Here is a 57671-nt window from a genome sequence, read left to right on the forward strand (position 1 = left end):
GTGCCCACCTACGTCGCCGTGGATCTCGGGGCGGAGAGCGGACGGGTGCTCGCGGGTGAGTTCGACGGCGAGCGTCTCGTGGTGCGCGAGGCCCACCGCTTTCCCAACGTGCCGGTGCGCGTTCTCGGCGGCCTCCACTGGGACGTTCTGCGCCTGCTGGCGGAGGCGCGTGCCGGGATCGGGCGCGTCGTCAGCGAGCGTCGGGTCGTCAGCGTCGGCGTGGACGCATGGGGCAACGACTTCGGGCTGCTCGACCGCGACCAGCGGCTCGTGGCCAACCCCCGGCACCATCGCGACCCCTACGCCGTGGGCCTGACCGCCCTGGTCTCCTCTCAAGAGCACTACGAGGTGACGGGGGTGCAGCCGCTGCCCATCAACACCTCGTGCCAGCTGCTCGCGCACGCCGGGTCGCCGCTGCTGGACGCCGCCGATCGGCTGGTGATGTTACCGGACCTGTTCACCCTCTGGCTGAGCGGCGAGATGCTCACCGAGCGGACGATCGCCAGCACCAGCCAGCTCCTGGACGCCCGGACCGGCCGTTGGGCCGGCGACCTCATCGCCCGGCTCGGGCTGCCGTCGCGTCTGTTCGGCGGGGAAATCGTCGAGCCCGGCACGGTCGCCGGGCCGCTGCGGGACGAATCCGGCCGGCCCGGCGAGGCCGTCGTGGTCGCCGTGGCCGGTCATGACACCGCATCGGCGGTTGCGGCGCTCCCCGTCGTCTCCGGTCCGAGCGGCTCCTCTGGCGCGGTCGCGTACATCTCCTGCGGCACGTGGTCGCTCGTCGGTGTGGAGACGGCCGGGCCCATCACCACCCCGGAGTCCCGGCTCGCCGGGTTCACCAACGAGGGTGGCGTGCTCGGCACTGTGCGGTTCCTGCGCAATCTCAACGGCCTTTGGCTGCTTCAGGAGTGCCGCCGAGCTTGGGGGACCGGCGCTTCGTACGCCGACCTGGTCGCCGAGGCCGAGGCCGCACCCGCTTTCGGCCCGCTGATCGATCCCACCCACCTGGGATTCCTGAAGCCGGAGGACATGCCAGCACGAGTCGCGGCGTTCTGCCGCGCGACGGGCCAGCCGGTGCCCGAGGGCCGGGCCGCGATGGTGCGTTGCATCCTGGAGAGCCTGGCGTGCTCCTACCGCCTGGTCCTGGAGCAGGCAGAGGAGCTGACCGGCCGCCCGGTGGAGGCCGTACACCTCGTCGGCGGTGGCGCTGCCAGCGATACGCTCTGCCGGCTCACCGCGGACATCGGCGGGCGGCCCGTGCTCGCGGGGCCGGTCGAGGCGACCGGTATCGGCAACCTCCTCGTCCAGGTCATGGCCCACGGGGGCATCGGTTCTCTTGGAGAGCTGCGCGAGGTGGTCCGCCGGTCGTACCCGCCCCGGACATTCCTGCCGGACAGTGAGCGCGAGCCGTACGATGCGACGTATGTCCGGTTCCGTGAATTGACCGCTGTTGACAACTTCTGGAGTAAAGTAGCGTCCCAGAGGTGCCCGACCATAGATGAGTGAGCCCGGTCCCATGCTGATCGCAGAGCGGCGACGCCGCATCCTGGAGCACGTGCACGAGCACGGATATGCCTCGTTCCGGGAGCTGGCCGACGCGCTCGGCACGTCGGAGTCCACTGTCCGGCGGGACCTGCGGTCGCTGGTAGGCGAGGGCCTGCTGGACGCCACTCGGGGTGGTGTGACTCTGCCCGTCTTCCCCACGGCGTCGCGTCCGGTCTCCGTCGACGCGGTGGCGGCCGAGCGCGAGGCCATCGCCGCCCACGCCGCGACGCTCGTGGAGCCCGGCACCGCCGTCCTGCTCGGTCCCGGGCGCACCACCGCGGCGCTGGCCCGGCGGCTCGCCGAGTTGCCGTCCCTCACCGTGGTCACCAACTCCACCATGGTGGTCGAGGCGCTCATGGACGCGCCCCACATCGAAGTCGTCGCGGTGGGCGGCACGCTGCGCCGGTCCATCCACGCCTTCGTGGGGCCGATCACCGAGCAGCACCTGGAGGGCCTGCGGGGCGCGCAGACCTTCCTGTCAGGCGACGGCGTCACCCCCGAGAGGGGACTGACCACACCCAACGTCTTCGCCGCCGCCACCGACCAGGCTCTCGCCGCGGCCGGCCGCGAGGTCGTCGTCCTCGCCGACCACTCCAAGATCGGTCATGACACGATGTGTCAGACCGTGTCCACCGAGCGCATGAGCGTCCTGGTCACAGACCTGAAGGCGGACTCCGTCATGGTGAACCGGCTTGTCGGCGCGCAGGTCGACGTCCACATTGCTGACATGAACCGATGAGTTCTGACCCAACCTGACATCTTTTCTGGGCACGTAACGAGTCAGCGACACCCGTCCCTCCGCCGTTTCCGCGTATGAGCAGCTTGCAGGGATCCTAGCGGCCCGCCATCGCGTGTTGTTCTGGCGACGCATATTGACACATCGGTAACCGCCGTGGCTATCATCCTCTCAACTTCCTGTCAAAACCATTCAAGTTGTGGCAGGCGGTGCCCGTTCCCTCGGAAGGAGGGTCACTTGATGCCCCGCAGAACAACGGCTGCGGCCGCTGCCGGCCTGCTGGCGCTCACGTTGAGCGCGTGCACCAAGTCCGTCGGTGACGGCCCCGCGGACGCCGGCGCGTCCGCCCAGCAGCAGGTGGAGGCGACCTCTGGAGACGCGTCGCTGTGCACCCCGGAGCGGTACAACGGCGGTGTGCCCCAGCTCGACCTGAAGAACGTCACCGTGGGGTTCGCGCAGTCGGAGAAGGAGGCGAACCCGTTCCGGATCACCGAGACGCAGTCGATCAAGGACGAGGCCGCGCAGCGAGGCATCAAGCTGATCACGACGAACGCGCAGTCGGACCTCAACAAGGAGATCGCCGACATCCAGGGCATGATCGCCCAGGGCGCCAAGGTCCTGATCATCTCCCCGCTCAACTCCGAAGGGCTCGACCCCGCGCTCAAGGCGGCCCAGGATGCCAAAGTCCCGATCATGACGATCGACCGGCTGCTCACCACCAAAAAGGCCTGCGTCGACTACGTCGGCTGGATCGGCTCCGACTTCGTCAAGCAGGGCGCCCGAGCCGCCGATGCGATGATCACCGCGACGGGAGACAAGGGAGAGGTCGCGATCCTGCTCGGAGCCTCAGGGGTGAACGTCACCGTCGACCGGACCAAGGGGTTCAAGGATCAGCTCGCCGCGAAGGGCTCGGCGCTGAAGGTCGTGGCCGAGCAGACCGGCGACTTCACCCGTGAGAAGGGCCGCGCGGTCACCGAGCAGCTCATCTCCGCCAACCCCGGTATCAGCGCCATCTACGCGGAGAACGACGAGATGGCCCTCGGCGCCGTCGCCGCGCTCAAGGCGGCGGGCAAGAAGCCGGGAGACGTGAAGATCGTCACGATCGACGGCACTCGTGGCGCGGTCCAGGGCATCGTCGACGGCTGGATCGCCGCGGTCATCGAGTCGAACCCACGATTCGGACCACTCGCCTTCCAGGCGCTCGAGAACTTCTACGCAGGCAAGGGCGTACCGGCGAAGACGATCATCTCCGACAAGGAGTACACCCCTGAGAACGCCAAGGTCGAACTGCCGAACGCCTACTGAGCCCGGGGGCGGCCCGGACCGCCGCCCTCACGACGTCCGGGAGCGGGCACATGAATGAAGCGGTGTGCGAGGCGCACGCCATCTCCAAGCGGTTCGGCGGGACCCTAGCCCTCGACTGCGTCTCGTTGCGGCTCGACGTCGGCGAGGCCCACGCGCTGGTGGGGGAGAACGGGGCGGGGAAGTCCACGCTCATCAAGGTGCTCACCGGGGTGCACCGCCCGGATGGCGGCACGATCCGCCACCTCGGCCGGCCGGTGTCCTTCTCCGGACCCGCCGACGCTCAGGACTCCGGGATCAGCACCATCTACCAGGAGGTCGAGCTCGCCCCGCTGCTGAGCGTGGCCGACAACCTCTTCCTCGGCAGGGAGCCGATCACCCGCTTGGGGCTGCTCGACCGGTCGCGGCTGCGGAGGGAAGCCACCGAGGTCCTCGCCCGGTACGGCGTGACCGTGGACGTCCGCCGGCCGCTCGGCGAGCTGGGCCTCGGCATCCGGCAGATGGTGGCGATCGCCCGCGCGGTCAGTGCGCGCGCCCGACTGGTGATCATGGATGAGCCGACCTCCTCACTGGCCCCGCGCGAGGTGGACCGGCTCGCGGATGTCATCGAGGTGCTGCGTGCGCAGGGCATCGCGATCCTCTACGTCACTCACAAGCTGGATGAGGTCTTCCGCGTCTGCCAGCGGGTCAGCGTCCTGCGTGACGGCCGTCTGGTCCGCACCGGTCTCGTCCGGGAGACCTCCCGCATCGGCCTGGTCGCCGCGATGCTCGGCCGGCCGGTGGCCGAGGTGCGCCGCCACGGCGTGACGAGCTTCGGCGAGGCCCACGAGGTGGGCCGCGCCGCGCCGGTTCTGCGGGCCGAGTCCCTGGTGCGCGAGCACGCTCTGCACGGTGTCTCCGTCGAGGTACGTCCGGGCGAGGTGGTGGGACTCGCGGGCCTGCTCGGCTCCGGCCGGTCAGAAACGGTGCGAGCGGTGTTCGGCGCCGACCCCCTCGACGCCGGATCGGTGGAGGTGGCGGGGCGCGCCCGCCGGCGCTGGAACCCCGCCATCGCCATCCGCTCGGGTGTCTGCATGGTGCCGGAGGACCGCAAGGCCGAGGGTGTCGTGCCGGGGCTGTCGGTCCGTGACAACATCACGCTGGCGGCACTGCCCCGCCTCACCCGGGGCGGGCTGGTGTCCCGCCGGGCGCGCGACCGCATCGTCGACGCATTCGTCCGCCGCCTCGGGATCAAGGTGTCCTCGCCCGACCAGAAGGTGGGCGAGCTGTCCGGCGGCAACCAGCAGAAGGTGCTGCTCGCCCGCATGCTCTGTCTCCATCCCGCGGTGCTGATCCTCGACGAGCCGACGCGGGGCATCGACATCGGCGCCAAGGCGGAGATTCAGGCGCTCATCGACGAGCTCGCTCATGAGGGCCTCGGCGTCCTGCTGGTGGCAGAGCTGGAGGAGATCGTGGAGGGCGCCGACACCGTCGTGGTCCTGCGGGACGGGACGGCGGCCGGCGTGCTCCGCGGTGCGGAGATCGGCGAGCGGCCGATCATGGAGCTGATCGCCGCGGCCGACTCGGATGGATCTGCCGGTGGGCGGTTCGATGACTGAGCCGCCCAGCGGGACTCCCGCGCCCACCCTCGCCCGCGTGGCCGGCCGCACGGGCGCGGCGGGGCGGGTCACCTGGCTGCCCGATTACGGGGTCTACCTCGCCCTCGGCGTCCTGCTGGCGTTCAACCTGGTGTTCACGCCGAACTTCGCCACCGTCGCGAACCTACGGCTCCAACTCGTCCAGGTAGCCCCGGTGGCCATCGTCGCCCTCGGCATGGCACTGGTGATCGGCACCGAAGGCATCGACCTGTCGGTCGGCTCCACGATGGCCATCGCCGCGGCGTTGCTGCCGCTCTACCTCGGCTACGGGCCCTGGCCCGCCATCGCCGTCGCGGTGCTCGCCGGTGCGGCCGTGGGACTCCTGAACGGGGGACTGGTCGCCTACGGCATCCAGCCGATCGTCGCCACCCTCGGGCTGCTCGTTGCCGGACGGGGGGCGGCGCTCGTGCTCGCGGACGGCCGGCTCGTCGAGATCTTCGACCCCACGCTGGCCGCCATCGGCGGCGGGCAGGTGCTGGGGGTCCCACTGCCCGTGCTCATGGCCCTGACGGTCGCCGCCGCCGCCGGGTTCGTCCTGCGCCGCGCCGCGTTCGGCCGCAGGCTGCTGGCCGTGGGAGGCAACCGGCCCGCCGCGCTCCTGGCCGGCCTGCCCGTACGGCGGACGCTGGTCACCGTCTATGTGATCAGCGGGGTGCTCGCAGCTATGGCCGGAGTGCTCACCACCGGGCGGCAGAGCGCGAGCGACCCCTCGTTCACCGGGCTGCTGATCGAGCTGAGCGCCATCACCGCCGTGGTCGTGGGGGGCACGCCCCTTGCCGGAGGCCGCGTCCGGATCCTCGGCACGCTGATGGGGGCGCTGCTGATGCAGCTCATCATCGCCACGGTCATCCAGCACGACCTGCACGACTCGACCGCCCGGATGATCCAGGCGGCGATCATCGTGGCCGCCGTGTACGCACAGCGAGACAGGAGCGGGACGTGACGACCGGACAGGCCGAGCGTGCCGCCCCCTTCTCTCCGACCGCCGGCACCGGGCGAACGCGGCTGGCGGCACTCGCCCGGCGGCACGGGGCCGCCCTGGTGCTCGTCCTCGTCGTCCTCCTCGGGTCGCTGACCTTCGGCTCGAGCTTCACCGGCCCGGGGAACCTCAGCGCCATCGCGCTGGACGCCTCCTACCTGCTGCTGGTCGCGACAGGCATGACGTTCGTGATCCTCTCGGGCGGGATCGACCTGTCCGTCGGATCGGTTCTCGCACTGTCCGGCGTCCTGGCGGCGTACGGCTCCCGCTGGGGGACGGCGGGCGCGGTCCTGCTGCCCCTGGCGGTCTGCGGGCTGATCGGCCTGGTGAACGGGCTGCTGATCGGACGAGCCCGGCTGGCGCCGTTCGTCGTCACCCTGGCGACCCTGCTGTTCGCCAGAGGGCTGGCCTTCGCGGTCTCACAGGAGGGTAACCAGGTCTACATCATCCCGGCCGATCTGGCCCTCACCCGGATCGGACAGGCCAGTGTTCTCGGCGTCGGCGTCCCGGTGCTGATCGCCCTCGCGGTCTTCGCCGCGGCCGGCGTGGTGCTCAACCGCACCCGGTTCGGCCTGCGGGTCTTCGCCGCCGGGAACGGGGACGGGCACGCCGCCGAGCTCATGGGGCTCCCGGTGGCCCGCATCCGGGTCCGCGTCTACGTGCTGAGCTCCCTGCTGGCCGGCCTCGCGGGAGTCCTCATCGCCGCGCAGACCGCCTCAGGGCTCCCCACCCTCGGCGAGGGCAGGGAACTGGAGGCCATCGCGGCCGTCGTGATCGGCGGCACGCTGCTCACCGGCGGCGCCGGCTCGCTCGGGGGGACCCTCGCGGGCGTGCTGCTGCTCAAGGTGATCCAGAACCTGATCAACCAGGTGGGCACGCTCAGCTCCGCCTACCAGCAGGTGGTCAGCGGCACCTTCCTCGTCCTGGTCGTACTCGTCCAGGCCGCCCTGGCAAGGAGGAGACGACAGTGAACGGCAATCGGACCAGGGTCGCGGTGGTCGGCACCGGCGACTGGTGGGGCTTCCACCACGCCCGCGTGTTCTCCGGCCACGAGGACGCCGAGCTGCGCGCCATCGTGGGGCGGACCGAGAAGCGAACCATCGAGCGCGCCCGGCGGTTCGGCGTGCGCCCCTATCTCGACGTGGAGGAGATGATCGCCCGGGAGCGGCCCGACCTGATCTCCGTGTGCCTGCCGAACGAAGACCATTTCGCCACCACCCGGCTGCTGGTCGAGGCGGGGATCCCGCTGCTGGTCGAGAAGCCGCTGGTCTTCTCGCTCGAGGAGGCGGACGTCCTGATCGCCGAGGCCGAGGCCCGCCGGCTCTTCTTCGCCATCAACTTCAACCACCGCTACGCCCGTCCCGTGCGGCTGGCGGCGGCGGCGATCGAGCGCGGTGAGCTGGGCCGGCTGGTCTTCGCGACCTGGCGATTCGGCGGAGAGGCGGGCACCAGCCAGCACCCTCACGCCAACCTCATCGAGACCCAGTGCCACGGCTTCGACATGGTCGAGCACCTGTGCGGCCCGATCTCGTCCGTGACGGCCCAGATGACCGGCGGGCCGCCGTACACGACGATGGCGATCGCCGTGCGGTTCGCGAGCGGGGCGGTGGGGACGCTCCTCGGCACGTACGACTCGTCGTACGCCTACCCGGGAACCCACCTGCTGGAGATCAACGGCACCGGCGGCCGGATCCTCGTCGAGGACACCGTCCGCCGCTACACCTACACGCCGGCCGGGGACGAGACGAGCCGGGTGTGGCAGGCGGGCTACTTCAACGACGCCGACCGGGGCTTCCACGCCACCTTCGACCGGCACGTCGACGAGGTGCTCGCCGCCCTGCGCGCCGGCGACCCGCCGCCCGTCCACGCCCGCGCCGGGCGTCGCGCGCTCGAGCTCGCGCACGCCGTGATCCGCTCGTACGAGTCGGGGAAGCGAGTGGACACCGCCCCCGGAGAGATGACGTGACCGCCGAGGCCGGGGCGCCGCGCCGCCTGGGCGGCGATCCGCTGCGGCTCGCGCTGCTGGCCATCCGGCTCGGCCCGGCGCTGATCCTGCTGCTCCTCGTCGTGATCATGAGCATGTTGTCACCCGCCTTCCTCACCATGCTCAACCTGGGCAACGTGCTGGCGCAGAGCGCGGTGATCGCGGTGCTCGCCATCGGGCAGCTCCTGGTGATCCTCACCCGGGGGATCGACTTGTCCGTAGGATCGACGCTGGCGCTCGCCTCCGTGACCGGGGCCCTGGTTTACTCCGCCGCACCGTCGGGACCGGTCGTCGTCCTCGCCATGCTGGCCACCGGCATGGCAGTCGGCGCGATCAACGGCATGGGCTACGTTCTGGGCCGGCTGCCCCACCCCTTCATCATCACGCTCGCCACCCTGAGCGCGGCACGGGGCCTCGCCCTGTGGCTGTCGGGCGGGCAACCCCAGCAGGGCATGCCCGAGATCGTCCAGACGATGGGCGGCGGCTCGGCAGGCTGGCTGCCGTATTCGGCCTTCCTGGTCGCCGCAGTGGCGCTGACCGTCGTCCTGCTCACCACGCGCATGGTGTGGGGACGCTGGATCTACGCCGTCGGCGGGAACCCGGAGGGAGCCCGGCGGGCGGCGATTCCCGTCGACCGGGTGGTGATCTCGGTGTACGTCCTGAGCGGCCTGGCCGCCGGGATCGCCGCGATCGTCACCTCCGGCCGGCTCAACGCCGGCTCGCCGACCTTCGGCGACCTGGCCGAGCTCGACTCGATCGCCGCGGTGGTCATAGGGGGCGCGAGCTTCCTCGGCGGCCGGGGCGGCGTAGGCAACGCTCTCGTGGGAGCACTCATGATCGGGATCATCCGGAACGGCATGAACCTGCTCGACGTCGACGCATTTCTGCAGCCGATCGTCATCGGCGTCGTCATCGTCGTGGCCGTCGAGTCCGACGTCATCCGCGGGCGGCTGGAAAGCCGCTTCCGCGTCGTGCAGGCGGCGCGGTCATGAGGCCCGCCCTGGCCGTTCGCGGCGCCACCAAGCGCTTCGGCGCAGTTCTCGCCCTCGACGGCGTGGATCTGGAGGTGTTCCCCGGCGAGGTGCTCGCTCTCCTCGGCGACAACGGGGCGGGGAAGTCCACGCTGATCAAGTGCATCAGCGGCGTGCACCGGCTGGACGCGGGATCCATCGAGATGGGCGGGGTCGCGGTGACGACCGGCTCGCCCGCCGCCGCCCGAGCCCTCGGGATCGAGACCGTCTACCAGGACCTCGCGCTGTTCGACAATCTGGATCCCGTCGCGAACTTCTACGCCGGGCGGGAGATCGCCGGGCCGCGCTGGCTTCCCCGCGGCCTGCGGCTGCTGCGCCGCCGGGACATGTCCCGGGCGACGGGTGAGTTGCTGACACGCCTCCAGGTCGGGATCGCCGACCCCCACGCCACGGTCGGTCTGATGTCCGGAGGCCAGCGGCAGGCCATCGCCGTGGCCAGGGCCGCGGCGTTCGCGTCCAAGGTCGTGATTCTCGACGAGCCGACGGCAGCGCTCGGGCTGCGCGAGTCGCGGCGAGTGCTCGATCTCATCCTGCGCCTACGCGAGGAGGGCCACGCCGTCATCGTCATCTCCCATGCCATGGATCACGTGATCGAGATAGCCGACCGAGCCGCGGTGCTGCGGCGCGGTCGCAAAGTCGGCGAGATGAGACCTACGCCGGACAACCGGCAGGCGATCGTCTCGCTCATCGTCGGAGGCGACTCGTGACCTCCCTCCGGCGTTCCGCGCCACCGCCCCTCCCGAAAGTGATGAGAACGATGGCACCACACCTCCGGTCAGCCTCGCTGGCCCTCGCACTGGCCCTCTGTCTCGGCGCCTGCTCCACCGGCTCCGGTACGTCCACGACTGGGGCGTCTCCCGGCGCCGCCGAACCGATCAAAGTTGGATTCATCACGAAGTTCCCCGTCGACTTCTACGACACCATGGTCGACGCGGTGAAGACCTGGAACCGCGATCATCCAGACGTCGAGGTCCTCTTCGGCCAGGGCAAGAGCGGCACGGACGACGAAGGCGAGACGGCCCAGATCGAGTCGATGCTCGCCAAGGGGGTCAAGGCCATCGCGATCACGCCGACCAGCCCGAACCTCCAGAACGTTCTGCAGAAGGCCGTGGACGCCGGGGTCAAGGTCGTCCTGGTGGACAACGACATCCCCGGCTGGGCAGGTAAGTCGTCGGTGGTGGCGACCGACAATCTCGCGGGCGGCAAGCTGGCGGGTGCCTGGCTCGCCGAGCGCGTCAAGCCCGGCTCGACGATCGCCGTGCTGCAGGGGCGGCTGGGCAACCCCTCGCTCGACGACCGCGTCACCGGCATGCTGTCCACGCTCGGTGACGGGGTCACCGTGGTCTCCAAACCCGCCACCGACTGCGACCAGACCAAGGGGCTCAACGCCGCCCAGGACATCCTGGCCGCTCATCCCGGCATCGCCGCCATCTATGGGGCCTGCGGGCCGCCGATCCTCGGCGCCCTCCAGGCCGTCAAGTCGGCCGGCAAGAAGCCGGGCGAGCTCGTGCTGGTGGGCTTCGACGCCTCACCGGGCGAGCTGAAGGCCATCGCCGGAGGTGAGGTCGCGGCGTCGGTCGCCCAGTTCCCCGCCAAGATGGGCTCGGCCGGTATCGAGACCGCGGTCGCCGCGGCCCGGGGCCAGAAGGTCCCGGCGATCATCGACACCGGCACAGAGATGGTGACGAAGGAGAACGTCACGGGCTTCCAGTGACGCCGCAGGCACAGGAGCCAACGGCACCACCACCACGTTCGGCTTCACCGCCAACGGCACAGCGCCACGCCAGCCCTCTTCTGCAGCGCCTCCCGACCCGATGACGGTGCGGCGACGCGCCGGCCCGACCGCGGCACCCACGTAGGGAAGAGCGGGCCTGCGGGGATTTTGCCGGTCTCAGTGCGGTGATCCTCGCAGGCCATCGGGTCAGCTCTTGGTCCATTTCTGGCTGGTCGTGCCGGTGCAGGACCACAGCTGCACCTTCGTTCCGTTCGCGGTCCCGAAGTTGCTCGCCTCCATGCAGAGGCCGGACTGCACGCCGGTGATGCTGCCGTCGCCGTTGACGTTCCATTGCTGATTCGTCTGCCCGTTGCAGTCCCAGATGATCACTTGGGTGCCGTTACCGGTGCCCTGCCCCTTGGCGTCCAGGCACTTGTTGCCGTACACCTGCAACTGCCTGGACGAGGTGAGGGTCCACTGCTGGTTGTTGCCGCCGCCGCAGTCCCAGAGCTGGAGCTGGGTGCCGTTGACGGTGCTCGCGTTCGGGACGTCCAGGCACCGGCCGGCGTTGACGTTCCGCAACACCGACGTCGACCCGCCGCCGGGTCCGGGGTCCGTGGGAGGCAGGAGCGTGATCGTGTAGGTGTCGTCGATGGCGGTGTGCGGCAGGTTGACCGTCGTGCCGTCGCCGGACAGCGTCACCACGGAGTTCTGGAAGAGGACCGGGCCCTGGACGGTGCCGCCGCCGTTGTAGGGGATGCGCTCGGCGACGACTCTTACCTGGTTGTTCTGCACGATGCCGCTCGTTGTGTCCAGGCGCCGCAGGTTGACGGCGATGTTGCCGGTCGTGGTGCCACCGCCGACGAGGATCTTGGCCGTCCCGGCCGCCTTGGTGGCGAACGCGTCGTATGAGGAGCTGGGGGTGACGGACACGATCTGGCCGGTCTGAGAGCCGTAGAAGCGGTAGACCCACCATTCGCCCTTCGGCTGGTACTCGCCTGCCGAGTTGCGGACGAGCAGGTTGCCGAGGTCGTTGTGCAGGTTTCCGCCGCCCGCCCAGTTGGCGCGCAGGCCGTCGGCGCCGGCCCTTTCCAGGCGTGCGATGTACCAGGATCCGTCACCGGGGTTCTGCTCGTTGGACGCCCCGTATTCGTTGATCTGGTACGGGCGCGGGTGCGGGATGCCGCGGGAGTTCAGCGTGGTATCCGCCGCAGCCACGTTGGCGACCGGGTCGCCGGGCAGGGAGTGCCAGCTGATGATGTCGGGGACCACGTTGTTGGCCTTGACGTAGTCCAGGTACTGGTTCCAGAACGAGTGCGTGGCCGAAGGTACGCACGCGCAGCTCGGCCCGACGATGAGATGCGTCGGGAACGCGGCCCGAATGCGCTGGTAGGTGCGCCGCCACAGCTCGAAGTACTGGGACTGAGGGCGGTTCCAGAACAAGGTGATGTTGGGCTCGTTCCAGAGGTCCCACTGTACGGTGGCGCCCGTCGCCCGTACGTCGTTGATCAGACGGGTGAGGAAGTTGTCGTAGTCGGTCCAGTCGCCGTTGTCGCCGGGGAATCGCGAGATCGGGTAGCCGTCGGCACCCCACAGGTCGTGGACGAGCAGGATGAACTCCCCGCCCAGCGATCGCGTGCGCAGCAGTTGAGCGCGGGTGGAGTTCCATCGGCGGTCGTATTTGCCCGACACCCAGCCGCCCGGACTGTCGAGCTGTGCCCCGCCAGCGCGCATGTACCGGAACTTCACATCGGTGTAGAAACGGTCCGGCGGCGCCGACGCGTTCTCGGTCATGCCGTAGATCCACCCGGAGGCGCGGTAGGTGGGAGAGCCACCACCGGCGGAGAAGTCGACGGTGATGGTCTGGTCCGCGGCCAGGGCCGGCGTGGCGGCCGTCACGACGGGGCCGGCGACGAGTGCGCCTGCGGCAAGGAGGGCGGCGATCCCGCGGCGGCTCCTGTGCCGCCTGCAGGGTGTGGCGTCCATATGTGACTCCTTGGTCACGGAGGGTCGGGGCAGGTCGAGCGGGCCACGGGGGCTGGTGGCGGTGCCCTTGCCGGCTCACGGACGGCGGCAAGCTTCCGCTCCTCCGAAGTGGTGCGGGCCGGAGTAACTCAAGGCACGCCGCACCGCCGCCGCGGGTGACGGGCTCAGGCGGGCGCCACTGGGAGCGTGGAGCGCAGGTCAGCAGGGTGAGTTGGTCTGGGTGAGGAGGTAGCCACCTTGCGGACTCAGTGTGGAAACCACCAAGAAACATGTCAAGACCGCGGACGAATCGGTTCGATGGCATGATCGGCACCCCGGAGGCGGGTGCGCTGGTACGTCCCGGTCACGCCACGCCGCCACGGGATGAACGTTTCATCACTTGGCCCCGCCGCGACAGTGCGACCGCTCCCGGCCGGCCCTGCTCAGGTCACTTCGGCATGCGGCGGAATCGTGACGCAGGAGAGCGGGCCCTTGACGGATCTTCTGGCGTCATGTTTGCTCCCGCCACACCACCACCTCAGTCGCCTGCGTGGAAGGAGCACTCGATTCGCCACCGTGATGTTAACGCTAACAGACGCTATCGGGAGCCGCTCCCGGCATGCCGAATCGGGTCAGCCCCGAACGTGCCGGCCGTGGGCCCGGGTGCGGCAACCACTCAGCACGATCCCAAGTCGCCGATCCTTCCAAAGGAGGTCCCCGTGTCCACAAGGGCGGGCCGGAACGTAAGCGCATTAGCGCACACCTTGCCACTCGATTCAACCTGCTCCTTGACCGCCGCGAGGAGTTGAGCATGCGTACGTGGGGACGATGGTGGGCCGCCGCGCTGATGGCCGTGGCCTTGGTGGTAGCAGCTGCGGCGATGGGGGCGGGGGTCGCCGGCGCGGAGTCCAACGGCGGGGTGCGGGTCATGCCGTTGGGCGACTCGATCACCGAGGGCACGCAGGTGCCGGGCGGGTACCGGATCGGGTTGTGGCAGCGCTTGTCCGTCGGCCGCTACACAGTCGACTTTGTCGGGTCGCAGTTCAATGGGCCGGGCAGCCTGGGCGACCACGATCATGAGGGCCATCCCGGGTGGCGGATCGACCAGATCGACGCGAACATCACCGGCTGGCTGCGTACGTACACACCGCGCACGGTGCTGCTGCACATCGGCACCAACGATGTCTTGCAGAACTACAACCTGGCCGGTGCCCCGCAACGGCTGTCCACGCTGATCGACCACATCACCACAGCCGTGCCCAACGCGGACGTCTTCGTCGCCACCATCATCCCGCTGTCCAACTCCGGCCAGGAGTCGGCCGGCCGCACCTTCAACGCGGCGATCCCCGGCATCGTCCAGAGCAAGGTGAACAGCGGCAAACATGTCCACCTGGTCGACATGCACAGCAAGGTGACCACCTCCGACCTGATCGACGGCATCCACCCCACCGCCGGCGGCTACGACAAGATGGCCGCCGCCTGGTACGAAGCCCTTCAGTCGGTACCGGGCAGCATCGGCCAGCCGGGGAGCGGCACCCCCAGCCCAACACCTGATGCGGGTGCGATCAGGGGTGTGGGGTCGGGCCGGTGTCTTGACGTCTCCGGCGCCTCTCAGGCGAACGGCGCGCAGACGCAGATCTGGGACTGCAACGGCCAGGCCAACCAGCAGTGGACGGCGACCGCGAGCGGTGAGCTGCGGGTCTACGGCGGCAAGTGCCTGGACGTTTACGGCGGCGGCACCGCCGACGGCACCAGTGTGATCATCTGGGACTGCAACGGTCAGAACAACCAGAAATGGCGCTTCAACTCCGACGGCACCATCACCGCGGTCGGCGCGAACAAGTGCCTGGACGTGCCGAACTACTCCACCGCCAACGGCGTCAAACTCCAGATCTGGTCCTGCAACGGCGCGGCCAACCAACGCTGGACCCGCACCTGACCTGGCGAAGGCGCACCGGCCACAACGCACGATCTGTACCTGTGGTCAGTCGGCGTCTGCCGCCCGGCTCTCGTCGTCATGCGGTGCTGTTCCCGCAGTTGGCCGATGTGGTCCTCAAGCAGGGAACCGAAGAACCGCAGGTCGTGCGGGTGCGGGCCCGGACACGATCGGCGGGCATCCTGCCCCGCCTGCGGGGTCCCGGCCCGGCGAGTGCACGCCTATCACAACGGATGGCACTCCGTTGCAGTTGTGGGACTGCAACGGCCAGTCCAACCAGCAGTGGAGCGTGACCTCCGCGGGTGAGCTCAAGGTGTACGGCAACAAGTGCCTGGATGCCGCGGTCGGCTCATGGCTTCGCCGCAACCGGTGGCCGGTTGCGGCGAAGCGCGGGCTGGGCAGAGGTCTGCGAGGGTCGGGTTTCACACGCCCGTAATAGTCCATTGGTTGTTGGTGCTGTTGTTCGGCGTCCACATGGCCACGGTGGAGCCGGCGGTGCTGTTGCCCATACCGTCCAGGGCCGTGCCGGTGCCGCGGTTGATGATCTGGTAGCGGCCGTTGCCCATGTTGTTGAGGCGCCACTGCTGGTTGTTGCCGCCATTCCACGCCGCCTGCCTGGCGTTGGCGCCGTTGGCGGTGTTGCCCCAGCTGTCGGCGACCATGCCGTTGGTGCGGTTGACGATGCGGTACCACCCGCCGCCCAGGTCCACGAGCTGCCACTGCAGGTTGGTGCTGCCGTCCCAGTTCCACTGCTTGAGGTTCGACCCTGAGGCGACATTCCCGCCGCTGTCCAGCACCAGGCCGGTGGTGACATTGGTGATCCGCACGTAGCTCGTCGGCGCGGGGCCGGACCCGGTCATGCGGTACGTGCGACCGGCTTGGCCGGTCAGTCTGATGACGTCGCTCTCGGGTTTGTCGACGCTGACGGCACCGCCGGTCGTGGTGTCGACCACCTCGTAGGTTCCGGCGAACAGCCGACTGCGTACGTTGACTGTCCCGTCACGGTCGAACCTGATCAGGATCTCGGTTGCCCCGCCGGAGCTCCACGTCGCGTCGACGGTGTAGCCGCCACGGCCCCGAAGGCCCTGTACCTTCCCGCTCGGCCAGGCCGCCGGCAGCGCCGGCAGCACGTGCAGCTCGCCGTTGTGGCTCTGCAGCAGCATCTCGGCGATGCCGGACGTCGCCCCGAAGTTGCCGTCGATCTGGAACGGCGGGTGCAGGTCGAACATGTTCGGCGCGAGCCGGGCCGTCGTCACAAGGGCGCGAACCAGGTCGTGCGCCCGCGTGCCCTCCTCCATCCGCGCCCAGTAGTTGATCTTCCAGGCCAGCGACCAGCCGGTACCGTCGTCACCGCGCAGTTCGAGAGTCCGCCGGGCGGCGGTGTACAGCGCGGGGGTGCCGCGCTTGGTGATCTGGTTGCTGGGGTGCAGGCCGTAGAGGTGGGAGATGTGCCGGTGGTTCGGCTCGGTCTCGACCCAGTCGTACAGCCACTCCTGGATGTTGCCGCGTGACCCGGTCTTCATCGGCGGGAGCCGGTCCCGGGCGGCCAGGACCTGCGCCCGGAAGCTCGCGTCCGTGCTGAGGAGCTCGCTGGCCTTGGCGCAGCCGTTGAACAGGTCCCGCAGGATCTGGTTGTCCATCGTGGGTCCGGCGCACACGCTGACGCCTGCGTGGTGGGTCAGTTCCGGGGAGTTCGACGGGTTCGTGACCAGATACCCCAGGCTTGGCTCCTGTACGAGAGTCTCCAGGAAGAACTGCGCCGCCCCCTTCATGGCCGGGTAGTACTGCCGGAGGAACTCGAGGTCGCCGGTGAAGAGGTAGTGGTCCCAGATCATGGTGGCCAGCCAGGCGCCGCCGGTCTGCCACATGCCCCAGGTCGCGCCGTCGACGACCGAGCTGCCCCGCCACCCGTCGGTGTTGTGGTGGGTCACCCAGCCGCCGGCGTTGTACTGCACCCGGGCCGTGCGGGCGCCGCTGACCGTGAGGTCGTTGATCATCTTGAACACCGGCTCGTAGCACTCCGACAGGTTCGTCGTGTCGGTCGGCCAGTAGTTCATGGGCAGGTTGGCGTTGAGGGTGTACTTCGAGTCCCAGGAAGGGGTCAGTGAGTCGTTCCAGATGCCCTGCAGGTTGGCGGGCTGGGTACCCGGACGCGAGGAGGAGATCATCAGGTAACGGCCGTACTGGAAGAGCAACGCCGAGAACTGCGGGTCGTTGGTGTTGGCGTGCTGCGCGATCCGTACGTCGGTCGGCTGGTCAGCCGCCGCGGTGCGGCCGAGGTCGAGCGTCGTCCGCCCGAACAGCCGCTGGTAGTCGGCGACGTGCCGGCCACGCAGGTCGTCGTAGGTCCTTGTGACGGCGGCGTTGAGGTGACGCGAGGCGATGCCTTGGTAGTCGCCGCTGACGTCCTTGTAGTTCACGTAGCTGGAGCCGATGGAGATCAGCAGGGTCACGCTGTTGGCGGCCCTCACCTGCAGCGTGCCGCCGGAGCTGCTGACACTGCCGCCTTCGGCGACGGCCCGGGCCAGTGCCAGGAACCTCACTTTGCCGGCCAGGCCCCTCTGGTCGCCGGAGATGCCGTCGAGCGCCACCGTCGTGCCGTCCGGGCTGGACCGCGTCGTCCGCTGCGGGCTGTCGAACGTCGCGGAGAAGGTGATGGAGCCGGGCCTGTCGGCGGTCAGGCGGAGGGCGATCACCTGATCCGGCGCGCTCGCGAGCACCTCGCGCTGATAGCGCACGCCGTTCTGCAGGTACGTCACCGTCGTGGTGGCCGTGGTCAGGTCCAGCCAGCGGTTGTATTCCGAGACGCCGGTGGCGCTGCCGAAGGTCAGTCGCAGATTGCCCACGGGCTGGTACGCCAGCTGAGCCGAAGGGTTGCCCAGCATGTTCTGGTCGATCAGGCTCTGGGCCTGGCTCCACTGGTTCTGGAAGACCAGCTGCCGGATCTGCGGCAGCGCCGCCGCACCCTTCGTGTTGCTCTGGTCGTACGGCCCGCCGGCCCAGATGGTGTCCTCGTTGAGCTGCAGCCGCTCGGCGTCGACGTTGCCGAACACCATGGCGCCCAGGCGACCGTTTCCAATCGGAAGCGCACGCAGCCAGTCCGTGCCGGCGCCCTCGTCGTACCACAGCGCCAGATCGTTCGCGGCGCGCACCTGCGGAGGCGCCACCGACCCGGCCCGGGCCGCCGCCGTCCACTGCCCCGGCAACAGCGCGGCTCCAGCTCCAACCGCGCCGAATCTCAGCACTTGTCTTCTGGATAAATCAGCCATTTCGGTTCTCCAAGCCCATGGGGGGGCATCGCCGGGGCGACTCATCACCCCGGCGATGGCGCGTCGTCAGCTGTCGCAGGCTGTCACGATCAGACGCGGGTCCACTTCTGGTTCGTGCCGCCGTGGCAGGTCCAGATCTGCATCTTGGTGCCGTTGGCGGTGCCGGCGCCGGACACGTCCAGGCACTTGTTCGCGCCGACGGCGGTGAGGCTGCCGTCGGCGTTGAGGCGCCACTTCTGGTTGTTCTGTCCGTTGCAGTCCCAGATGATCACGCTGGTGCCGTCCGCCGTGCCTGCCCCGTTCACGTCCAGGCACTTGGTGCCGTAGACGCGCAGCTCACCGGCGGTGGTGGTGCTCCACAGCTGGTTGGGCTGGCCGTTGCAGTCCCAGATCTGCGCCTGCGCGCCGTTCGTCTGCGAGGCGCCGGTGACGTCCAGGCACCGGCCCGACCCGACACCCTTGAACGCGGTCGCCGGCGGAGTTGGGTTGCCGCCGCCTCCCAACTGTGTGAAGAACTCCCACACCACTGGTCTGGTCCAGGATCTCTCGCCGGGTTCGAAGTCGCCAGGCCTCCCGTCCACGGGACCGGGAGTGTGACCCGCGTCGAACGCCGCCCATGCGACGGGATACCCGGCCTGGCATCCCGAGTAGTAGGTGACGATGTGCGTCAGGCTGCCCTGCGCCGGCTCCGGCGGGTTCTGAGGCGTGCAGCCGTTGTTCCTGACGAACCTGTCGCGCAGCGACCGGCCCGCGGAGATGTTGAGCACCCCGTCCCTGAGGCCGTGCAGTCCGATGTACGCGACCGGCTGGGTGCCGCCGCTGCACCCGCTGAGCTGCCCGCCGGCGTAGACCGCCACCGCGCGGAAGACCGTCGCCCGGGCGCACGCGAGCGCGTAGCTCATGCCGCCGCCGTAGCTGAAGCCCAGGGCGAAGCGCTGGGAGGTGTCCACACAGAGGTCCGCCTCGATCCGCCGGATCATGTCGTCGACGAAGGTGACGTCCTCACCGCCCGAGTTGGCCCAGCCGTTGTTGATGCCCTGGGGTGCGACGAAGATCGCGGTGTTGTTCGACAATGCCCTGAGCCCGTAATAGGACCAGGGATACCCACTGGTTCCGCCCGAGTCGACATCGTTGGCGGTGCCGCCATTCCAGTGGAATCCGAATATCAACCGGTATGGATTTGTGTTGTTGTAGTTGTCCGGAATTCTCAGAATGAAACTGCGATTTTTCCCGCTGGTGGTAATCGACTGCGTGCCGCTTCTCAGCGTCGGAGTCTGGCCGCATCCCGCGGTGGGCGCGAGGGCGCTCTGTTGTGCGAGCGACGTGGTCGCGCTGTCGCCCAGCGCCGTTTGAGGCGTGGTCAGGACGACGAGCAGTGCCGTGGTCGCGATGACGGTTAAGAGGGATCTAAGCCTCGACATCACGCAAATTCCTTTGCCGTTCTCGTGGTTGCACACGTAGATGGGAAAGCCACTTCCTCCACCTTCTCCGGGCCGGTCGAGTCTCCAAGTGTTAGCGCTCACTCAACGCCGCCGTAATCGCATCTCCTTTCTTTCGCGCGGCTGGAGGCGACGGTGCAGCGGAGCAAATATGACCGTGACAAGACCTGTCAAGGCTCGGCCTCGTCGACGTTGGCGGCCCTCGCCTGAGACGACCCTGTCGCTCCTGCGTCTGGCCAGGGGAAGTGGCCGTGGTGATCACTGAGGTGCCGCGATGAAACTTTCACGGTCGGCCAATCGAATCGTTCCGAGCGCCCGGACATATGATCAAGCCACTCGATCCAGGCCCCGGTTTCCCGGGCCCGACATCCGGCCGGAGCACGCCGGACGACGGCCACCGCCTCCCCTGGCTGGGTGGAGTAGGTGGCCGGCGTCCGGGCTGGGACTGAGTCAGCGGTAGCCGGCGGCGATGATGTTGGCCTGGACGGCGTTCTCCGCGGCGTCGGTGGGATAGCCGGCGACCATGGCTCCCTCGTAGAAGGTGCCCGCGCTGAGGTTGGCGCCGCCGTCGGGCTTGCAGCAGTCGCCGCCGCTGCCCAGGATGATGGCCCCCTGCTTCTTCATCGGGCTGTAGCCGTTGGGGAGCGGCCCGTCGTACAGGGTGTACAGGCTGCCGGACTGCGCGTTGCTGCCCTTGATGGCGAACCGGGTCGTGCCGTTGTTCTTCAGCGTGGCGGTGACGAACTTGTGGGGGAAGGCCCGCTGGTTGGGGTTCCACGACTGGCTGCCGCCGGGGTAGAGCCCCCATTCGAGATCGGCCTGGACCCAGGGGCCGGTTCCCTGGCAGCCGCCGAACCAGCATTGGGTGCTGAAGTTGATGGCGTCCATGGCGCCGGCCGCGTCGGCCTTCCTGGTCGTCTCGCTGTTGCCGTAATCGAAGCAGCAGCCGCTGTTGACGTGGGTGCCGCTGGTGACCATGTACATGCCCTCGGGTGCGCTGCCGGTGGGCACGCCGGTCAGGTGGCCGTCCCGCCAGTAGCTGTTGCCGGGGTTGATGTAGAGCGAGTACGCCTTGCCGCCGCCGACGGTGAGCGACTCGCTGGTGGCGATCGCGGGCCTGCTTTGCGGAGAGCCGGGGACCACGCTGGATCCCTGGTACCACAGGTCGTTGCCCCGCCCGGACTGGTCGTACACGACGGTGATGACGCACGTGGTGCCGGCGCAGAAGGAGTCCTGGGCTGCGGCGTTGGCGACGCCGCCCGCGGTCAGGACGGCGATGTTCCTGGTCGTGTTGTCGGAGGAGCGCCTGACCTGGTACAGGTTGCCGTTGTACGACTCGTAGAGCGCCCGCGTCGTACTGTGCGCGGCCACGCACGGCGTGCCGCCCGAGGCGTAAATGTCGCACGGGCGCGCGCCGGGCGGCGGCGGGGTCGGCGTGGGACTGGGCTCGGCTCCGGTGGTCCATTTCTGGTTGGTGCCGCCGTGGCAGGTCCAGATGTGCACCTTGGTGCCGTTGGCGGTGCCGGTGCCGCTGACGTCCAGGCACTTGTTCGCCCCCACCGCGGTGACGGTGCCGTCGGCGTTGAGGCGCCATTTCTGGTTGTTCTGCCCGTTGCAGTCCCAGATGATCACGCTGGTGCCGTCGGCGGTGCCGCCGCCGTAAACGTCCAGGCACTTGGTGCCGTACACCCGCAGCTCATCGGAACTGGTCGACGTCCACTGCTGGTTGGCCTGGCCGTTGCAGTCCCAGATCTGCACCTGCGCGCCGTTCGCCTGCGAGGCGCCGTTGACGTCCAGGCACCGGTTCGACCCCACGCCCACCAGCGGCGTGGTCGCTGCCGAGGCCGGTGCCGCCCATGTCAGGGCGGTGGCCAGGAGTGTTGCCAGCGCCGCCACCACAGACGCGACGACGGCGGCCCGAGAGCGCCGCCCACGCGTCGCACGGCCCGATAAGGGAACGGATGAAGGCTGCATTGTCGTACTCCTTGGGGGATAGCTGCTCGGAAACCGGTCGCCACTACGGATGCGAATCGATTCGCCAACGGACCGAGTCCACTAGGGAGGGGGAGACGGCGGTGTACAGGGAGCACATACGACCGGCGGACCGCCTGTCAAGGCTCCGTGCTGTTCGGCTGCCTGCCGAAAGTCCTACCTGGCGGCAGTCATCCGCGATGCCTTGCACTTCCGCCGAGTCGGGCTCGATGAAACGTTCATCCCCGGCTCGCCCGGCCATGTGCCGTTGGTTCTCCTATGGTCGAACCGGTTCGGGGGAAGCCGGCTCAGTCAGATGAGGAGAAGAGGCGCTGCTGGATCTCTCTTCGGTAGTCGTCGAGGGTGTTGTCGATGTGCGTGGCGGCGGCCTGGGCGGCCGCTTCCGGGTCGCCGGCGCGGATGGCCTGGTAAATGGCGTCGTGCTCCTCGACGGCCTTGGCGGCGTGCCCGCCCACCGAGCCACGCAGCCCGATGAGGCTGGACTGCGCCTGCAGCCTGCGGGCCTCCCGGACTGCGACCTGGAGGAAAATGTTGTGCGAGGCCGTGGCGATGGCGGTGTGAAAGGTGTCGTCGCCCTCGTTGAACAGGTCCTCGCGTCCTGTTTCGAATCCGTGGCGGCACACACCGGCCGCCTCCTCGATGGCCCTCAGCTCCGCGGGGATGGCGCGGCGGGCGGCCAGCCTGCTGGTCTCCATCTCCTGCGCCCGGCGGAACTCGAACAGCATGTAGACGTGGTCCAGGTCGGCGGGGAGGAAGAAGGACGCCAAGCGCCCGGTGCCGAGCATTCCCTCGTCGTCGGCCACATACAGGCCACGGCCCTTCTGGGCACGCACCCGCCCGAGCGCGGAGAGTATCTTCACCGCCTCGCGTACCACGGTGCGGCTGGTGCCCAGCTGGCGGGCCAGCTCGTTCTCGGTCGGCATGCGGTCGCCCGGACTTAGGCCGAGCCGGACGATCAATTCCAGTACTTGCTCGGCGGCCACCTCGTAGCCCGGCCGGTATCCGCTCTCGCGCGGGGTGTCGGTCACCGTGGGTCCTCCTCGCCGTTCCCTGTAAGAGTATGACTGATCGACGTCGCCCTCCCCGAGGACGATCAGGTGCGCCCAATCAGTACGACACATCTGAAAGGTTCATACGAGGATGATGGGCGCGAGCGTACGCCGTGGCAGGCATCGCCGCTGATGAAGGAGTAAAGCGCGCGACCATGGCTGGACCTTCAGTGCACAAGCGGTCGAATAAGCGGGCTTAAGGTCTTGACGCATCATGACTCCGAACGTAATTAGATAGCGAGGTTCCGAAGGACGCGCTCCTTCCGGAACCTCCGCGGCTGGATCACATGGACGCAATATGGAGGCGCTTCGCGGCCCTCCGCATCGTGACCGGCCACGTCGACGTCCACAGCTTCGTTTGCCATGCGTCCCCTCGTGGTCTCACCAGTGAGGCGCGCCATCTTGGGAGGGCACGACCTGACCACCCCCCTACCCCCCGAAGGAACCACCGTGCAGTTATCTTCGCCCGTCACGGCGCTGAGACCGGTCCTGACCGGCATCGTCGCCGCGGCGCTGGCCGCGGCGTTCGCCCTCGTCGCCCCGGCCACCCCGGCCCTCGCGGCCACCACGACCCTGTACGCGTCACCCGCCGGCACCGGCACCGCCTGCACCTCAACCCAGCCGTGCTCGCTGTCCGCGGCGCAGACGGCGGTGCGTTCGCTGAACGCCGGCATGTCCGGTGACATCGTCGTCGAGCTGGCCGACGGTGTGTACCGGCTCGCCGCGCCGCTCCGGCTGACCGCCGCCGATTCCGGGAACAACGGCTACACCGTCAAATGGCAGGCCGCGGCGGGCGCCCATCCCGTCATCAGCGGAGCCAGGGCGGTCACCGGATGGACCGTGGCCGATTCCGGGAAGAACATCTGGCGCGCCAACGTCGGTGCCGGGATCGACACCCGGCAGCTGTACGTCGACGGCGCGCTCGCCACCCGGGCGCGCACCGCCGTCAACCGGTCCGACTTCACCGCGAGCAGCACCGGGATGAGGTTCACCAGCGGCGCGCTGAGCTATCTGAACAACCTCGCCAACCAGGGCCGGGTCGAGATGGAAAGCGTCGGTTCGTTCACCGACCGGTACGCGCCGGTGCAGAGCATCAGCGGCAACCTCATCACGATGCGGCAGCCCGCCTGGAACAACAACAACTTCGGGTACGACACCTTCACCAGCCCGCACCGGGCGGGGCCGCTCTACCTGGTCAACGCCTACGAGTTCCTCGACTCGCCGGGGGAGTGGTACCTCGACCCCGGGACCGGCGCCCTGTCCTACATCCCGCTCGCCGGGCAGAACATGGGCAACGTCAGCGTGGAGCTGCCGGTGCAGCAGTCGCTGGTGCAGGTCGGGGGCACCTACGACGCGCCCGCGCACCACATCACGTTCAGCGGGATCACCTTCACCGGCACGAGCTGGCTCGGCCCCAGCGGCAACCAGGGCTACGTGGACCAGCAGACCGGCGCCTACATCGCCGGCAACTGGAGCTGGCCCGCCTTCACCTCCTGCCACCAGGGCTGCCGGCAGTTCGAAGCGACCCGGCCGAACTGGCAGCAGATGCCCGCCGCCGTACAGGTCTCCGCCGCCAACACCATCACCTTCACCGACTCCCAGTTCGTCAACCTGGGACAGACGGCCATCGGCATCGGCAATGACGCCAACGCGCATGCCAGCGGTGTCGGCCTGGGCGCCGCCGATATCACGGTCACCCGGTCGGAGATCGCCCGCAGCTCGGCCGGCGGCATCGTGGTCGGCGGCGTGCGCGCCGACGCGCACCACCCGAGTGACCAGCGGATGGTCAACCGGAACATCACCGTCAGCAACAACCGCATCCACGACCTCGGCCTGGACCACCGGGGCGTCGTCTCGGTCCTGACCACTTACGTCACCAACACCGACGTGTCCCACAACGAGGTCTACAACATGCCGTACACCGGCATGTCGATCGGGTACGGCTGGGGCGCCAACGAGCCGGGCGGCAGCACCCACTACGCCAACCGCGGCCTGTACGACTTCCAGCCGCGCTATACCACGGCCACCACCGCCTCCGGCAACCGGCTCATCGGCAACTACGTGCACGACGTCATGCAGCAGATGACCGACGGCGGCTGCATCTACACGCTGTCGTGGAACCCGGGCGCGGTGATCAGCGACAACCACTGCCTGCGCACCAACGGCTGGTTCGGCATCTACTTCGACGAGGGCTCCAAGTACTACACCGTCAGGAACAACGTGCTCTCGAACACCGGCACCTGGGCCACCGCCAACTACTTCTACGGCGAGAACATGGGCAATTTCACCGTCACCGGCAACTGGTCGACCAACGGCAGCACCAACGTGACCAACGGCGACCGCGGCAACGTGGTGAACAACAACGTCACCGTCACCAACGGCGCCTGGCCGGCCGGCGCCCAGGCCGTGATCGCGGCCGCCGGACCCCAGGGCCAGCCTTCGGGGAGCACGAGTGCGTTCAAGGGTGTGGGATCGGGCCGGTGCCTGGACGTCACCGGCGCCTCGCAGACGAACGGCGCGCAGGCGCAGATCTGGGACTGCAACGGCCAGCCCAACCAGCAGTGGAGCTCCACCACCGCCGGTGAGCTGCGCGTCTACGGCGGCAAGTGCCTGGACGTGAACGGGGCCGGGACGGCGGACGGCACCAGCGTGATCATCTGGGACTGCAACGGACAGAACAACCAGAAATGGCGCCTCAACGCCGACGGCAGCATCACCGCCGTCGGAGCGAACAAGTGCCTGGACGTGTCCGGCGCCGGCACCGCCAACGGCACCAAGATGCAGATCTGGACCTGCCACGGCGGCACCAACCAGAAATGGACCCGCGCCTGACACCGTCCGCCTGATGACGGGCCTCGTCTCCCACCGTGGCCAGAGGCGGCACTCCTCTGGCCACGAGCAGAATTCCGGGCGCCTTGCCCTGACTGGTCTTCCTGTTGCAGGAGGGAACACTCATGTCCCGACGTCCGTGGCTCACCTTGCTGGCCACGATGGCGCTCATCACTCCCGGAGCACTCGCGCTCAACGCCTCCCCGGCGAACGCCCTCGACATCCCGCCGTCCGATTACCAGCAGGTGTCTCTCGCCTCGGGTGGCGCGGAGCTGGGTGAGGCGATGTCGCTTGCCGTGATGCCGAACCGGTCGGTGGTGCACACGGCGCGCGACGGCACGGTGCGCGTCACCGATGTCAACGGCAACACGAAGGTGGCCGGCAGGCTCAACGTCTACACGCACGACGAGGAGGGCCTGCAGGGTGCGGCGGTCGACCCGAACTTCGCGTCGAACCGGTACATCTGGCTCTACTACTCGCCGCGGCTGAGCACACCGAACGGCGATGCGCCAAGCACCGGCACGCAGGCGCAGTTCGACCAGTGGAAGGGCGAGCTGTACCTGTCCCGGTTCACCCTGAAGACGGACGACACTCTCGACATGACCAGCGAGAAGGTGGTCCTGCGGGTCCAGAACGACCGCGGCCAGTGCTGTCACGTGGGCGGGGACATCGACTTCGACGCCGCAGGAAACCTGTATCTCACCACCGGCGACGACACCAACCCGTTCGAGTCGAGCGGCTACTCCCCGCTGGACGAGCGGACCAACCGCAACCCGCAGTTCGACGCCCAGCGCTCGGCCGCCAACACCAACGACCTGCGCGGCAAGCTCCTGCGCATCAAGCCGCAGCCCGACGGCACCTACACGATTCCCAGCGGCAACCTGTTCCCACCGGGTACGGCGAAGACCCGGCCGGAGATCTACGCGATGGGCCTCCGCAACCCGTTCCGGATGAGCGTGGACAAGGCGACCGGCATCGTCTACCTCGGCGACTACGGGCCGGACGCGGGTGTGACCAACTCCAACCGCGGGCCGAGCGGGCAGGTGGAGTTCGACCGCATCACCGGCCCGGGCAACTACGGCTGGCCGTACTGCACGGGCACGAACACCACCAGCGAGACCTACAACGAATGGAACTTCGCCACCAACAGCACCGGCCCGAAGTACAACTGCGCGGGCGGCCCCACCAACAACTCCTTCCGTAACACCGGCCTGACCACGCTGCCTGCGGCGAAGCCGGCGTGGATCAGGTACGCGGGGGACGCCGGAAGTCCGCCGGAGTTCGGCTCCGGATCGGAGTCGCCGATGGGTGGTCCGGTCTACCGTTACGACCCGGATCTGAACTCGGCCATCAAGTTCCCCCAGGCGCTCGACGGGCGGTATTTCGCCGGTGAGTACGGCCGGCGCTGGATCAAGGCGATCGAGGTCAAGCCGGACGGCGCCTACGGGGAGATCTCGGCGTTCCCCTGGTCGGGCACGCAGGTGATGGACATGGCCTTCGGTCCTGACGGGGCCTTATACGTCCTCGACTACGGGACCGGGAACAACAACCAGGCGCTGTATCGCATCGAGCACATCGGCAACGCCAACCGCAATCCGATCGCCAAGGCGTCCGCCGACAAGACGTCGGGACCGGCCCCGCTGACGGTGAACTTCTCCTCGGCGGGCAGCTCCGACCCGGAGGGTGGCGTGCTGACGTACTCGTGGACCTTCGGCGACGGAACCACCTCCACGGCGGCGAGTCCGAGCAAGACCTACACCACGAACGGCGCCTACACGGCGACGCTGACGGTCCGGGACCCGCAGGGTCTCACCGGCACGGCGAACGTGATCGTGAACGTCGGCAACACCGCGCCGACGGTCAGCCTCACCACCCCTGCCGACGGGCAGCTGTTCTCCTTCGGCGACCCCGTGCCCTTCCAGGTCACCGTCAGCGACCCGGAGGACGGCACGATCGACTGCACCGGGGTAACCGTCGCCTATTTCCTCGGCCACGACAGCCACCGCCACAAGATCACCTCCACGACCGGCTGCTCGGGCTCCATCGCGGTGCCGGTCGACGGTGAGCACGACGCCGGGGCCAACATCTACGGCGTCTTCGAGGCCTCCTACACCGACAAGGGCGGTCTGACCTCCACCAGCGCCCGTACGCTCCAGCCGCGGCACCGGCAGGCCGAGCACTTCGGCGCCCAGCAGGGCATCCAGACGACCGACCACGCCACCGCGGAAGGCGGCAAGACGGTCGGCTTCACCGACGACGGCGACTGGATCTCCTTCCAGCCGTACAACCTGGGCAACGCGTCGAGGATCACCGCCCGGGTGTCCTCGGCCGGCGCGGGCGGCCGGATCGAGGTGCGGGCGGGCTCGGCGACGGGCACCCTGCTGGCAACGGTGAACGTCGCGAGCACCGGCAGCTGGGACGTCTTCACCGACGTCTCGGCGAACCTCAGCGGCCCGCCGGCCGCCACGACGACGCTGTACCTGGTCTTCCGCGGCCCGACCGGACAGGGCTACCTGTTCGACGTCGACGCCTTCACCCTCGACACCGGCACCTCGCCCTCAGGGAGCACGAGCGCCTTCAAGGGTGTGGGGTCGAACCGGTGCCTGGACGTCAACGGCGCCTCGCAGGCCAACGGCGCGCAGGTGCAGATCTGGGACTGCAACGGCCAGTCCAACCAGCAGTGGACCTCTACCAGTGCCGGTGAGCTGCGGGTCTACGGCGGCAAGTGCCTGGACGTGAACGGGGCCGGGACGGCGGACGGCACCGCCGTGATCATCTGGGACTGCAACGGGCAGAACAACCAGAAATGGCGCCTCAACGCCGACGGCACCGTCACCGCGGTGGGGGCGAACAAGTGCCTGGACGTGTCCGGGTCCGGCACCGCCAACGGCACCAAGGTGAACATCTGGACCTGCACCGGAGGAACCAACCAGAAATGGACCCGCGTCTGAGGCCACCCATCACACCACCCGACCTGAAAGGCTACCCATGCTGCGACATCTGACCCCCGCCGCGCTCGGGCGCATCGCGGGGAGCGGCCGAAAGACATCTGTGCTGCGACGCCTGTCGGTGACCGTGGTGGCGATCGCCGCTGCCGCCGCCGCGACAGTGATCCCCGCCATCCCCGCCCAGGCCGCCGCCTTCAAGGTGCTGGTGTTCTCCAAGACGGTCGGGTTCCGGCACGACTCGATCCCCGATGGGATCCAGGCCATCCGCGACCTGGGGGCCGCCAACGACTTCGCCGTCGACGCCACCGAGGACTCGAACACCTTCAGCACGGCCAACCTGGCCCAGTACAAGGCGGTGGTATTCCTCAACACCACCGGTGATGTGCTGAACGACAACCAGCAGACCGCCTTCCAGACGTATGTGGACGGCGGGGGCGGCTACGTGGGGGTGCATTCGGCCGCGGACACCGAGTACAGCTGGCCCTACTACGGGCAGCTGATGGGCGCCTGGTTCAACAACCACCCGGCGATCCAGCGGGCCACCGTACGGACCGAGGACCGGGCGCACGCCGCGACCGCTCACCTGGGGGCGACCTGGTCGCGTACCGACGAGTGGTACAACTACCGCTCCAACCCCCGCCCGAACGTCCGGGTGCTGCAGAGCCTGGACGAGAGCAGCTACAGCGGTGGCGGCATGGGCGATCATCCGATCACCTGGTGCCGCCCCCAGTCCTCCGGCCGCGCGTTCTACACCGGCCTGGGCCATACCCGGGAGTCGTACGCCGACCCGAGCTTCCGCACGTTGCTGCTCGGCGGAATCCGGTACGCGGCCAAGGCCACCAACTCCGACTGCCGTCCGGAGACCGGGTACACGACGTTGTACAACGGGTCGACGACGGGCTGGTCGCAGGCAGGCCCGGGGTCGTTCGCCAACAGCGACGCCACGCTGACCTCCCAGGGCGGCATGGGCATGCTGTGGTACAACGCCAAGGAGTTCCGCTCCTACTCCCTCAAGCTCGACTGGAGGCTGACCGGCGACTCCAACTCCGGCGTGATCGTCGGGTTCCCGGCCACCAGTGACCCCAACGCGGCGCTCAACACCGGCTACGAGGTGCAAATCGACGCAACCGACACTACGGACAAGACGACCGGGGCGATCTACGGGTTCAAGGCCGCCGACATCGCCGCCCGCGACGCGGCGCTGAACCCGCCGGGGCAGTGGAACACCTATGAGCTGCTGGTGGAGGGTGAGCGGCTGCAGGTGTTCCTGAACGGCAGCAAAATCAACGATTTCACCAACACCGATCCGGTCCGCTCGCTCCAGCAGGGCTACATCGGCATCCAGAACCACGGGTCCGGCGACGTGGTGTCATTCCGCAACATCCGTATCAAGGAGCTGAACAGCACACCGGGCGGTACGAGCGCGCTGCGGGGCGTGGGGTCGAACCGGTGTCTGGACGTCAGCGGCGCCTCGCAGGCCAACGGCGCGCAGGCGCAGATCTGGGACTGCAACGGGCAGGCCAACCAGCAGTGGACCTCCACCAGCGCCGGTGAGCTGCGGGTCTACGGCAACAAGTGCCTCGACGTGAACGGGGCCGGGACGGCGGACGGCACCGCTGTGATCATCTGGGACTGCAACGGCCAGAACAACCAGAAGTGGCGCCTCAACGCCGACGGCACTATCACCGCCATCGGGGCCAACAAGTGCCTGGACGTCAGCGGCACCGCCAACGGCACCAAAGCACGGATCTGGACCTGCACCGGAGGAACCAACCAGCGCTGGACCCGCGTCTGAGGCCATCCGTCCACACCCCGGCGAGTGGACCTCCCCTTCGACTCCGACCGTTGCCGGTACCCCCAGGAGACCCCTCATGCGAATATCACGCTTACTTCCCGTCCTGACCGCAGCCCTCTTAGGGCTGCTGCTGTCCGCGGTGCCGCCGGTGGCGCACGCGGCCGCTCCGCAGTTCAAGGTGCTGCTGTTCACCGAGACCGCGAGCGGCGCCTACCGGCACGACTCCATCCCCGCCGGTGTCGCGATGTTCCAGCAGCTGGCGACCGACAACAACTTCCAGCTCGACCACAGCGAGAACTCCGCCGTCTTCTCGACCGCGACCCTGAACACCTACGACGCGGTGATCATGTTCCAGACCAACGGCATGGTGTGGGACAACGACGCCCAGCGTCAGGCCTTCCAGGCCTATGTGCGCAGCGGCCGCGGCGTGGTCGCGGTCCACAACGCCACCGACATGAACATCGAGGCGCAGTTCCCCTGGTGGGACCAGGTCGTGCTGGCCGGCGCGCACATGACCGCGCATTCGGCGACCGTGCAGGGCACCGCCAAGGTGGCCGACAAGGTTCACCCCTCCACGACGGGGCTGCCGGATCGGTGGGTGCGTCCGGAGGAGTGGTACAACTTCGACAAGAACATGCGCGGCTCGGTGCACGTGCTGGTGACCGCGGATGAGACCACCTATGACGCGGGGCCGAGCAAGATGGGCGCCGACCACCCGATCTCCTGGTGTCACAACCCGGAGGGCGGCCGGGTGTGGGCCACCGCGATGGGCCACCAGGCGTCCTCCTATTCGGAGCCGCTGTTCAAACAGCATCTGCTGGGTGGGGTGAAGTGGGCGGCGGGCGCGGAGCCGGGTGACTGCGGCGGCACGGTCGCGGCCCGGTTCCAGAAGGTGATCCTCGACGGCGCACCGGACCAGCCGATGGAACTGGACGTGGCCGCCGACGGCCGGGTCTTCTACATCTCGCGCTCGGGCAAGGTGAACATGATCCCCGCCAATGGCGGGGGAACGCGCGTCATCGCCACCCTGCCGGTGTACGACGGCGGCGAGGACGGCGGCATCGGGCTGGCGCTGGATCCGAACTTCACCACCAACGGCTGGATCTACGTCAACTATTCGCCGTCCAATGGCGGTGAGGTGAACCGGGTATCGAGGTTCACCTTCAACGGCACCAGCCTCGACTTGGCGAGCGAGAAGAAGATCATCGAGGTTCCGGCGTACCGCAATGTCGACGAGCCGGGTCACACCGGCGGCTACCTCGCGTTCGGCCCGGGGGGCAATCTCTACGTCGGCCCGGGTGACGACACCAATCCCCACGCGTCCAGCGGCTACGCCCCGATCGACGAGCGGCCGGGCCGGGAGCATTACGACGCCCAGCGGTCCTCGGCCAACACCAACGACCTGCGTGGCAAGATCCTGCGCATCCACCCCGAGCCCGACGGCACCTACACGATTCCGTCCGGCAACCTGTTCGCGCCCGGCACCGCCCAGACGCGGCCGGAGATCTACGCGATGGGTTTCCGCAACCCGTTCCGGTTCTCGGTCGACAAGGTGACCGGCTGGATCTCACTGGGTGACTACGGCCCCGACGCGGGCGCCGCGAACTCCAGCCGCGGTCCCGAGGGCACCGTCGAGTGGAACCTGATCAAGCAGCCGGGCTTCTACGGCTGGCCGTACTGCGTCGCCAACAACATCGCGTACAACGACTTCAACTTCGCCACCAACACCTCCGGCGCGAAGTTCAACTGCTCGGCGCCGGTCAACAACTCGCCCAACAACACCGGCCTGACCAACCTGCCCGCGGCCAAGCCCGCGACCGTCTGGTACAACTACCACGCCTCGGCCGAGTTCCCCGAGATCGACTGCTGCGGCGGTGCGGGCCCGATGGGGGGACCGTTCTACCGCTACGACCCGGCCGCCAGCTCTGACCGCAAGTTCCCCCAGTATTTCGACGGCACGCCGTTCCTCTATGAATGGAGCCGCAACTTCGTCAAGGAGCTCCGCCTGGACTCCTCGGGCAACCTCCTGAAGATCAACCCCTTTGTTGCGCAGCTCGCCCCGCATGCGCCGATCGACATGAAGTTCGGTCCGGACGGCGCCCTGTACATGGCCGACTGGGGCAACGGCTTCGGCCACGCGAACACCGATGACAGCATCTACCGCGTCGACTACGTGGCCGGAAACCGCGCACCTTTGGCCAAGGCGAGCGCCAACCCCGATTCGGGTGCGGCGCCGCTGACGGTGGCGTTCTCCTCTGCCGGCTCATCCGATCCCGATGGCGACGCGATCACCTACGCGTGGGACTTCGGCGACGGTGGGACCTCCACCAGCGCCAACCCGTCCCACACCTACACCACCAACGGCACCTACACGGCCAAGCTGACCGTACGGGACTCCGGCGGGAAGACGGGCAGTGTCACGTTGTCCATCGCTGTCGGCAACACCCGTCCCAACGTCGTCTTCTCGGCTCCGCCCGACGGCGGGTTCATCGACTTCGGCGACCAGGTGGCCTACACGGTGAACGTCACCGACCCCGAGGACGGCGCCGTCGACTGCACCAAGGTCAACGTGATCACCGCGCTCGGCCATGACCAGCACGCCCACGACACCGGTCAGTACACCGGTTGCTCCGGAACGGTCACGACCACCGCCTCCGGCCATGACGAGGCCTCCAACGTCTACTACGCCCTGTCCGCCGACTACACCGACAAGGGCGGCCTGAAGGGCAGCACCGGCATCACGCTGCAGCCCAAGCACAAGCAGGCCGAGCACTTCACCGGCTCGTCCGGAATCCGGATCATCGATGAGCCCGGAGCCGAGGGTGGCAGGCGCATCGGCGACATCTCCAACAATGACTGGATCTCCTTCCGGCCGCTCAACCTGTCGGGGATCGACACGGTGTCCTTCCGTGTCTCGGCGCCGTCCAGCACCGGGGCGTCCATCGAGCTGCGCGCCGACTCACCGACGGGGGCGCTCATCGCCTCCAGCCCCGTGCCGGCAACCGGGGGATGGAACACCTACGTGTCCCTGCCCGCGGTGGGGATCACCGACCCAGGCGGCACCCGTAATGTCCATGTCGTGTTCAAGGCGCCGTCGGCGAACTCGTTCGACGTGGACTCGTTCACCTTCAGCGGCGAGGGCGTCGGGCAGGGTGGCCCGCCCTCGGACGACACGAGCGCGCTGCGGGGTGTGGGATCGAACCGGTGCCTGGACGTCAACGGCGCCTCGCAGGCCAACGGCGCGCAGGTGCAGATCTGGGACTGCAACGGGCAGGCCAACCAGCAGTGGACGTCGACCAGCGCGGGTGAGTTGCGGGTGTACGGCACCAAGTGCCTGGACGTGAACGGGGCCGGGACGGCGGACGGCACCGCGGTGATCATCTGGGACTGCAACGGCCAGAACAACCAGAAGTGGCGCCTCAACGCCGACGGCACCATCACCGCCATCGGGGCGAACAAGTGCCTGGAGGTCAGCGGCGCCGGCACCGCCAACGGCACCAAGGTGCAGATCCGGGCCTGCAACGGCCAGAACAACCAGAAGTGGACCCGCGTCTGATCCCCATGTGACGCCCGAACCCCGGAGCCGGCCCGCCCTTCTGCGGACCGGCTCCGCGGCCTGGCCGACGTGCCGTGCCGCGTGGGCGGCCAAGGTTCCGCCGAACACGGCGCCTGCTTCACAGAAGCTTCACGGTCGAAGTCGTACGCGCCACATGATGCCCCGGTTCGCTGTGGGGTGTGGACAGCTTTCCCCTCACCCGAAAACTCGTGGTCGCGGCTCATGCCGGGCTGGCCGGGGCGCTGGTCGGCGCCGCCGCCCTGCACCTCGGCTGGGCGAAGCAGGTGGACACCGTCCGGAACGTGTTCAGCGACTACGCGCTGAGCGACGGCGCGGACCAGGTCTTCGCCGGGACCGTGGCCTGTCTCTCGATGGGATCGACGGCGCTGGTCGCCGGACTCGTACGGTCCAGGCTGCCGGTCGGCGCGCCGGCGATCGTACTGCTGGGCGCGTGGTGCGGCGGGTTGGCCCTCGCCGTGGTCTTCCCGACCGACACGCCGGGCGTCCCCACTATAGAAGGGCTGGTGCACCGGTACGCGGCGGGCGGAGCCGTGGCGGCGCTCCCGGCCGCCACACTGCTGATCGCCCGGCGGCTGGGACGACGGCCCGGGTGGGAGACGACGGCGCGGGCATTGCGTCGTACCTCGTGGGCGAGTGTGGCCGGCTGCGTCGCTTTCATGTGCGCGCATCTGTGCGCCATGACCCCGGACCCGACCCCGCTGGTCCAGGAGATCGGCAGTTGGCTGGGGCTGGCCGAGCGGATCACCCTCGCGCTGGAGATGGGCCTGTTGTTCATCCTGGCCGGCGCGGTGGCGGCGAACGGGGAGGACAGACTGGCCGGCGCCGTGGCTGCGAGCCGGGAGGGCAGATGACCTGGCTTGCCATCGGCCTGGCGGTCCTGAATGCCTGCTGCTTCACGGCCGGGACCTGGCTGCAGCACAGCGCGTCGGCGGGTGGCGCGTCCCTAGTGGCCGCGCTGCGGCGGCCCCGATGGCTGGCGGGGCTGGCGCTGCTGACGGCGGGGGCGGTGTTGCAGGTCATCGCCCTGCGACTGGCCCCGGTGACCGTGGTCGAGCCGGCCGGGGTGCTGGGGATCGTGATCAGCGTGGTGTGGGCGCTGCGGCTGCGCCGCGCCCCGCTGCGGTGGGACACCGGCTCGGCGCTGGCGGCGATCCTCGTCGGTACGGGCGGTTTCGCGGTGCTCGCCGCGTTGAACACCGTCCCCCGCCCGGTCCCCGTGGCGGCGCAGATCCAGGCCGGTGCGCTGGTGTTCGCCGTGATGGCCGTCTGCCTGCTGGTCGCCCATCCGCTCAGGGGCCGGGCCCGGTGCCTGGTCCTGGGTATAGGCGGGGGTGCCGCCTACGGCTGCACCTCGACGCTGGTCCGGGCGGCGACGGAGGAGTTCGTCTCGCACGGCGTCAGCGCGCCGCTGTTCGGCACGCTCGCCGGTCTGGCGGCGACGATCCTGGCCGGTTTCTGGTTCGTGCAGCGCGCGTACGCCGACGGTCCGCCCGAGAGCACGGTGGCGACCCTCACCGTCGTTGACCCGCTGGTCGCCGTCACCATCGGCATCGGCCTGCTCGGCGAGGCCCCCGGCCTGACCGTGCCGATCGCCGCCCTGGGGCTGGCCTTCGCCGCCGTCGCGATCGGCGGGGTCGTCGGCCTCTCCCACGACATCCCCACCCGGCTGCCCCCTTCCTCTCCGTTTCCGCACGACAGGAGCACCCCATGTCCGGCAGTCCCATCCGGCGTATCGTCATCGGCGCGGACACCTATCCGCCCGACGTCAACGGCGCCGCGAACTTCGCCCACCGCCTGGCCACCGGACTCGCCGGCCGAGGCCACGAGGTCCACGTGATCTGCCCCGCCACGGGCGCCGGTCCCGAGCGCGTCACGCCCGACGGTCCGACCGTGCACCGGCTCCCCTCACACCGCACCCCGTTCCATCCCGCCTTCCGTGTCTGCCTGCCCTGGCAGATCCGCGGCTCGGCCGCCCGGCTGCTGGAGCGGATAGCGCCGGACGTCGTCCACGTGCAGTCGCACTTCGCCGTGGGCAGGACTCTGATCAGAGCCGCGCGGCGCGCGGCCATCGCGGTGGTGGCGACCAACCACTTCATGCCGGAGAACCTCGTCGGCTACACCTCCTTTCCCGGCTGGCTCGCCACCCCCACGTGCCGGCTGGCCTGGCGCGATTTCGTACGCGTCTTCCACCGCGCCCAGGTCGTCACCGCCCCCACCCCCAGCGCCGTGCGGCTGATGCGCAGGCACGGCCTCGTCGGTGACGCCGTCTTCCCGGTGTCGTGTGGCCTGGACCTGCACCGCTTCGCACAGCACACAGCGAAGAACCAGGGCGAGGGACTGCGCGTGCTGTTCGTGGGCCGGCTGGACGCGGAGAAGAACGTGGACGAACTCCTGCGCGCCCTGTCCCTGCTGCCCACGTGGCCCCCGGTCACGGCCGAGATCGTGGGCGACGGCTCCCACCGCCGTGGCCTGGAGCACCTGGCCCGCGCACTTGGCGTCGCCGACCGCGTCACCTTCCACGGCCTGGTCAGTGACCAGGAGGTCCTGGACGCCTACGCCCGCTGCGACGTGTTCTGCATGCCGGGAACGGCCGAACTGCAGAGCCTGGCTACCATGGAGGCCATGGCCGCCGGAAAGCCCGTCGTCGCCGCCGACGCCACGGCGCTGCCCCATCTGGTGCACCAAGGACGCAACGGACTGCTCTTCCCACCTGGCGACGTCCCGGCCCTGGCCGAAGCCCTCGGCTCGATCCTGGGCGACCCCGAAGGCCGGACGCGCATGGGCGAAGCCAGCCGTGAGATCGTCGCCCGCCACGACATCGGGCTCACCCTGGACACCTTCGAAATGCTCTATCGGGAAGCGGCCAAGCTCACGATGGCCCGTGGCAGGGAGAACCATGAGCACACAGCGCATTCTGGTCGTTGACGACGAACCCAAGATCCGGATGACGCTGCGCGGCTATCTGGAGGCGGACGGCTTCGAGGTCCTGGAGGCGGCGGACGGCCCGTCCGGCCTCGCCTCGGCCGTCCGCGAGCGGCCTGACCTGATCGTGCTGGATGTGATGCTGCCCGGCCTGGACGGGTTCGAGGTGCTGCGCCGCATCCGGGCGACCCACCAGGTTCCGGTGATCCTGCTCACCGCCCGGGCGGAGGAGGTGGACCGGGTCATCGGCTTCACCGCGGGCAGCGACGACTACGTCACCAAGCCGTTCAGCGCCCGTGAACTCGCCTTGCGGGTGCGGGCCATCCTGCGCCGCGCGGAAGGCCCGGCCCAGGCCGCGGAGGAACGGACGCTGCGCTTCGACGGCCTGGTCATCGACCCCGGCACGCGTACGGTCACCTGCGACGACGACCGTACGGTGGAGCTGTCCGCGCTCGATTTCGACCTGCTGGTGGCCCTGGCCCTCGCGCCGGGCCGGGTGTTCACCCGCCGCGGGCTGATCGAGCACGTATGGGGCAGCGACTTCTTCGGCGACGAACGCGTGGTGGACGTCCATATCCGCACGCTGCGGCGCGCGCTCGGCGACGACGCGAGTGCGCCCCGGTTCGTGGGCACGGTGCGCGCCATCGGCTACCGCTTCCTCGCGCGTCCGGCCGTATGACCCGCCCGCCCCGTCACCGGAGGACCGCCTGGGCCGGCGCGCTGCGCAGCGCGGTACGACGGCTGCCGGCGCTGCCGCTGACCATCCGCCTGACGCTGTCCCACATGACGGTCCTGGTCGTGTCGCTCGTGGTGATGGACGCCACCTCCGGCGTGATCGGGCCCCCGGTGCCCGTCACCGGGCGTACCGACTTTGAAGCACTGGTGGCCGCGCTGGCCAGCCAGGACGAAGGAAACATCGAATTTGAGATGGTCCTGCCCGCACTGACCGCCGGCATGATCTCGGCGCTCGCCCTGTCCCTCGTGTTCTCCCGGTTCCTGCTCCGGCCTCTGCGCCAGGTCAGTGCGGCGACCCACCGCCTCGCCGACGGGCACTACGACGACGTCCTCAACGTTCCCCGCGAGCCGGGACTCGCCGCACTGGTCGAGGACGTCAACCGGCTGGCCGCCGCACTCGCCGACATCGAGCGGCGCCGCGCCCGCCTGGTCTCGGAGATCGCCCACGAGATGCGCACCCCGATCACCATCCTCAACGGCCAGATCGAGGGAATGGCCGACGGCATCTTCACCCCCGACGACGCCATGTTCGCCTCCCTTACCGACGATCTCGCCCGGCTGCGGCGTCTCACGGACGACCTGTCCAACCTCTCCCGGGTCGAGGAGGGCGCGTTCACCCTGCGGCACTCCCTCACCGACGTGACGGCCCTGACGCGGACCACCGTCGAAAAGTTGCGTCCCCAGTTCGACGACGGCCAGGTCACGCTCGCCATGACCCCCGGCCCGCCGGTCAGGGCCCTGCTCGATTCAGGCCGCATCGCCCAGGTGCTGGTCAACCTCCTGGGCAACGCCCTGCGTGCCTGCGACCCCGGCGGCCGGGTGTCGGTCACCGTGCGCACCGGCGACGGCCCGGCCCCGCACGTGGAGATCACCGTCCAGGACGACGGGGTCGGCATCGCCGCCCACGACCTCACCCGGATCTTCACCCGGTTCGAACGCGTCGAGCACCCCGGGCGCCCGGCCCCCGCGGGCGGCAGTGGCATCGGCCTGACCATCGCGCGCGGCATCACCCGCGCCCACGGCGGCAACATCACGGCTACCTCCGAGGGCTTGGGCCAAGGGGCGACCTTCACCGTCCGCCTGCCGCTGGCACCGGTCGGCGCCTGAAGGGCGTTGCAAAGAACTGGTTCTCAGGGTTTACTCGCACAACTTCCAGGTAATTCGCACAAACGCACTCTACGGTCGCGGCGTGTCAGTAGAAACGGAATCCGTCGACAGCGACGAGAATCGGAAACGAACATTCCACCGAATGGGACTGGTGGCCGCTGGGGTCATGATCGCGGTCATAGCCAGGGTCGCCATGTTCGACCACGAGTCCTTCGACTACAAATTCTTTGTCAAAAGCTGGTATGACTTCATCTCCACACATGGTGGATTCGGCGCCCTCAAGCACCGTTTTGCGGACTACAACGTCCCCTATTTGTACCTGATCGCATTATTGACCTATCTACCGATACCCCCGCTCGCCGGAATCAAGATCATCTCGGTGGCGCTCGACCTGGTACTGGCGTACTTCACCTACCGCATCGTCGCGCTGCGCCACATCGGCCGCTGGTTACCGCCACTGGCCACCCTCATCGTGCTGTTCCTCCCCACCGTGGCGACCAACAGCGGGATGTGGGGGCAGGCCGACTCCATCTACGCCGCGTTCGGCCTGGGCGGCGTGTACTTCCTCCTTCGCCGGCGGCCGTGGCCGGCCGGCCTCTTCTTCGGCCTGTCGCTGGCCTTCAAGTTGCAGGCGATCTTCCTGTTCCCGCTGCTCCTGGTGCTGGTACTGAAGAAGTGGATGCCGTGGCGGGCACTGCTGGCCGTCCCCGGGGTCGTCCTGCTGCTGGACGTGCCGGCGCTGCTGGCCGGAGCGCCCCTGGGGCAGTTGTTGTCGGTGTACGCCCAGCAGGCCAGCTCGTATTCGGCGCTGTCGCTGAACGCGCCGTCGATCTACCAGTTCCTCCCGGCGGGCGCCGACGCGGCGCTGATCCGGCCCATCGGTGTCGCGGTGACCGGGCTGGTGATTGTCGGGCTGTGCCTCGGCGTACTGCTCAGCCGGGTGCAGCTGACGACGGCGAAAGTCGTGCTGATGGGAGCGACTTCGGCCGTCCTGATGCCGTTCCTCCTGCCGTCGATGCACGAGCGCTACTTCTACCTGGCCGAGGTACTCGCCGTGATCGCCGCGTTCTCCCTGCCGCGCCGTCTCTGGTACGTGCCTGTCCTCGTCCAGGTGGCCTCGTTCCTGGCCTATCTCCCCGTGCTGTTCCCGGCAGCGGGTTCGATGACTCCTGGAGACTCGCCACGGGAGATGTTCACCGGTCAGCCGCCTCCCGGCGGAGAGGCAGCGCCTTCCGGCGGAGACCCGGCGTCCGGGGTCCTCGCGGACGAGATGGCGAAGATGTACGCGCCCACCCTGGAGTTCCGGATCCTCGCCGCGCTCATGGCGGTCGCGGTCGTATCCGTACTGTGGGCGACATTCCGCGAATTCCGCCGGGACTCCCGCGCCGGCAACATGGAAAACACCGGCTCATGATGCGCTGAGTACGCATTCCCGATCCTCGGTGAGGACTTAGGGTGAAGGAAAGCCATGGCACAAATCTGTCATCCCAGAATGTATGAATATCGCTGGGTCCCAGGCTCCTTTGAGGTTCTGTCCAGCCTCCTCGCGGTTGCACCTGGCAAACCTTTAGTCATGATTAGCATTCCGGCCCCGGCGACTCCGCCGGACCTGACCGGTGCGACAAAGGCCGCCACGGTCGACGTCGTGATACCGGTGTACAACGAGGAACGCGCGCTGCGCGGCTGCGTGGAAGTCCTGCAGTCCTACTTAGGTGAACAGTTCCCGTTCGAGTGGACCATCACCATCGTCGACAACGCCAGCACCGACGCCACCCTGGCGATCGCCGACGAACTGGCCGCAACGACGGAACAGGTCCGCGTGCTGCATCTCGACGAGAAGGGCCGGGGCCGTGCCCTGCGCAGGGCGTGGCAATGGAGCGACGCCGACGTGGTGGCCTACATGGACGTCGACCTGTCGACCGGGTTGGACGCGTTGCTGCCCCTGGTGGCTCCGTTGGTCAACGGCCACTCGGACGTCTCGATCGGCTCGCGGCTGGCCCCGGGCGCGAGGACCGTACGCGGCCCGAAGCGTGAGTTGATCTCCCGATGCTACAACGCGATCATCCGGCTCAGCCACGGCGCGAAGTTCTCCGATGCCCAGTGCGGATTCAAGGCCGCGCGCACGGACGTGATCCGCCCGCTGCTCGACCGCATCAAGGACGACAACTGGTTCTTCGACACCGAACTGCTGTTGCTGGCCGAGCACAACGGACTGCGGGTACACGAGGTGCCGGTCGACTGGGTGGAGGACATCGACACCCGGGTCAAGATCGGGTCGACCGCGATCGAGGACATTCGCGGGCTGATCCGGGTGGCGAGGGCGAAAGCCGGCGGCACAGCGAGAGTCGCCGACCTGCCAAGGCGCCCGGAACCCAAGCCGTCCCACCCGGACGCGGTGGTGTCCAGACGGGACACCGGTCTGGTCTGGCAACTGTTGTCGTTCGCTGCGATCGGCGTATTGTCCACGGCGGTCACGCTGCTGCTCTACGCGCTCTTCCGGTCGGCGATGGACCCGTTGACGGCCAACCTGCTGGCGCTCGTGATCACCACGATGGTCAACACCGAGGCCAACCGGCGGTTCACGTTCCTCGGCTCCCGTGGCTCGTCCGGCCGGGTGCACCTGCAAGGTCTCATCGTTTTCTGTCTCTACTACGCGTTCACGTCGAGCGCGCTGCTGGTCCTGCACTGGGCAGTGGCCGGACCTTCGCGTCTCCTCGAGCTGGTCGTGTTGCTCGGCGCGTCCGTGCTGGGCACGGCCGGCCGGTTCGTCCTGCTGCGTGGCTGGGTTTTCAACCAGGGAAAGGGAAACACATGACCGCCGCCGACACTGGCCAAGCGGAGCAGACAGTGCCCGTCGAAGCGGCAGGGCATCCTCCCAGGCGCCGGCCGCGGTACGCGCTCATCGCGATCCTCGTGCTGGGGGTGGCGCTGTACGGCTGGGGGCTGTGGAGCGGCAGCTGGGGCAACACGTACTACACCGCCGCGGTCAAGTCGATGTCGTTGAACTTCACGAACTTCCTGTTCGCTTCGCACGACCCGGCCGGTGTGGTCACGGTGGACAAACCGCCGCTGGCGTTGTGGCCGCAGGTGGTGTCGGTGTGGATCTTCGGCTTCCACAACTGGTCCGTGCTGCTGCCGCAGGTGATCGAAGGCGTCGCGGCGATCTTCCTGCTGCACCGGACGGTCCGGATGTGGGCGGGGGAGAACGCCGCGCTGATCGCCGCCTTGATCTTCGCGCTCACCCCGATCACCGTGGCGACCACCCAGACGAACAACACCGACACCATGCTCCTCCTCACGCTCGTCGCGGCGGCCTACGCCTTCACCCGGGCGATGAAAGCGGTGGAACCAGGCAGAAGGACGAAGTGGCTGCTGTTCACGGCCTTCCTGGTCGGTTGCGGCTTCCTGGCGAAGATGGCGGCCGCGTACATCGTCCTTCCTGCTCTTTTCGCCGCTTACCTGGTCGGCAACAAGGCTCCTTGGCGCCGTCAGGCGCTCGACCTGGCCAGTGCGGCCGTGGTGCTGGTGGCGAGTTCACTGTGGTGGGTGGCGGCGGTCGACCTGTGGCCCGGCCAGAAGCCGTACATCGGCGGCAGCACCAACGGCACGGCCCTGGACCTGGTGCTGGGCCACAACGGGCTCGGCCGCGTGTTCGGCGCTGAAGGAACGGCGAACGGCGGGGCGGCGACCGGTACACCCCCGCCGGGCGGAGGTGGCCCCGGAGGACCCGGCGGGCCCGGTGGCCCCGGGGGCCCGTCGTTCGGCGGCCCGTCCGGTATCGATCGGATGTTCGCCGACGCCGTCGGCGGGCAGATCAGCTGGCTGCTTCCGTTGGGGCTGATCGCGCTGGTGGTGGCGGCGGTGCTCGGCTTCCGGCGGTGGCGCCGGTCCGCCCCGGCGGACACCGCCGGCCGCGCCGGCTGGGTGCTGTGGGGCGGCTGGCTCCTGGTGTACGCCCTCGTGTTCAGCTTCCAGAAAGGCGTCTTCCACCCGTACTACACCACCGTCATGGCACCCGCGATCGGAGCACTCGTCGGTGCGGGCACAGTGTGGGCGTTCCGGAAGTACCGGGAGCCCGAGGGACGGACCTGGCTCGTGCTGCCCGCCGGCGTCGCGGTGACCGCGGCGTGGGCGTGGGTGGTCATCTCCCGGGACACCTCCTGGCACGGCTGGCTGCGGTACGCGGTGGTGATCGTCGCGCTGGCCGCGATCCTGGCCTTGGCGCTGCACAAGATCCCGAGGGTGGCACCCGTGCTCGGGCTCGTCGCGGTGTTGCTGGCACCTGCCGTGTGGTCGGGGGCCAGTGCGTTCGCCTCCACGTGGTCGGGGGCCAGTGCGTTCGCCTCCACCGCCCCCGCGAGCTTGCCGGCCGCGGGGCCGACGGACAACGAGATGCCGATTGGCTTGGACAGTGGGGAACTCACCGCGGACCAACGCAAGATCCTGGACTACGCCAAGTCACATTCGTCCGGAGCCGAGATCACGATGGCGGTCGAGGGCGGCGCCCAGGCCGCGAACACGTACATCGTCGCCACCGACGAGACCGTCATCGGAATGGGCGGGTTCGACGGCCGCGACCCCGCGCCCTCGACGGACCAGCTGACCACGTGGGTGCGGGCGGGCAGGCTGCGGTTCGTGCTCATCGGCGGGCTGGCCGGCGGCGGGATGGGGGACGACAACAGGGTCATCGAGCGGTCCAAGTGGATCGAGCAGCACTGCAAGCCCGTGCTCACCCCGATCGGCGAGGGCGAGACGCTTCACGAGTGCACGGTCGGATGACTCACAGCGCATTCTCAGGAAGTTCCCAGGTTCGTCGTCGACGCTGGTCAGGTGGATCAGCAGCGTGGTGAGGCGACTGTCCTCGTCGTGGACGACGAACCGAACATCCTGGAGCTGCTGTCGGCAGCGCTCCGGCTCAGCGGGTTCACCGTGCACGCGGCGGACTGCGGAGCCGAAGCGCTGGCCACGGTCCGGCGCGTCCGGCCGGACATCGTGATCCTGGACGTGATGCTGCCCGACACCGACGGCTTCAGCCTCGCCCGCAGCCTCCGTACGGTGCAGGACCAGCTGCCGGTGCTCTTCCTGACCGCACGCGACGCCGTGGCGGACCGGATCGCGGGCCTGACGGCCGGTGGCGACGACTATGTGACCAAGCCCTTCAGCCTGGAGGAAGTCGTGCTGCGGCTGAGGGCGATCCTCCGGCGCACCAACGGCGGCGCTGACCTCCTGCCGGACAGCGGCACCTTCCGGTACGCCGATCTCGTGCTCGACGAGGACGCCCACGAGGTCCACCGGGTCGGCCGGCTGGTGCCGCTGTCGCCCACGGAGTTCAACCTGTTGCGGTACCTGATGGTCAACGCCGAGCGGGTGGTCAGCAAAGCGCAGATCCTCGACCGGGTGTGGAGCTACGACTTCGGCGGGGACGGCCGGATCGTCGAGTCGTACATCAGCTATCTGCGCCGCAAGATCGACTCGGTGGAGCCGCCGCTGATCCACACCATCCGGGGCGTCGGCTACTCACTGCGGTTGCCAAGGGCAGAGCGTTGAGCGAGAACCGGTGGCGCGGACCGTGGACACTACGAGCGCGCCTGATCATGGTATTGCTGGTGCTGGCCACCGCCGGCCTGGGCACCATCGGGGTCGCAAGCGTCGCGCTGCTCCGCACGTCGATGATCGCCCGGATGGACGACCAGCTCAGGGACCTCGCGCAGCGGGTGGACGGCCGCCCGGGAGGGCCATCGCCGTCGCCGGACGACCTTCAGCGCCAGTCTGACGGTCTGCCCACGGACTTCGCGATCCTGGTGCTCCACGACAACGGGACGCCGGAGCCGTCCACCCCGGTCACCGCGGACGGGCCGGTACTGCCGGTGATCAACTCGACCACCATCGGCCAGTACGCCACGCGCCCGTTCACGGTCGACGACAGACGGGGCGGTGCCGGGTGGCGCGTCCTGGTGTCGCGGCGGACGATGCCCAAAGGGCCGCGGATCATCGTGGCCGCGCAGTCGACGGAGACCACCGAGGTGACCGTGACGCGGCTGATCTGGATCGAGGCCGGAGTCGGGATCACCTTGCTGCTCGCCCTCGGCGTGGGTGGGTTCCTGCTGGTACGGCTGGGACTGCGGCCGCTGACCAAGATCGAGAAGACCGCGGAGGACATCGCCGGCGGCCACCTCGATCTGCGGGTCGCGTCGGATCCACGTACCGAGGTCGGCCGGCTCGGCGGCGCCCTGAACACCATGGTCGGCAGGCTTTCCGCCGCGCTACGCCAACGGGAGCAGTCCGAGTCGCGGCTGCGCAGGTTCGTCATGGACGCCTCGCACGAACTGCGCACCCCACTGACGTCGATCCGCGGCTTCGCCGAGCTGAACCGCCGCGGCGGCGCCCCGGACCGGGCCGACGTGGACCGGCTGATGGGCCGGATAGAGAACGAGGCGATCCGCCTCGGTCGGCTGGTCGACGACCTGCTGCTGCTGGCCCGGCTGGACCAGGAACGCGCGCTGGACCTGGCCGAACTGGACATCCGCACGCTCGTCGAGGACGCCGTGCACGATGCCAAAGCCCGCGACCCGGAGCGGCCACTGATCCTGGAAAGCGCCGGCAAACCGGTCCGCGTCACGGTGGACGAACATCGGATGCGCCAGGTGATCACGAACCTCGTCAGCAACGCCATGGCCCACACCCCGCCCGGCACGCCCGTACACGTCCGCGTAGGCATGCCCGCCAAACAGCCAGGACCTCCTGTGGCCGCGGCGGGGAGCCTGGAATCGCACGGCCGCGTCGTACTGGAAGTGATCGACGACGGGCCCGGCGTGCCGCTGGAGGCCGCGCCGAACATCTTCGACCGGTTCTACCGGGTCGACGAGGCCCGCTCCCGTACCCGTGGCGGCACCGGGCTCGGCCTGGCCATCACCGCCGCGATCTTGGAGGCCCACGGCGGCCGCGTCGAACTCAGGACGGCACCCGGCGAAGGCGCTCACTTCACCGTGCTCCTTCCCTGGTCCTAGGCCGGGCGACCGTTCCATCCGCCGAGGACCCCCAGTGGATCGAGCAGAACTGCAAGTCCGTGCTCACATCGGGCGGCGAGACGCTTTATGGGTGCACTGACGGATGAATCACAGCCCTTTCCCAGGTCGTTCCCACGTTCGTCGTTGAGTCTCACCCTCATGACTGATTGGCTCGTTGGACTGATGGAGAGTCTCGGGGCCCCTGGGGCGGGCCTCGCGATCGCGCTGGAGAACCTGTTCCCGCCCCTGCCCAGCGAGGTGATCCTGCCGTTGGCGGGCTTCACCGCCAGCCGGGGCGAGATGGGCCTGCTGGACGTGCTGGTGTGCACGACCCTCGGCTCGGTGATCGGCGCGCTGGCGCTGTACTGGGTCGGGGCGCTGCTGGGCCGCGAGCGGGTGCTGGCCATCGCCGCCAAGCTGCCGCTGGTGAAGGTGTCCGACATCGAGAAGAGTGAGGCCTGGTTTCGGCGCCACGGCCGCAAGACGGTGTTCGTCGGCCGGATGATCCCCCTCTTCCGCAGCCTCATCTCGATCCCGGCGGGCGTGGAGCGGATGCCGCTGCCGACGTTCACGCTGCTGACGATGGTCGGGAGCTTGATCTGGAACACCGTCTTCGTGCTGGCCGGGTATTTCCTGGGTGAGAACTGGTCACGGGTCGAGACCTACGTCGGCCTCGGCACGAACGTGGTGACCGCCATGGTGGTGGCGGCGGTGCTGGTCTTCGTCGGGGTACGGCTGGCCGAGCGGTACAAAGGCCGCCATGCGGCTCGTCGCGCAGTTCTTGACGGCACCCCAACTCGAGGAAAGCCTGGTGAAGGAGATCACGGCGACCGGCGTCCCCGCGCTCGTGGGTGAGCTGGGCGCCGGACGGTGCTGCCCCTTGGAGGCCGCGCTTCGGCTCAGGCGGTTGGGAGTAGGGGAGGCCCGGTGCTCTCGCGTACGACGAGTTCGGTGGCCAGCTCGACGCGGTTCTGGGGCAGTTGCTCGCCACGGGCCAGCGTCAGCAGCATCGAGGTTGCCGCGGCGGCCATCTTGGCGAGGGGCTGGCGGATGGTGGTCAGCGGTGGAATGGCCCACCGCACCGACGGCATGTCGTCGAAGCCGATGACGCTGAGATCGTCCGGGATGCGCAGGCCGAGCTGACGGGCCGCGTGGTAGACGCCGATGGCCTGGCCGTCGTTCGTGGCGAAGATCGCGGTTGGCCGGTCGGGCAGGCGCAGCATGCGGTGCGCTTCGGCCAGACCGCCCTCGATGAGGAAGTCCCCCCGGCCGATCAGCTCACGGTCGACGGGCACGCCGGCCATGTCGAGGGCGGTTCGGTAGCCGTCGAGACGGGCCCGGCTGGGCAGCGCGGAGTCGGGTCCGGTGATGATGGCGATGCGGCGATGCCCGAGCTCCAGGAGGTGGCGGGTGGCCGTGAGCCCGCCGTTCCAGTTGCCGGCGCCGACCGAGGGGATGTTCCGTGCGGGAGCGTCGGCCGGATCCAGCAGGACCAGCGGGATCTCGCGGCGGGCGAGCTGTGCATGTTGGGTCTCGGTCAGGCCCGAGAACACTGCGATCACGCCGCTCGGGCGGCGCCGCAGCACACTCTCCAGCCAGGCGTCTGCGGCGGTGTGGTCACCGTGGAGGTCCGATATCGCCACCGTGAGGTCGTGCTTACGGGCGGTCTCCGCGACGCCTTTGGTGATCTCGACGGGATAGTCGCCCTCCAGCGCGTGGAAGACGAGCTCCACCAGGGCCGTCGGCGTGGAACGGCGGCGCTGTCGCCGGTAGCCGTGCCGGCGGATGAGCTCCTCCACGGCGGCGCGGGTTTCTGACGACACTTCGGAACGGCCGTTCACGACCTTGGAGACCGTCGCGGTGGAGACTCCGGCCAGCTCGGCGAGCTGAGCGATGGTGAGAGGGGACGACTCCGAGGTCATGGCGGCAGTCTAGTCACGGAGTGTGGGGGAGGCGGGCTGCCGCCGGTGCCGCATGACTCGGGCGGGCTCGGCCTTGCACCGAGCCCGCCACGCCGGCTCCACTTCGAGCCGGACCCGTGTCACGCCATTAGCGCTGCAGCGTCAGCAGGCCCGGCCGGTAGGGCAGGAGACCGTAGTCGCCGCCGGAGTTGGGGCTGCGTCCCTGGTAGAGCAGTTGAAGGTTGCAGGGATCGACGGTCATGGTCTGGTCGGCGCTGGTGCGGATCAGTTCGCCGTGGCTGATGTCGTTGGTCCAGGTGGCGCCGCTGTTGGCCTTGCCGGCGAAGGGGTTGCTCTCGGTGGCGGCCTGGGGTGTCCAGGAACCGTTCAGGCTGGTGGCGGTGAACGAGCGGAAGTAGCGGCCCTGGGAGCCGATCGCTTCGACGATCATGAGGTATTTGTTCTGGTCCTTGAGCTTGTAGACCTGGACGGCTTCGAACAGGTTGTTCGTCGTGTCGCTCATGATCACCGTTGCGGTGGTGCCGAAGCTGCCCGGGAAGTTCCCGATGGGCATGCTGGCCCGGTAGATCTTGCCGTTGTCCCCGGCGAAGAACAGGTACATGTTCGTGCTGTCACCGATGAGCGTCTGGTCGATGGGGCCTGTTCCGGAGCCTGAGATGCTCGCGGTGGAGAGCACCTGCTGCGCTGACCAGCCATTCGGGTTGGTGGGGTCGGTGGAGGTCCTGTAGGAGAAGGCGGTCCCGCCCCACTGGTAGGCGAGCACCCAGATGTTCTTGGGGGCGAAGTAGAGGAGCGTGGGCGCGACAGTCGAGGTGTTCATCGTGTTCTGGCTGGCCGAGGCCATCTCGGACCAGTTGGTGAAGAGGCTGAAGTTCATCGAGCCCCACCTCGTGCCGAAGTCGTGCGTCGTGGCGTAGACGAGGTGCCTGCCGTTGTAGGGGGCGACGGTGAAGTCCTTGAGCGAGACCCAGCCCGACTTCGGCTGCGCCAGCGGGCCCGTCGAGGTCCAGCGGTAGGTCGACGGAAGATCACATTGACCCGGGTTGCCGCCGCCGTCTACTACGTCCTGTCCGCTGACTACACCGACAAGGGCGGCCTGAAGGGCAGCACCGGCATCACGCTGCAGCCGAAACACAAGCAGGCCGAGCACTTCACCGGCTCGTCCGGAATCCGGATCGTCGACGAGCCCGGAGCCGAGGGTGGCAGGCGCATCGGCGACATCTCCAACAATGACTGGATCTCCTTCCGGCCGCTCAACCTGTCCGGGATTGACACGGTGTCCTTCCGAGTCTCGGCGCCGTCCAGCACCGGGGCGTCCATCGAGCTGCGCGCCGACTCACCGACGGGGGCGCTCATCGCCTCCAGCCCCGTGCCGGCAACCGGGGGATGGAACACCTACGTGTCCCTGCCCGCGGTGGGGATCACCGACCCAGGCGGCACCCGTAATGTCCATGTCGTGTTCAAGGCGCCGTCGGCGAACTCGTTCGACGTGGACTCCTTCACCTTCAACGGCAGGGGCGCCGGGCAGGGTGGCCCTCCCTAGCGCGCTGCGGGGTGTGGGATCGAACCGGTGCCTGGACGTCAACGGCGCCTCGCAGGCCAACGGCGCGCAGGTGCAGATCTGGGACTGCAACGGCCAGAACAACCAGAAATGGCGCCTCAACGCCGACGGCACCATCACCGCCATCGGGGCGAACAAGTGCCTGCACGTCAGTGGCGCCGGCACCGCCAACGGCACCAAGGTGCAGATCCGGGCCTGCTACGGCCAGAACAACCAGAAGTGGACCCGCGTCTGATCCCCATGTGACGCCCGAACCCCGGAGCCGACCCGCCCTTCTGCGGACCGGCTCCGCGGCCTGGCCGGCGTGCCGCGGGTACCGCTGGCGTTGATTGCCGCGAAGGAGCAGCAGCCCGCGTTGGCCAGGCGGGGTGTTTGGTCCAGGAACCGGCGCGGACCCACGTTGCCGCCGTTGTGGGCTGCGAGCTTGTAGTCGGGGCCGCCGCCTGCTCAGCGGCCACCAAGCCCGCCACCCCATCGACGGCAAGCTCATGACGCTCGTCGACGAAGGCCTGCCAGTAGGAGTGGAACGGCAAACCGGTTTGACGGGTCTTCGTCGCATACGTTGACCCACATCCCTGCTGCCGCAAGGCGAGGAGGCCGAGATGCGGGTCATCAAGGAGCGAGACGGCGGGATCGTCCGCCGGGTGCGACTGGTCGACGATGAGGGAGAGCTGGTGGGGCCGGTCTGCCGGTTCCTGGATCACCTCCGGAACAGGGAGTTCTCGCCGAACACCCTGAGCGCGTACGGATACGACCTGAAGTACCTGTTCACCTTCCTCGATCGGGAGGGCTTGAACTGGCAGGATTTCCGGGCGCCGCACATGCTGGCCGGGTTGCCATCGACTTACTTGCCTACCGCAGGTGGCCGTGACTTCTGCTGCCTGATCTCGGCGTGTAGATTGCCGGCCAGTTCCTCCAAGGTCTCTCCGCAACGCACGTTGGAGAAACCGCTGTTCTTGGGCACGAAGTTGACTCGCATGGCGACCCAGCCTCCGGATATGTCGGTGATCTGCCAGCCGGGGAACCTGCTGAGCACTTGCTGCACGGTCAGAGACACGGCTGGACTCCGGCGATCAGCGATGAGAGCGGGTGTGACATGCGCAGTTCCGTGTAGCGAAGGGCGACTCGGTGGGCGGCGCGGGCCAGCTCTGTGAAGGGGTGCCCTGCGTAGATCGCTCGGTGTCTGCGTGGGTTCCAGCCCGTACGCCACCAGTACATGCCGTCCTCGCACCACACGATCAGGCCGACCCAGACCGACACCATGGGCGTGCCATAGGCGTGATGGACGTCGGTAGTGATCCCTTTCTCCGCAAGAGCGGCGGCCAGTCGTTGGGCGGCGGCCAGGGGTTGAGGCGGTAGTGCGTTCATGTACTGAGCGTCACCGTCACGAAACCGCGGGTGAACGCCATAGTACTGCTGGTGGTACGCCTATTCCCGTCGCGAATATCGGTACGGTCGAGTTGGGCGGCTTAACCTAGCGTTGTGACCCAGATACCGCCCCAGTTCTGGTCCGGGCCAGTCGTGGCCGCTGCCCTCGCCGAGTGTGATCTCCCAACCATCCTCGAAGAGGTGCGGCGGGTACACGGTTGGACGCAGGGCCAGCTTGCTGAGGCGGTCGGCTACTCCCAGAGCTGGGTGTCCAAGGTGCTGCGTGGCCGTCAGCCGCTCACTGTGGACCAGGTTCGGGAGATATCCATCCAGATCGGGGTGCCGCTTCACTTGCTCCGATTCGGAGCCCGAGGGGATGAGGATCCGACGAAGCGCAGAGATTTCGGCAAGGCGGTGGCGTTGACCGCGCTGGCGGGCGTGGCCTTGCCCAAGAGCCCGGATGTGGACGAGACGACGGCCGCCACGCTGACCAGCATCACCGGCGCCCAGCGTCGTTTGGAGGCCGTCACACCTGCGCGTGAACTCGCCCGTCCAGCCGTGACCCAGGTCGATCTCGCGAACCGCGTTCTCGGCCGCGCGTCGCGATCGCCGCATGCTGACGAGGTCCGGGCCGGTCTGAGCGAGGCGGCGGGCTTCGCGGCCTGGGTGCATGCCGACATGCAGGACACCGGTTCGGCGCGCTTCTACTACCGTCGCGCTATCGACAGCGCGCGGCAGGCCAACAACGCGCTGCTGGCTGCGTACATGATCGGTAGTCTGGCCGCGTTCGAGATCGACGCCGCCGACCCGCTGATCGGACTGAATCTCTTGGCGAGGGCGCGGCGGGAGATCGGTGAGCGGCCACCGGCCACCGGCCGTGCGTGGCTGTCGAGCCTCGAAGCGCTCGGTCACGCGACCGCACATGACGAGACGGCAGCGCTTCAGGCGTTGAGGGCGGCCGAGGCAGCGGTACGGGCTGGCGAGCGGGCCGTCACGCCACCCTGGCCATGGGTGTTCCCGTTCGATCATGCGAAGTTGGCGGGCTATCGCGCCCTGGTGATGGTACGCCTCAAGAGGCCGGCCGAAGCCGTTGCCGCCTTCAACGAGTCGCTCTTGTCGGCCCAACCCGGTCCGAAGCAGCGGGGCGTGCTCATGACTGAGGTAGCGGCTGCTGAGGCCATGTCGGGGCACTACGACGAGGCGTTGTATCTGGCGTCCAATGCGCTCACTGTGGGGACGACGTACGGCTCCGAGCGTGTCCTGCACAGGGTCAAGAACTTCCGCCGGGCGTATGGCGGGCCGTCGTCCGACGCCCTGCGCTCGTTCGACGAACGTCTTCACGCCACTCTGCTCTAGAGGGATCATGGTCCGCATCGCTGTCTCCGGCCACCGGAGCCTTCCGGAAGAGACTGCTGTACTGATCGATCGGGCGATATGTGAGGCGCTCGCGGATTACCTCCCCGACATCTGTGGGTTGTCCTGTCTGGCGGACGGAGCCGATCAGATTTTCGCCCGTGGAGTGCTCGCTGTCGGTGGAGCGCTGGAGGCAGTCATCCCGGCCAAGGAGTACCGAGACGGGCTGCCGCGAGAGTGCCATGCCGCTTACGACGAGTTGCTGGGCCGGGCGATCCGGACTCACAGGCTGGACTTTGTGGAGTCCACCTCGGAGTCCCATATGACGGCCAGCGCGCGCATGCTGGACGACGCCGATGTGTTGTTCGCCGTATGGGACGGGCAGCCCGCCCGAGGCTATGGAGGCACTGCTGATGTGGTGGCCGAGGCCCGGCGGCGGAAGGTCCCTGTGCGGGTGATCTGGCCCGAAGGAGCCCGGCGAGATTAAGAGCCTCTAGGCGAGCCTCTAGACCTAGAGGTCGGTCTCTCTAGGTCTAGAGGCAGCGGCTCTACCCGTCGTCGCGAATTCGTTCTCGTGCGATCTTGCGGGCGGTGGCGATACGTTGGCGAGCTACCTCGGCCCAGAAGGCTTCTCCGTGGCGATGGCCACTCCCGGCATAGCGCCATTCGCCCACAGTCGCGGTCGTCTCAGGATCTGTCTGCGCGAGAAGTCAGACATCTCGATTCTCCTTCTCGAGAAGATGATCAGATGCGGGTCCACCGTTGGTTGGCGGCGCCGTTGCACGTCCAGATCTGGAGGTAGACGCCGTTGGCCGTGGAGTTGCTGGGTACGTCCAGGCACTTGTTCGCGCCGAGGGCGGTGATGCTTCCGTCGGTGTTGAAGCGCCACTTCTGGTTGTTCTGGCCATTGCAGTCCCAAATGATCACGCTGGTGCCGTCGGCGGTGCCGTTGTTGTTCACGTCGAGGCACTTGCTTCCGTAGACCCGCAGTTCACCGGCTGCCGTGGAGGTCCACTGCTGGTTGCTCTGACCGTGGCAGTCCCAGATCTCCACCCGGGTTCCGTTGGTCTGGGAGGCTTCGGTGACGTCGAGGCATCTTCCGGACCCCACGCCCTGGATCTGGGACGCGGGGTTGGGCGTTCCGCCGCTGACCCGGAACACGACGGTGCCATGGGACGGCACGCTCGCCGAGATGGCCCCAGTCGTCGAGGTGACGGCGTTCGTCCAGGCCTCACGCAGGCTGAAGGAGCTGCCGGACAAGCCGATCGCCGAGGTGGTGGTGCTCATCGTCGTCGTGCTGCCGCCCTGGTTGAACAGCGCGACCGCGACGTCGCCGTTGCTCAGCCGTTTGGCCAGGATGCGGCGGGTGCCGTCGTTGCTGATCTGGGTCGCCTGGAGGCCTAGCGGGTCCTGATTGATGGCGATCAGATTCTGGTTCTTCATGATCGTGGCGGTCGCGGCGTCCATGTTCCTCATGTCGTTGCCCGCGATCAGAGGCGCGGCCATGATGGCCCACAGAGCGAAGTGGCTGCGCATCTCGGTGTCGGTCATGCCGCCCCGGCCGACCACCATCATGTCGGGATCGTTGAACTGCCCCGGCTTGGCGTAGCCCGACAGGGGCGCGTTGACGTTGACGATGTTCTGGATGCCCATCGGGTAGCCGTTGGTCTGACCGGAGTTCCAGACGTTGGTGATGTCCTCGGTCGTGCGCCAGATGTTGGCGACGTCACCCCAGTTCCGCTGCGGGCCGGTCTTCTCATGGATGCTGTTGGGGTTGATGCTGTAGAGGATCGGACGTCCGGTGGCCGCCAGGGCGTCGCGCATCTTCGCGAAGGTGCGCACCTGGTCGTCGATGGTGCCCGTGGGAGAACACCAGTCGTACTTGAGATAGTCGACGCCCCAGGCGGCGAACTGCCGGGCGTCCTGGACCTCATGGTTGAGGCTTCCGGTCGCGCCCGGATAGGAGCCGAAGTACTGGGCGCAGGTCCGGTCCAGAGGCGCCTGGTAGAGGCCGAACTTCAGGCCCCTGGCGTGCAGGTAGTCGCCGAGGGCTTTCATCCCGCTCGGGAACCGCGACGGGTTGGCCTGGAGGTTCCCGGCCGGGTCGCGGTTGGGATCGAACCAGCAGTCGTCGACCACGACGTAGTGGTATCCGAGATCACGCATGCCGGAGCTGACCAGCGCGTCAGCCGTCTGCCGGATCAGCGTCTCGTTGATGTTGCAACCGAACGTGTTCCAGGTATTCCACCCCATCGGCGGGGTGCGGCCCACGCCGTTGTCCAGCGCTTGAGCCTGGGTGGCGGGCGTGAGCGCCACGGCCAGGGCCACCATGGTCAGCAGCGCGCGGGTTCGTTTCCTGCTCATGGAGATCGCTCCTCAGTGAATCGAAGGCCGGACCCATGGGGTGGGCTGGCCACCCCATGAACCCGGTGCTCAGGGCTCAGGCGACCGTCGGGGTGGCCGCGCTGCGGTTGGCGATGAAGCCGAAGAGCGTCCTGCCTGCGGTGCCCGGGGCGGGGTGTCTTGACATGGCGCGGCTCCTTTCAGTGGAAGGAGGCGTTGGTCAGCGTCCCGGTCCAGGAGACGGTCGCGGTGCCGGTGAGTTGGGTCCAGCCGTTGGTGTTGACCGTCTGCGCGGGGGTGAGCTGGCGGTAGCTCTGGCCATTCTCATGGTGATCCTTTCGAGGGTGGCCCTCGGGCTCGGAGCGTTGCCCGACCCCTCGCTCCGTCAGCTGTATGAGCGCTGAGATGTCTGGTGACTCGGGCGGGCTCGGCCTTGCACCGAGCCCGCCACGCCGGCTCCGGCCGGACCTGTCACGCCATTAGCGCTGCAGCGTCAGCAGGCCCGGCCGGTAGGGCAGGAGACCGTAGTCGCCGCCGGAGTTGGGGCTGCGTCCCTGGTAGAGCAGTTGAAGGTTGCAGGGATCGACGGTCATGGTCTGGTCGGCGCTGGTGCGGATCAGTTCGCCGTGGCTGATGTCGTTGGTCCAGGTGGCGCCGCTGTTGGCCTTGCCGGCGAAGGGGTTGCTCTCGGTGGCGGCCTGGGGTGTCCAGGAACCGTTCAGGCTGGTGGCGGTGAATGAGCGGAAGTAGCGGCCCTGGGAGCCGATCGCTTCGACGATCATGAGGTATTTGTTCTGGTCCTTGAGCTTGTAGACCTGGACGGCTTCGAACAGGTTGTTCGTCGTGTCGCTCATGATCACCGTCGCGGTGGTGCCGAAGCTGCCCGGGAAGTTCCCGATGGGCATGCTGGCCCGGTAGATCTTGCCGTTGTCGCCGGCGAAGAACAGGTACATGTTCGTGCTGTCACCGATGAGCGTCTGGTCGATGGGGCCTGTTCCGGAGCCTGAGATGCTCGCGGTGGAGAGCACCTGCTGCGCTGACCAGCCATTCGGGTTGGTGGGGTCGGTGGAGGTCCTGTAGGAGAAGGCGGTCCCGCCCCACTGGTAGGCGAGCACCCAGATGTTCTTGGGGGCGAAGTAGAGGAGCGTGGGCGCGACAGTCGAGGTGTTCATCGTGTTCTGGCTGGCCGAGGCCATCTCGGACCAGTTGGTGAAGAGGCTGAAGTTCATCGAGCCCCACCTCGTGCCGAAGTCGTGCGTCGTGGCGTAGACGAGGTGCCTGCCGTTGTAGGGGGCGACGGTGAAGTCCTTGAGCGAGACCCATCCCGACTTCGGCTGCGCCAGCGCGCCCGTCGATGTCCACCGGTACGTCGACGGAAGATCACATTGACCCGGGTTGCCGCCGCCATCGACCTTGACGAGCTGCCACTGCTGGTTGGCGCCGCCCCAGTCGTCGTACTGGACGATGTTGGCGCCGTCGGCGGTGGAGGCGCCCTGGACCTCCAGGGCCTTGTTGCTGTGGCGCGAGATGAACCTCACATGGCCGTCCGAGCTGTCGGCCAGCCGCCACTGCTGGTTGGTGCCGTTGGTGTCGGACCATTGCACGATCGCGCCGCCGTTGGCGGTGGACCAGTTGTAGACGTCGAGCATCTTGCCGGAGTGGCGGGACTTGATGCGGTAGTAGCCTCCGCCGGAGTCGACGAACTGCCACTGCTGCTGGTTGCCGTCGTTGCGGGTCCACTGGGTGATGCGGGCGCCGTCGTTCGTCGCGAGGTTGTAGACGTCCAGGGCCTTGCCGCTGTTGCGGTTGACCAGGACGTACCAGGCGGTGGTGTCGACGGTGGCCGCGCTGGCGGACTGCGTCTGAAGGGCGACGAACAGGCTCGCCAGTAAGGTGGCCAGCGTCGCGACGACGGCCATGGATCTGACTTTCACGTCTGTGCCTTTCTGTCAGGGGGTGGTGAGGTCGAAGCGGCTCACGGTGACCGCCCCTCCGAGGGACTGGGTGGCGTAGTTGAAGATTCCGAAGCGGTAGCCCATGAAGAACTGCCAGGCGTTGTTCAAGGTGAAGGCCGGGCCGAGGCTCACGAAGGTGCTGCCGTCGGTGCTGTAGGAGAAGCGGGCCTGCCTGCCGGAACCCGGCCGGATGTCGGCGCTGACTCGCAACCAGATCCGGCCGCCCGAGATGTTCGCGCTCGCCGCCTCGGTGCCGGTGCCGGTGGTCTGCCACGAACTGTTCATGGTCAGCCCGTTGGTCATCACGACCCGGTTGCCGCCGTTGTCGCGCTTGACGCCGATCCAGGCCGACTGGTCGCGCAGCATGGCCAGCCCGGCGCGGTCGCCGTTGGCCATCTGCGAGTAGTCGAGCTCGATCGTCGCTGTGGATGACGGGCCCTGGATGCGGTGGGTCAGCGTGTTACGGGCGTTGTAGAGGTCGCCTGTGACGGTCGCGGTCTGCAGGCGCAGGCCGTTGCCGGTGGAGAAGCGGCTGGTGTCGGGGTTGTGGTTCCATTCCCAGCGGTGCCCGAGGCTGCCCGAGGAGAAGGTGTCGGGACCGATCATGGACGCAACGGTCCGGCTGGTCTGGATGTTCGGCTTGGGGTAGTTGACACCCCAGCCGCCGTTGACGGTCTGCACAGTCGGCCAGTCGCCGGTCCAGGTGATCGGTGCGAGCGCCGGGACCCGGCCGCCGGGGTAGGCGTCGACGAACGACATGTAGTACCAGTCGCCGTTCTGGGTCTGGACGAGCCCGCCCTGGTGGGGGACGCCGCCGCCGGAGATGGGGCCGGGCATGTCGAGCAGGACCTGGCGCATCTCGTACGGGCCCCATGGCGAGGTGGAGCGGAGCACGTACTGGCCGTTGGCGGGGCGGGTCAGCCAGATGTAGTAGTAGCCGTTGCGCTTGTAGAAGCGGGCGCCCTCCAGGGTGCCGACGCTGCTCGGGGTCTGGAAGACCTGCTGGGCGCGCACCTGGCTGAGCCCGTCGGCCGAGAGCTGGGCGACGCTGATGGTGCCGTTACCGTAGGCGACGTACATGGTGTCGTTGGTGTCGATCAGCAGGCCGGCGTCGTAGTAGCAGTTGTTGATCCGCGAGCGCTTGGTCCACGTGCCGTCGACGGCGGAGGCGGTGTAGACGTAGGTCCGGTTGAACTCGACGCAGCCGATCCAGTAGTAGGTGCTGTTGCTGGGCCGATAGTTCAGGGTCGAGGCCCAGATGCCCTTCACGTACGCCCGGCCGCCGTTGAGGTCGTAGGCGCTCGAGTCGAAGTCGAGCCTCGGGACCGAATGTCCGGCGTACTCCCAGTCGACCAGGTTGTAGGAGCGCAGGATCGGTGCGCCCGGCGAGTAGTGCATCGTCGAGGCCGAGTAGTAGTAGGCGTCGCCGACCCGGATGATGTCGCCGTCGGCGAAGTCCTGCCAGACGACCGGGTTGGTGTAGGTGCTGCCCGGATCAGGGTTGCTGCCGACCTGGACGAGTTGCCATTGCTGGTTGTTGCCGCCCCAGTCGTCGTACTGGACGATGTTGGCGCCGTCGGCGGTGGAGGCGCCCTGGACTTCGAGCGCCTTGCTGCTGTTGCGGTTGATCAGGCGGATGTAGCCGCCGGCGGAGTCGGCGAGTCTCCATTG

At 68.4% G+C, this 57671-nt stretch carries 43 protein-coding genes and 1 pseudogene (1 of these 44 cut by a window edge); 32 read left to right on the top strand and 12 right to left on the bottom strand.

All coding sequences use genetic code 11. The features are described 5' to 3' along the window. The 10 genes from OHA25_RS23950 (at position 1) to OHA25_RS23995 (ending at position 10928) form a co-directional block, all read left to right on the top strand. Positions 1-1506 (top strand): rhamnulokinase, encoded by a 1506-nt coding sequence (locus OHA25_RS23950; RefSeq protein WP_327589732.1) that lies wholly within the window; start codon positions 1-3, stop codon positions 1504-1506. After that, positions 1499-2284: a DeoR/GlpR family DNA-binding transcription regulator gene (locus OHA25_RS23955; protein ID WP_327589733.1), complete on the top strand. Its 786-nt coding sequence runs from the start codon at positions 1499-1501 to the stop codon at positions 2282-2284. The genes OHA25_RS23950 and OHA25_RS23955 overlap by 8 nt, the downstream gene beginning before the upstream one ends. Positions 2285-2521: 237 nt before the next feature. Next, positions 2522-3586, top strand: coding sequence for an ABC transporter substrate-binding protein (locus OHA25_RS23960; RefSeq protein ID WP_327589734.1), 1065 nt, complete (start codon positions 2522-2524; stop codon positions 3584-3586). Between the two features lie 50 nt (positions 3587-3636). After that, entirely contained in the window at positions 3637-5181 is a 1545-nt protein-coding gene (locus tag OHA25_RS23965; RefSeq protein ID WP_327589735.1) for a sugar ABC transporter ATP-binding protein, read from the top strand. Beyond that, positions 5174-6163 (top strand): ABC transporter permease, encoded by a 990-nt coding sequence (locus tag OHA25_RS23970; protein WP_327589736.1) that lies wholly within the window; start codon positions 5174-5176, stop codon positions 6161-6163. Before OHA25_RS23965 ends, OHA25_RS23970 begins: the two co-directional genes overlap by 8 nt. Next, positions 6160-7170 (top strand): ABC transporter permease, encoded by a 1011-nt coding sequence (locus OHA25_RS23975; RefSeq protein WP_327589737.1) that lies wholly within the window; start codon positions 6160-6162, stop codon positions 7168-7170. The genes OHA25_RS23970 and OHA25_RS23975 overlap by 4 nt, the downstream gene beginning before the upstream one ends. After that, entirely contained in the window at positions 7167-8165 is a 999-nt protein-coding gene (locus tag OHA25_RS23980) for a Gfo/Idh/MocA family protein (RefSeq protein ID WP_327589738.1), read from the top strand. The genes OHA25_RS23975 and OHA25_RS23980 overlap by 4 nt, the downstream gene beginning before the upstream one ends. Beyond that, the gene (locus OHA25_RS23985) at positions 8162-9175 is read left to right on the top strand and encodes an ABC transporter permease (protein ID WP_327589739.1); all 1014 of its coding nucleotides are present in this window, start codon (positions 8162-8164) and stop codon (positions 9173-9175) included. Before OHA25_RS23980 ends, OHA25_RS23985 begins: the two co-directional genes overlap by 4 nt. After that, positions 9172-9921: an ATP-binding cassette domain-containing protein gene (locus OHA25_RS23990; RefSeq protein ID WP_327589740.1), complete on the top strand. Its 750-nt coding sequence runs from the start codon at positions 9172-9174 to the stop codon at positions 9919-9921. Before OHA25_RS23985 ends, OHA25_RS23990 begins: the two co-directional genes overlap by 4 nt. Before the next feature lie 50 nt (positions 9922-9971). After that, complete coding sequence (locus tag OHA25_RS23995; protein WP_327589741.1) at positions 9972-10928, top strand: sugar ABC transporter substrate-binding protein; 957 nt, start codon at positions 9972-9974, stop codon at positions 10926-10928. A 207-nt stretch (positions 10929-11135) separates the two neighbouring features. On the opposite strand, the gene OHA25_RS24000 is transcribed toward OHA25_RS23995, so the two are convergent. Further along, the gene (locus OHA25_RS24000; RefSeq protein ID WP_327589742.1) at positions 11136-12914 is read right to left on the bottom strand and encodes a ricin-type beta-trefoil lectin domain protein; all 1779 of its coding nucleotides are present in this window, start codon (positions 12912-12914) and stop codon (positions 11136-11138) included. A 790-nt stretch (positions 12915-13704) separates the two neighbouring features. Here OHA25_RS24000 and OHA25_RS24005 point away from each other — a divergent pair. Beyond that, entirely contained in the window at positions 13705-14832 is a 1128-nt protein-coding gene (locus OHA25_RS24005; RefSeq protein WP_327589743.1) for a lectin, read from the top strand. A gap of 220 nt (positions 14833-15052) precedes the next feature. Continuing rightward, entirely contained in the window at positions 15053-15265 is a 213-nt protein-coding gene (locus OHA25_RS24010; RefSeq protein ID WP_442942204.1) for a ricin-type beta-trefoil lectin domain protein, read from the top strand. On the opposite strand, the gene OHA25_RS24015 is transcribed toward OHA25_RS24010, so the two are convergent. From OHA25_RS24015 to OHA25_RS24030, 4 genes are all read right to left on the bottom strand, one after another. Further along, positions 15252-18074, bottom strand: a complete 2823-nt coding sequence (locus OHA25_RS24015) for a glycosyl hydrolase family 95 catalytic domain-containing protein (protein WP_327589744.1) — start codon at positions 18072-18074, stop codon at positions 15252-15254. The two genes, OHA25_RS24010 and OHA25_RS24015, sit on opposite strands and share 14 nt — an antisense overlap. A gap of 113 nt (positions 18075-18187) precedes the next feature. Continuing rightward, positions 18188-19519 carry an RICIN domain-containing protein gene (locus OHA25_RS24020; protein WP_327589745.1) on the bottom strand — a complete coding sequence of 444 codons (1332 nt, stop codon included), beginning with the start codon at positions 19517-19519 and terminating at the stop codon, positions 18188-18190. A gap of 468 nt (positions 19520-19987) precedes the next feature. Then, on the bottom strand, positions 19988-21511 hold the full coding sequence (locus OHA25_RS24025) for an arabinofuranosidase catalytic domain-containing protein (protein ID WP_327589746.1): 1524 nt from the start codon (positions 21509-21511) through the stop codon (positions 19988-19990). Between the two features lie 305 nt (positions 21512-21816). Then, positions 21817-22557: a FadR/GntR family transcriptional regulator gene (locus OHA25_RS24030; protein WP_327589747.1), complete on the bottom strand. Its 741-nt coding sequence runs from the start codon at positions 22555-22557 to the stop codon at positions 21817-21819. Positions 22558-23028: 471 nt separating this feature from the next. Here OHA25_RS24030 and OHA25_RS24035 point away from each other — a divergent pair, with 471 nt between their 5' ends. The 15 genes from OHA25_RS24035 (at position 23029) to OHA25_RS24105 (ending at position 46353) form a co-directional block, all read left to right on the top strand. Then, the gene (locus OHA25_RS24035; RefSeq protein WP_327589748.1) at positions 23029-25410 is read left to right on the top strand and encodes a ricin-type beta-trefoil lectin domain protein; all 2382 of its coding nucleotides are present in this window, start codon (positions 23029-23031) and stop codon (positions 25408-25410) included. Positions 25411-25532: 122 nt separating this feature from the next. Further along, complete coding sequence (locus OHA25_RS24040; RefSeq protein ID WP_327589749.1) at positions 25533-28358, top strand: PQQ-dependent sugar dehydrogenase; 2826 nt, start codon at positions 25533-25535, stop codon at positions 28356-28358. Between the two features lie 37 nt (positions 28359-28395). Continuing rightward, positions 28396-30150, top strand: a complete 1755-nt coding sequence (locus OHA25_RS24045; RefSeq protein WP_327589750.1) for a ThuA domain-containing protein — start codon at positions 28396-28398, stop codon at positions 30148-30150. Between the two features lie 76 nt (positions 30151-30226). After that, positions 30227-33706: a ThuA domain-containing protein gene (locus OHA25_RS24050; protein ID WP_327589751.1), complete on the top strand. Its 3480-nt coding sequence runs from the start codon at positions 30227-30229 to the stop codon at positions 33704-33706. A 179-nt stretch (positions 33707-33885) separates the two neighbouring features. After that, positions 33886-34578 (top strand): DUF998 domain-containing protein, encoded by a 693-nt coding sequence (locus OHA25_RS24055; RefSeq protein ID WP_327589752.1) that lies wholly within the window; start codon positions 33886-33888, stop codon positions 34576-34578. Then, positions 34575-35564, top strand: a complete 990-nt coding sequence (locus OHA25_RS24060; RefSeq protein ID WP_327589753.1) for a DMT family transporter — start codon at positions 34575-34577, stop codon at positions 35562-35564. Before OHA25_RS24055 ends, OHA25_RS24060 begins: the two co-directional genes overlap by 4 nt. Beyond that, entirely contained in the window at positions 35465-36652 is a 1188-nt protein-coding gene (locus tag OHA25_RS24065) for a glycosyltransferase (protein ID WP_327591035.1), read from the top strand. The genes OHA25_RS24060 and OHA25_RS24065 overlap by 100 nt, the downstream gene beginning before the upstream one ends. Further along, positions 36624-37328 carry a response regulator transcription factor gene (locus tag OHA25_RS24070; RefSeq protein WP_327589754.1) on the top strand — a complete coding sequence of 235 codons (705 nt, stop codon included), beginning with the start codon at positions 36624-36626 and terminating at the stop codon, positions 37326-37328. The genes OHA25_RS24065 and OHA25_RS24070 overlap by 29 nt, the downstream gene beginning before the upstream one ends. Next, positions 37325-38491, top strand: a complete 1167-nt coding sequence (locus OHA25_RS24075; RefSeq protein ID WP_327589755.1) for a sensor histidine kinase — start codon at positions 37325-37327, stop codon at positions 38489-38491. The genes OHA25_RS24070 and OHA25_RS24075 overlap by 4 nt, the downstream gene beginning before the upstream one ends. A gap of 142 nt (positions 38492-38633) precedes the next feature. Beyond that, positions 38634-39905 (top strand): glycosyltransferase 87 family protein, encoded by a 1272-nt coding sequence (locus OHA25_RS24080; RefSeq protein ID WP_327589756.1) that lies wholly within the window; start codon positions 38634-38636, stop codon positions 39903-39905. Positions 39906-39983: 78 nt separating this feature from the next. Further along, positions 39984-41306 (top strand): bifunctional glycosyltransferase family 2/GtrA family protein, encoded by a 1323-nt coding sequence (locus OHA25_RS24085; RefSeq protein ID WP_327589757.1) that lies wholly within the window; start codon positions 39984-39986, stop codon positions 41304-41306. Next, positions 41303-43270 carry an ArnT family glycosyltransferase gene (locus OHA25_RS24090; RefSeq protein WP_327589758.1) on the top strand — a complete coding sequence of 656 codons (1968 nt, stop codon included), beginning with the start codon at positions 41303-41305 and terminating at the stop codon, positions 43268-43270. Before OHA25_RS24085 ends, OHA25_RS24090 begins: the two co-directional genes overlap by 4 nt. 51 nt (positions 43271-43321) lie before the next feature. Beyond that, positions 43322-44038 carry a response regulator transcription factor gene (locus tag OHA25_RS24095; RefSeq protein ID WP_327589759.1) on the top strand — a complete coding sequence of 239 codons (717 nt, stop codon included), beginning with the start codon at positions 43322-43324 and terminating at the stop codon, positions 44036-44038. 59 nt (positions 44039-44097) lie between these two features. Further along, positions 44098-45498: a sensor histidine kinase gene (locus tag OHA25_RS24100; protein WP_327589760.1), complete on the top strand. Its 1401-nt coding sequence runs from the start codon at positions 44098-44100 to the stop codon at positions 45496-45498. 159 nt (positions 45499-45657) lie between these two features. Next, positions 45658-46353: a DedA family protein gene (locus OHA25_RS24105; protein WP_327589761.1), complete on the top strand. Its 696-nt coding sequence runs from the start codon at positions 45658-45660 to the stop codon at positions 46351-46353. A 44-nt stretch (positions 46354-46397) separates the two neighbouring features. Here the strand turns inward: OHA25_RS24105 and OHA25_RS24110 are convergent, their stop codons facing one another. Then, on the bottom strand, positions 46398-47420 hold the full coding sequence (locus tag OHA25_RS24110) for a LacI family DNA-binding transcriptional regulator (protein ID WP_327589762.1): 1023 nt from the start codon (positions 47418-47420) through the stop codon (positions 46398-46400). 127 nt (positions 47421-47547) lie between these two features. Beyond that, positions 47548-48570, bottom strand: coding sequence for a non-reducing end alpha-L-arabinofuranosidase family hydrolase (locus OHA25_RS24115; protein ID WP_327589763.1), 1023 nt, complete (start codon positions 48568-48570; stop codon positions 47548-47550). Here OHA25_RS24115 and OHA25_RS24120 point away from each other — a divergent pair. The 3 genes and pseudogenes from OHA25_RS24120 to OHA25_RS61490 form a co-directional block, all read left to right on the top strand. Beyond that, positions 48454-48963 (top strand): carbohydrate-binding protein, encoded by a 510-nt coding sequence (locus OHA25_RS24120; protein ID WP_327589764.1) that lies wholly within the window; start codon positions 48454-48456, stop codon positions 48961-48963. The two genes, OHA25_RS24115 and OHA25_RS24120, sit on opposite strands and share 117 nt — an antisense overlap. A 13-nt stretch (positions 48964-48976) precedes the next feature. After that, positions 48977-49216, top strand: a complete 240-nt coding sequence (locus OHA25_RS24125) for an RICIN domain-containing protein (RefSeq protein WP_327589765.1) — start codon at positions 48977-48979, stop codon at positions 49214-49216. A gap of 367 nt (positions 49217-49583) precedes the next feature. Continuing rightward, positions 49584-49793: pseudogene (locus OHA25_RS61490) on the top strand (site-specific integrase); the annotation flags it as partial. Positions 49794-49825: 32 nt separating this feature from the next. Here OHA25_RS61490 and OHA25_RS24130 read toward each other — a convergent pair. Both OHA25_RS24130 and OHA25_RS24135 read right to left on the bottom strand, forming a co-directional pair. Further along, the gene (locus OHA25_RS24130; protein WP_327589766.1) at positions 49826-50038 is read right to left on the bottom strand and encodes a hypothetical protein; all 213 of its coding nucleotides are present in this window, start codon (positions 50036-50038) and stop codon (positions 49826-49828) included. Further along, positions 50029-50349 carry a hypothetical protein gene (locus tag OHA25_RS24135; RefSeq protein WP_327589767.1) on the bottom strand — a complete coding sequence of 107 codons (321 nt, stop codon included), beginning with the start codon at positions 50347-50349 and terminating at the stop codon, positions 50029-50031. Before OHA25_RS24135 ends, OHA25_RS24130 begins: the two co-directional genes overlap by 10 nt. A gap of 114 nt (positions 50350-50463) precedes the next feature. Between OHA25_RS24135 and OHA25_RS24140 the strand changes: the two genes are divergently transcribed. Then, a complete protein-coding gene (locus OHA25_RS24140; RefSeq protein ID WP_327589768.1) occupies positions 50464-51705 on the top strand; it encodes a helix-turn-helix transcriptional regulator in 1242 nt (413 codons plus the stop codon). Between the two features lie 7 nt (positions 51706-51712). Next, complete coding sequence (locus OHA25_RS24145; RefSeq protein ID WP_327589769.1) at positions 51713-52189, top strand: hypothetical protein; 477 nt, start codon at positions 51713-51715, stop codon at positions 52187-52189. Positions 52190-52446: 257 nt separating this feature from the next. Here OHA25_RS24145 and OHA25_RS24150 read toward each other — a convergent pair whose 3' ends face one another. The 3 genes from OHA25_RS24150 to OHA25_RS24160 form a co-directional block, all read right to left on the bottom strand. Further along, entirely contained in the window at positions 52447-54066 is a 1620-nt protein-coding gene (locus OHA25_RS24150; protein WP_327589770.1) for a glycoside hydrolase family 27 protein, read from the bottom strand. 458 nt (positions 54067-54524) lie between these two features. After that, positions 54525-55964 carry a non-reducing end alpha-L-arabinofuranosidase family hydrolase gene (locus tag OHA25_RS24155; protein ID WP_327589771.1) on the bottom strand — a complete coding sequence of 480 codons (1440 nt, stop codon included), beginning with the start codon at positions 55962-55964 and terminating at the stop codon, positions 54525-54527. A gap of 30 nt (positions 55965-55994) precedes the next feature. Continuing rightward, a protein-coding gene (locus tag OHA25_RS24160) for an RICIN domain-containing protein (RefSeq protein ID WP_327589772.1) crosses the window boundary here: on the bottom strand, positions 55995-57671 show its 3' portion. Its footprint extends 336 nt past the window's final position; 1677 of the gene's 2013 nt are visible here — the last part of the coding sequence; its start codon lies beyond the right edge, outside the window; it ends in the stop codon at positions 55995-55997.

The organism is Nonomuraea sp. NBC_00507, from assembly GCF_036013525.1.
Taxonomy (GTDB): Bacteria; Actinomycetota; Actinomycetes; order Streptosporangiales; family Streptosporangiaceae; genus Nonomuraea.

Excerpts from the sequence above, each read along its gene's own strand:
- OHA25_RS24070 (WP_327589754.1), top strand. The coding sequence starts at position 36,624 with ATGAGCACACAGCGCATTCTGGTCGTTGACGACGAACCCAAGATCCGG.
- OHA25_RS24045 (WP_327589750.1), top strand. The coding sequence starts at position 28,396 with ATGCTGCGACATCTGACCCCCGCCGCGCTCGGGCGCATCGCGGGGAGC.
- OHA25_RS24005 (WP_327589743.1), top strand. The coding sequence starts at position 13,705 with ATGCGTACGTGGGGACGATGGTGGGCCGCCGCGCTGATGGCCGTGGCC.
- OHA25_RS24020 (WP_327589745.1), bottom strand. The coding sequence starts at position 19,519 with ATGTCGAGGCTTAGATCCCTCTTAACCGTCATCGCGACCACGGCACTG.
- OHA25_RS23965 (WP_327589735.1), top strand. The coding sequence starts at position 3,637 with ATGAATGAAGCGGTGTGCGAGGCGCACGCCATCTCCAAGCGGTTCGGC.
- OHA25_RS24155 (WP_327589771.1), bottom strand. The coding sequence starts at position 55,964 with ATGGCCGTCGTCGCGACGCTGGCCACCTTACTGGCGAGCCTGTTCGTC.
- OHA25_RS24090 (WP_327589758.1), top strand. The coding sequence starts at position 41,303 with ATGACCGCCGCCGACACTGGCCAAGCGGAGCAGACAGTGCCCGTCGAA.
- OHA25_RS24050 (WP_327589751.1), top strand. The coding sequence starts at position 30,227 with ATGCGAATATCACGCTTACTTCCCGTCCTGACCGCAGCCCTCTTAGGG.
- OHA25_RS24105 (WP_327589761.1), top strand. The coding sequence starts at position 45,658 with ATGACTGATTGGCTCGTTGGACTGATGGAGAGTCTCGGGGCCCCTGGG.
- OHA25_RS24040 (WP_327589749.1), top strand. The coding sequence starts at position 25,533 with ATGTCCCGACGTCCGTGGCTCACCTTGCTGGCCACGATGGCGCTCATC.
- OHA25_RS24135 (WP_327589767.1), bottom strand. The coding sequence starts at position 50,349 with ATGAACGCACTACCGCCTCAACCCCTGGCCGCCGCCCAACGACTGGCC.
- OHA25_RS23995 (WP_327589741.1), top strand. The coding sequence starts at position 9,972 with ATGGCACCACACCTCCGGTCAGCCTCGCTGGCCCTCGCACTGGCCCTC.
- OHA25_RS24000 (WP_327589742.1), bottom strand. The coding sequence starts at position 12,914 with ATGGACGCCACACCCTGCAGGCGGCACAGGAGCCGCCGCGGGATCGCC.
- OHA25_RS23960 (WP_327589734.1), top strand. The coding sequence starts at position 2,522 with ATGCCCCGCAGAACAACGGCTGCGGCCGCTGCCGGCCTGCTGGCGCTC.
- OHA25_RS24060 (WP_327589753.1), top strand. The coding sequence starts at position 34,575 with ATGACCTGGCTTGCCATCGGCCTGGCGGTCCTGAATGCCTGCTGCTTC.
- OHA25_RS24025 (WP_327589746.1), bottom strand. The coding sequence starts at position 21,511 with ATGCAGCCTTCATCCGTTCCCTTATCGGGCCGTGCGACGCGTGGGCGG.
- OHA25_RS24150 (WP_327589770.1), bottom strand. The coding sequence starts at position 54,066 with ATGAGCAGGAAACGAACCCGCGCGCTGCTGACCATGGTGGCCCTGGCC.
- OHA25_RS24085 (WP_327589757.1), top strand. The coding sequence starts at position 39,984 with ATGTATGAATATCGCTGGGTCCCAGGCTCCTTTGAGGTTCTGTCCAGC.
- OHA25_RS24080 (WP_327589756.1), top strand. The coding sequence starts at position 38,634 with ATGGGACTGGTGGCCGCTGGGGTCATGATCGCGGTCATAGCCAGGGTC.
- OHA25_RS23955 (WP_327589733.1), top strand. The coding sequence starts at position 1,499 with ATGAGTGAGCCCGGTCCCATGCTGATCGCAGAGCGGCGACGCCGCATC.
- OHA25_RS23970 (WP_327589736.1), top strand. The coding sequence starts at position 5,174 with ATGACTGAGCCGCCCAGCGGGACTCCCGCGCCCACCCTCGCCCGCGTG.
- OHA25_RS23990 (WP_327589740.1), top strand. The coding sequence starts at position 9,172 with ATGAGGCCCGCCCTGGCCGTTCGCGGCGCCACCAAGCGCTTCGGCGCA.
- OHA25_RS24110 (WP_327589762.1), bottom strand. The coding sequence starts at position 47,420 with ATGACCTCGGAGTCGTCCCCTCTCACCATCGCTCAGCTCGCCGAGCTG.
- OHA25_RS24075 (WP_327589755.1), top strand. The coding sequence starts at position 37,325 with ATGACCCGCCCGCCCCGTCACCGGAGGACCGCCTGGGCCGGCGCGCTG.
- OHA25_RS24145 (WP_327589769.1), top strand. The coding sequence starts at position 51,713 with ATGGTCCGCATCGCTGTCTCCGGCCACCGGAGCCTTCCGGAAGAGACT.